The sequence below is a fragment of the Marinifilum sp. D737 genome (assembly GCF_026672275.1).
Lineage (GTDB): Bacteria > Bacteroidota > Bacteroidia > Bacteroidales > Marinifilaceae > Marinifilum.
Genome location: NZ_JANQCD010000019.1, coordinates 1 through 57671, shown reverse-complemented (window position 1 = coordinate 57671; position 57671 = coordinate 1). Strand labels below are relative to the sequence as shown.

Here is a 57671-nt window from a genome sequence, read left to right as displayed (position 1 = left end):
GATATTCCATCTCCTGATGCAAAAGCTCAGGATTTATTTAAGCATTTGATTCGTGTTTCAGGCATGGATTTCTTCGATGAGATCAGCTTGAAACCAAGTTTGGCTTTCTACCACCAGGCACTTACTGAAATTGGAATGTACAGTTATGAAGTAGCTCCATTTAAGCCATACATTAGCTATGAGAAGGACTTAACTTTCGATCATGTGTTTCCCAATGAACCGATCAGAAAATTCAATCCTGAATCTATGATTCAAGTGAACAAATGGTTACAAACTGATGCTGAAAAAATGCTCTTCATTTATGGCGAATGGGATACATGGTCGGCTACGGCAGTTGATCTAAAAGACAACACAAAATGTAAAAAGTTTGTAAACCCCGAAGGATCTCATGGAACCCGAATCCGTAATTTCCCTGCTGAGATGAAAACTGAAATTATCAAAACCCTGGAAGAGTGGTTGGAAATGCCAATCGAGAATTAATAATGAATAATTAACACCTCACCCTCGGTCCCTCTCCTTGAAGAGAGGGATGACCTTAAAATTTTGCAATAATTATTGGTTAAGGTAAAAATATAAAATCATGAAAAAACTAGTTTTGCTTACAATCTTAGCTTGCCTGACTTTACCAAAGAGTCATGCTTGCACCGATATTGTAGCGGGTAAAAAAGCTACAGTTGATGGTTCTGTAATTACATCTCACACCTATGGTGGGAATGATACCAGAATTAGAGTGGTTCATGGTCGTAAGTTTCCTGCAGGATCAAAAACTCCTGTTTATTATGGACTACAGGAAATCAACGGTGGATTGGAAGAATATGGTGAAATACTAGGCTATATCCCACAAGTTCGACAAACCTATACTTACTTTCATTCTGCTTACTCTCATATGAATGAGTTTCAACTGGCTATTGCAGAAAGTACTTTGAGTCAGAAGAAAGAGTTGCAGGTCGACAGAGAATCCGGGAAACAAATCATGACTGTTGAGCAAGCTCAGATTTTTGCCCTGCAAAGATGTAAAACTGCACGTGAAGCCATCAAACTAATCACTTCACTAATGGAGGAATATGGATTCTTGCCGTCATGTGGACCTGAATCAGAAGCATTATGCATAGCAGACCCGAATGAAGTTTGGGTACTCGAAATTGTGGCTGTAGGTAAAGATTGGGAACCAAACTCAGGAAAATCAGGAGCAATTTGGGCTGCGCAAAGAGTTCCGGATGATCACATTGCCATTGTTCCTAACTGGAGTATCATTAAAGAGATCGATTTGAGCAAACCTGAATGGTTCATGGCTTCAAAAAATTACAAGCAAGTTGCTATCGATCATGATTGGTACAATCCAAAATCGGGCAAACCATTTATTTGGCAAGAGGCATACAGCCCTACCCTTCGTGAATGGTCGAGCGGAAGATTTTGGTTGTTCTACTCTAAATATGCTCCAAATTATAAAGAATGGCCAAACAGAAAGTTAAGCGATCCTTTTAAAGGGCAAGATGCTTACCACCAATATGTAGAAGACATTTCCATGTATCCTTTCTCGGTTAAACCGGAGAAAAAGATTTCTGTTCAGGATATCATGGAATTTCAACGTTCAACATTTGAGGGAACCATTTACGATAAAACCTCAGATCCTGATTGGTATGTTCCAAGCAAAGATGGCAAGTTGGTTAAAAGTCCATTAACAACACCTTTCCCAACCAAGGCAATGCGTGAACTGTTGGATATTACCAATCGCAGAAATGTATCGAAAGGAAATTATGGTATGATTTGTCAGTTGAGATCCTGGTTGCCAGATCCAATTGGTGGAATTTACTGGGTATTTCAGGATAACCAGTACACTTCACCTTATGTGCCAATCTACTGCGGAACACAAGAGATTCACGAATCTTACAAAATTTATGATCCAAATCAATATGATCCAAGATCGGCACGATGGGCAATCGATTTTGTAGACAACCTGCTTTATTTAAGATGGCAGGATGCGGTTGAAGATCTGTTTACAATGAGAGAGCCTTTGCAGGCTGATTTTTTCAATCAGATTGAAGAAAACGACAAACAAGCACAGAAACTATACGATAAAAGCCCTAAAAAGGCGAAGGAATTCCTGACTGAAAAGTGTCATGAAAACATGCAAAAAGTGTTGGATGTATACAATGAAATCAGGAATACATTAATTACCAAATACACAAACAACAAACATGGATCGTAACTGATCCAAACAGGAAGAAAAGAGAAATCCGGCAGGGTTGTGGTGATTGTTTGCCGGACTCTCTTTTCAACCAAAAACACAAACAAGAACATTTAAACTAAATAATTAGCAATTCTAAATTTGACTTGATTTTTGAATTAATCATGAGAACACTTTTAACGATTATGCTTCTTCTCTTCTACCAGGGCATTTATGCTCAAGAGAACGGCAAACAGAACGACTGGGAAAATCCAGAGATTGTTGGTATCAACAAAGAGCAAGCAAGAGCATCTTTCTTTGCTTACAGAACCGAAAACAAAGCCATTCGAAATAGCAAAGCCAATTCGAACTATTTTATCAATTTAAATGGCACATGGAAATTTAACTGGGTAAGAAAACCTGCTGATCGTCCGGTAGATTTTTACAAAACCAACTACGACGTATCAAAATGGAATGATATTAAAGTTCCTGCACATTGGGAACTGGAAGGATATGGAGTGCCTATCTATACTGATGTTTCCTATCCTTTTCCAAACAACGAACCATACATTCCTCACGATTACAATCCGGTAGGATCGTACAAGAGAAACTTTAGCATTCCGAAAAGCTGGAAAGGTCAGGAAATCTATATTCACTTTGGTGGAGTTCGTTCCGCCGCATACGTATGGGTAAATGGCAAAAAAGTTGGATATACACAAGGAAGTAAAACACCAGCAGAATTTAACCTTACCAAATACGTAAAACCAGGCAAAAACCAGTTGGCGGTTGAAATTTACCGCTTTAGCGATGGAAGTTACCTTGAAGATCAGGATTATTGGAAAGTAAGTGGTTTTGAGCGTGATGTATATCTGTATGCCAGACCTAAAACCCACATCAGAGATTTCTTTGTGCAAGCAGGATTGGATGATACCTATACAGATGGGGAGTTTTCTTTGAATGTTAAAGTAAACCAAATTGCAAATAAAGGTGCCAACAGATCTGTACAGGTAAAAGTTTTGGATGGAAAGAAAGAAGTTATCAACTTGAAATCAAACAGCAAGTTAGCACAAGGTGATAATGATTTTATTTTCTCAAAAACAATTCCAAATGTGCGCAAATGGACTGCTGAGACGCCTAATCTTTATACCCTTCAAATCGAATTGAAATCAGGTAATAAAACCATTGAGGTAATTCGTAGAAAAATTGGTTTCCGCACCAGTGAAATCAAAGACGGATTACTACAAATTAATGGTGTACCGATTACAGTTCGCGGTGTAAATCGCCATGAGCATGATATGGATAATGGTAGAGTGATAACTGAAGAATCGATGATTCAGGACATTCTATTGATGAAGCAATTCAATATCAATTCTGTTCGTAACTCTCACTATCCAAATCGTGAGCGTTGGTACGAGCTATGTGATGAATATGGATTGTACATGATTGACGAAGCAAATATTGAGGCTCATGGTTGCGAACCATACAACAAAGAAAAAACATTGGCCGATAAGCCGCATTGGAAAAAAGCATTCATGGACAGAACCGTTTCAATGGTGGAACGTGACAAAAACCATGCATCCATTATCATTTGGTCATTAGGAAATGAAACCGGAAGAGGTCGTAACTTCCATGCCACATACAAGTGGATTAAAGAGAGAGATGATAGCCGTCCTGTTCAATCGGAAGATTCAGGCAGAGAGTTTAATACTGACATTTTTTGCCCAATGTACGATCGCATGTGGGAGATGATTAAATATGTGGAGTATGTACAGAAACGACCTTTAATCCAATGTGAGTATGCCCATGCCATGGGAAATAGCGTTGGGAACCTGAAAGATTACTGGGATTTAATTTACAAGCACCGCCAATTACAAGGTGGATTCATTTGGGATTGGGTTGATCAAACCTTTAGAAAAACGAATGAAAAAGGCGATACCATTTTTGGCTATGGTGGCGATATGGGAGTTTACAAAGTTCAAAACGATTCTAACTTCTGTGCCAATGGATTGGTAAGTGCCGACAGAAAACTTCATCCTCACATTTGGGAAGTGAAGAAGGTATACCAACCCATTGCAATAAAAAAAGTAGATCATTCTGCAAACCAGTTTGAACTGATCAACAGATATGATTTTATCAATCTGGATGATGTAGAAATCACCTGGACTTTGAAAGAAGATGCCACAGAAATTGCAAATGGAACGGTTGATTCTAAAAGCTTGTCTGCTCATCAAAGCAGAAGGTTTAGTGTTGGAATACCTGATATCAAAGCCAAACCAGGTAAGGAATATTTCTTGCTGTTCGAAGCTCATAGCACTGTTGAACAAGCAATGGTTCCTAAAGGACACCGAATTGCATGGGAACAATTCCAGTTGCCAATTCATAAGAAGGTGAAAGCCATAGCAGCAAAACAATTGCCTGCACTTAGTCTGAATGAAGATCAGAATGAGATTAAGATCGATGCTAAAAGATTTAAACTTCGTATTTCTAAATCAAACGGAAGTTTAAACTCTTATAAAATAGATGGAACAGAATTAATTGAGAATGATTTGGAACCTTTCTTCTGGCGTGCGGTTACCGATAATGACTTAGGGAATGGTACCCCAGCCAGATGCAAGGTCTGGAAGACAGCTGGTGAAAAACGTGAGTTAATTTCCATTGAAACCAATCAAATTTCGCCACAACAAATCGAAGTAATTGTAGCGTTTAATTTACCAACAGCTCCTAGCAAATACAAAACGAAGTACCTGGTATCAGGTAATGGCGATATCGAAATCGAAAACACTTTCGTTCCTCAATCAAATGATCTTCCAATGTTGCCACGTTTGGGAATGCAAATGCAATTGCCAAAAGAATTTTCAAACATCGAATGGTTTGGCCGTGGACCACAGGAAAGTATGTGGGACAGAAAATCAGGTGCGATGCTTGATCATTACAAAGGAACAGTTTGGGAACAATACCACCCATATGTTCGTCCGCAGGAAACAGGTAATAAAACCGATCTTCGCTGGATAGCACTTACCAACAAAGATGGTAAAGGTTTGATGGCTATTGGAGCTCCATTGCTATCAACTTCGGCTCTAGGATTCGATTACAAAGAGTTGTATCATGGTGGAAAGGACAAACCAAACAAACATGGTAATGCAATTAAACAAGGAGATGTAATCAGTTTCCAAATTGACTACAAGCAAATGGGTGTTGGTGGAGATAACTCTTGGGGTGCTCCTGTTCATGCTGAATATTGTATTCCGTCCCAACCATATCAGTACAGCTTTATCCTTCGTCCGATTAATGGAGAAAAGGATTTAAATGAATTGAGTAAGATGAGAGTGAAATAAATAACAGCTTACGCCCTTTCAGGGCTTAAAATAAAATACATCAATACAACGGGCTCTGCCCGTTGCTATTGCTATAGGCCTTTCAGGCCGAGCTTAGCAAATATATTTCCCTGAAGGGGAAAGAGCATTAACATAGGTCGAAGGCCTATGAAAAAGAATAAATAAGTAACAAAGCCCTGAAAGGGCGCAAGCTATTTAAGTAATATGAAATTCATACACATCAGCTTAATTGCAGCAATACTTTCGTTCTCTTCCTGCGCTCAGAAAAAGCAAGAGAAGAAAAATGATGCAGCAATAAATCTACAAGAAAAATATACCAATGTACTCAACATACAAGGAGTACCTGCAAAACAATACGATTTAAAACCATTCGGATTCTCTGATATGGGTGCCTGGCATGGCTACGCTTTGCCTCATCAGGATAGTACTGCCTACTATGGTGGTTTTGCCGGACCATTAAGTATGAAAATGTGGGGACAATGGTTGGGTAAGAATCTATGTCAGTTGGTATTGACTGATGCCAATACAAATCAGGAAATTGACTTGAGCAAAGCCAAGGCCGAAATGATTTACAAACCTGGTAAACTGGAGCAAAAATTGCAATTGCAGGATATTACAATTGACATTCAGCTTGTATTTGCCAGCAATAGAACTTCTCTTATTCAAACATCCATAAGCAATAATTCCAATAAGGATATGCAGCTTAAAGTGGGTTGGAAAGGAGAATTGTTCGAGAAGGAATTGCAATTGGCAAAAAGCACCAATGGTGTTCAGGTAAATTACAATAAGAGTGATGAAATCTTCCTAATGCAATCTCATCTTCAAAATGAAGTTAGCATTGCCAATAACAAGCTTTCCTATCAAATGAATCTTACAAAAAACCAATTGGTGAAAGCTGGTCAGAAAAGTGAAATTAGCATGCTTCACTCCCATTACTTTAATGAGAAGGAAGCCATGGCAGAAGGAAAATTGCTTAGCCAATGGCTTAAAAATCCACAAGATGTTTTCTCACAAAACAAATTGCGTTGGAACGGATATTTAAGCAAAGCATTGGATAGTAAGAATCCATTACTTGATAAAGAAGAAAACAAGCGACTTGCAGTTAAATGTGTTCAGACCTTGCTGACCAACTGGCGCTCTCCTGCTGGCGATTTGCAACACGATGGTGTATTCCCATCAGCTGCATACCAGGGATTTTATGGTTTCTGGTCTTGGGATAGCTGGAAACAGGCGGTAGCATTGGTTCGTTTCAATCCAGAATTGGCCAAGAGCAATATCCTATCCATGTTCCAATATCAGGATGAGATGGGAATGGTTGCCGATTGTGTTTATTTCGATCCTAAGGATAATAACTGGCGCGATACCAAAGCCCCACTGGCAGCTTGGGCTGTATTGGAAATCTACAAGTGTACCAATGATCTGGATTTCGTACGTGAAATGTATCCTAAATTGGTGAAGTATCATGAGTGGTGGTATCAATATCGCGATCACGACCAAAATGGTTTGTGTGAATATGGTTCGACCGATGGAACCATTATCGCTGCCAAATGGGAAAGTGGAATGGACAATGCCGTTCGTTTCGATGATGCAAAAATGCTAAAAAATAACGATCATGGATGGTCGATGGATCAGGAATCAGTTGACTTGAATGCCTACTTGTATGCAGAAAAAGAACAGTTGGCTGAATTGGCGGGCCTTATCGAAAAATCGGAAGAAGCTCAAGCGTTTTCCAAGGCAGCTAAAACACTAAAAGAAAGAATATCAAAAGACTTCTACGATGCCAAAGAGGGATTCTTTTACGACAGGGCAATTAAAACAGGGAAACTGCTAACCGTACAACAAGGACCAGAAGGATGGATTCCTTTGTATACAAATATCGCAAACCAGGAGCAGGCAAAGGGCGTTAAAAACTTACTAACAGATAGTACAAAATTCGCATGCAAAGTGCCCTTTCCTACCCTGGTTGCCGATCATCACAAATTCAATCCTTTAAAAGGATACTGGCGAGGTCCGGTGTGGTTAGATCAGGCGTATTTTGGAGTACAGGCTTTGAAAAACTATGGCTACAAGCAAGATGCCGATGCATTGACTCAAAAATTGATTAAGAATGCAGAAGGTTTATTGCAGGATGCTCCAATCCGCGAAAACTACCACCCAATTACGGGTAAAGGATTAAATGCCAATCATTTTTCATGGTCGGCAGCACATTATCTACTATTGCTAACAGACGAAATTTAAAATTCAACAACAACAAACACCGCTCATTTTTTGAGCACATCTAGTTTTTCATTAGTTAATAGTTGAACACCTTGACTTCCTATGGGAGGTTGAGGTGTTTTTGTATTCAACATTTGCATTTTTTATTTATTGCTTTGATTTATGATTATTGCTACTTTCACCATATAAAACCTAATAAAAATTTCTATGAAACAAATTGAAACCTGTAAATCATGTAGCAATCGTAAATTTGATTCACAGCAGGGTATTCTATGCTCATTAACTGAAGCGAAACCTTCTTTTGAAGACATCTGTCCCGATTTTATTCAAGATGAAAAAATTATAAAAAAGGAAGTTGAAATTAGCAAGTACATTCTTCCTAACAAAAAATTGGCGAATGCTGTCATGTGGATCATGTGGCTGGTTCTTTCAACTCAATTACTGGGCATGTTATCGCATTACATGCAGTATAACTTATTAACATCAGCTCTAAATGGTGAAACAGTAACAACTCAAATGGCAGAAGATAATGATTTAAGACATAGCTTAATCATGGTAATTCATTATTTAGCCTTTATCACATCTGCGATACTATTTGCCATTTGGTTTTATAGAGGATACAAGAATTATCATACCAGATTTAAACATCCTTCTTATCAAAAAAGTTGGGCCATTTGGGGATGGATTGTTCCTATTGCCAGTCTTTTTATTCCTTATAAAATTATGAAGGAGATGTATGAAGATTCTAAAAAGAAACTAATTGAGTTCTCGGAAGATTATTCATTTATTAATATGACAAGCTTAATCACGATTTGGTGGACACTTTGGATTCTTGCCAACTTTATCACCAATATCGTATCTAAATTCTTTGATGACGAAGAAACATTACAGGGTTTAATTGATTACTCGATGGCCGAAATAATATTAGGATTCTTCTTTGTTCCTGCAGCAATTGTAACCTTTAAATTAATAAAAGATTACTCCTTTATTGAGGAAAAACTAACAACACTTGAAGCCGAAATTAAATCACATAATTCTTAAAATCCCAAATGAAAAAAATAGAACTAATTGCCATTATTGCTACAATTGTTGCATTACTTTTAAAACAATTTGGACTACATTATTCTGGTATAATTCTAACTATAAGTCTCAATTTATTGGCTATTTATTATTTCTTGTATTATTTAAGCAGTAATGATCCAATTGCCTATCGAATTAGAAAAGTATTTATAAAGGAAGAGGTTAATAATTCAATTGCAGTTAAAATCTGTGGAATGGGTTTACCAATTCTACTGATTTCAATACTTTTTAAATTAATGTATTATCCTTATGCAACAACCTTATTTTACATTGGGTTGTCAGCTTGTTTTCTTAGCTGTTTACTATCCTTTATTGAGTATCACAATACAAAGGATATATTCGTTCGACAGATGATGACAAGAATCTTAATTATTGGAGGTATTGGTTTATTCCTATTTTTTATTCCAACTGAAATCCCAAATGATCAAGGTAATCTAAAATCAAACAAGATGGAGATAAACAAATAAACAATTCCCTCTGTTCCAACTCTAGTTGGGAAATTGAAAAAACAAAAGGAGCATCAAACGATGCTCCTTTTCACTTCTATCCGATCAACTGCTTATTCCTCTTCTTTGTTTTCTTGTTCAGAAACATCTTCAAAGTCTACAGTCTCATTATTTTCTTCTACTTTTTTGCCAAGATAAGTTGGTAACTCCATTCCGGCCATTTTGAATAACTCTTCCATTGGAGGAATCGATCCCATCATGCCTTGCATAAAGTTAGCAGTAGATGTTTTACCATCCTTGCCATTGCCATTTTCCCAAACAGTAACCTTATCAATCTTGATGTTCTTGATGGCTTCAACCTGAGTAGAAACCAATTCTGGCAACTTATCAGCAATCATTAACATTACAGCATCTTTAGCATCGCTACCAGCAGCATTTACAATCTTATCGAAACCTTCGGCTTGCTTACTCAAAATCTCATAAATACCTTTCGCTTCTGCTTCCATCTTCATGTAAATCGCATCGGCCTCCCCTTTCGCATGACGACGGGTTTGCTCTGCAATCGCTTCTGCTGCAATCTCAATCTTCTCCTTATCAATTTGTGCAGGCACAACGATATCTGCAGTCTGCGATGCTTTATCACGAACCGCACGAGCAGCTTCCGCTTTCTGCTCTGCCGAATATGCTTCCTCTAATGCACGTGCCGTAGCAACTTTCTCTGCAGCCGTAGCCAAACGTTCTGCTTCCGCTTCTTTTTCACGTCTGTCAGCATCAGAATTTGCAACGGTAATCTTTGCTGTATTCTCCCCTTCAACTGCTGTTGCATCTGCCGCAGCCACCTGAACACGTTGCTCCTGTAATGCGTTTGCCTCACCAATAGAACCATCACGATTCTTCTCAGCAACACTCTTCTTCGCATCATTTATTGCTTTTGCAGCAGCTTCCTTACCCAATGCATCGATATAACCCGATTCGTCGTTAATATCCGTAACGTTCACGTTGATCAGTTTCAAACCGATCTTTTTCAATTCCGCCTCAACATTTGAAGATACAGCAGCAAGGAACTTATCACGGTTGCTGTTGATCTCCTCGATATCCATGGTAGCAACTACCAAACGCAACTGACCAAAGATGATATCCTTTGCCAAATTGCTAACATCTGCTTGCGATAATCCCAGAAGACGCTCAGCAGCATTGGTCATTACACCTGCTTCGGTTGAAACCCCAACTGTAAATCGAGAAGGCACGTCAACACGAATATTCTGCTTACTTAAGGCATTGGTTAAGTTAATTTCAATTGAAATTGGTGTAAGATCAAGAAATGCATAATCTTGAATGATAGGCCAAACAAATGCGGCACCACCATGAATACACTTGGCTGAGCGCGATTCGGCTCCACCACCTTTTCCTACCTTACCATACACAACCAAAACCCGGTCGGATGGACAACGCTTGTACCTTTTAAAGAAGGATACAATCAGTACGAAAATGAATATTACTGCAGCAGTAATCAAAAGAACAATATATTCTCCCATAATGTTTTATTATTTAATTGATTTTAATGATTATTAATTGATTAACCTATTGGGTATACAACAAGAATTTGATCGTTAAGGATCTCTATCACTTCAACAACAGCACCGGTTTTTATGTCTTTCTCAGCATCGGTAATGGCATCTAAAGTTTGTAGGCCTTGTACTTGAATCTGTACTTTTCCCATACCTTTTCTGTTAGCAGGAATGGTAAGGTATACATTACCAATCTTTCCAATTGCATTATTCAGATTTAAGGTTCCTTCTTCGGTTAGTTTTCCCATAAAATACAGGATGGAAGCCATGATTACCATCATGATTAAACCTGCAATTGTAGCAATAAAAGTAGATATGAACGGTCCAAATCCAATGTGAACACAAATGATTCCTGTCCATCCAAAAATGGTAAAGAATGCAATCAGATTTTTCAGCGTAAGAAACTGAAAATCGATTCCTGTATCTCCAGAAACATCTGCATCTCCATCCGCTGCAACATCGTCCACATCTCCTCCAAGAAAAGTCATTACCATTTGAATGAGAAACAGAACTGAGAATGGCACGGAGATTCCCCAGAATATTTTTTCAACCATATCCATGGTACTCCACCAGTCAGAAATTTGTAGTATCATAATTATTGATTTTGATTTGATCTAAAATAGTAAGAATTCTTCACCTAACAGTGATTATGCTTAGCTGTTTTTTGCTTTTTAGTTGTATTCTATATTTCACATGTTTTTGGCTGATTTTTGTCAGATAAAAAAAGGAGCATCACTCTGGATGCTCCTTCCTTTATTTCTTAATGAATCTTACTTTATTCTTCTTTTGGAGACATTACCACTTCTACTTTTCCTGTTTTGGCAAAGTATTTCTTTGCAAATTTCTCTACATTTTCTTTGGTAATAGCATTGATCATTTTCTCATAATCTTCAATTGATTTAACACTTTCGCCATAAGTATAGTAACGATTAATTGCATTAATCCAATATGCATTCTTACGAAGATTTTCCTGGTATTCTTTAATGAAGTTTTTCTTCGTTTCAAGCAAGTCATCCTCTTTTACTCCATTCTTAAACAAGCCTTGAATCTCATCGTAAACAATACCTTTCAACTTGTCAGACTTAGCTGGGTCGGTATCAAAACGAATTACCAAGTTGTACTCTTCACGTGGGAATTTAGATACATATCCTCTAACTCCAACACCATATGATCCACCTTCTTTTTCACGAATCACTTCAAGATATCTCTTATTCAACAGACTAGACACAAAGCTCATCATAAGTTTATTCTCTCTTGAATATTTGATATCTCCATGCAAGTCGATATGAATGGTTGTTTTTGGAGTTTCCATTTCTCTTGCAAAATGGTTGTAAGTATCTTTTTTAGGATAGTCTACACCATTATCTTTCCAAGTTTCATCACGATCGATATCCTTGATACTTCCCAAATATGTTTCGATCAATGGTTTCGCTTTTTCAACATCGATATTACCTACAAATACAAAAGTAAAATCGCTTGCATCCACAAATCTTTCTTGATACACTCGCTTCATTGTTTCAAGATTCAAACTAGCAATCATATCTGTATTGAATAAGATTGTTCTAGGATTGTGATCGGTTGTTGTTACCGAAACAGAATCTCTGAAAGCCTTGTTAACATCAGCACCCATATTGGCTACATAAGCCATATATCTACCTTTTAATGCGCTAAATGCTTCTTTATCGAAACGTGGAGCAACAAAATACATGTGTACCAATTGCAACATGGTTTCAAAATCCTTTACAGAAGAATTTCCACTAAATCCTTCAGACAACTCACTAATGTATGGTGAAACGCGAACTGATTTTCCTGTTAATAATTTTTGCAAGCTAGTCTGATCAAACTTACCTAAACCGAAATTAGCAATAAATCCACCTGCCATCTCAGCTGAAGCTAAATCTTCCACTCCGTATAATGAATTTCCACCTTTACTGAATGCTTGCAAACGAATTTCATTTTCTTTGAAATCAGTCTTCTTCACTACTACTTTTGCTCCATTGGCCAAAGTCCATTCCGTAGCATCAAAGCCATTAAGTTCTGCCTCTTTCTTTACCTCTCCTGCTTTTGGCATTTCTGAAATTAAAGGTTCGGTAATTACTTTATCTACATATGGTTTTAAATCTGCATTTCTAACCTTCTCAAGTAAAGCTAAAAGTTGCTGTTCTGTTGGCAATTCAACATTTTCTTTTTCAGGAGCTGTAAATGTGATGATTACATTTTCCTGAGTCATCCATTTCTTCGAAAATGCATTTACCTCTTCAGCCGAAATGCCTGGCAATAGCTTCTTAATTGCTTCGAATTCAAATTCTATTCCCGGAACAGGTTCATTTACCAAAAAGTGTCTTTGGTAACCTCTTACCAATCTATCGTTATGTTGCTTGTTACGATCTTTGTATTGCTTTTCAATACTGCTCAACATTTCTGTTTTGGTGATTTGATTACATATACTTACCCAACATAAACGTAAGCACCTTATAAATTAACGAAAGAAATAGTTATTTAACAATCCCATTTGCATTTTTTAACAATTGGATGATTTCACATTTACAATATAAATCCAAATGTAAATCAATCCCAAAAGCTTCTGGAACATTCACTTTTCTTCAAATAAAATCGCATTTATTTTCATAAACTTCTACCTTCTATTAAGATTCAATAAAGATCTAATCTAAATTACACATCAAACCCAATTTTTGATAATAAAAAAAGGAGCATCAAAACTGATGCTCCTTCCTCTAATATCGATACACTTACTATTTGATATCTTCTTCAATCCACTCCGATCGGTTAGGATCAGCAGGTGGAGTTACTTTTTTCTTAGCTGGCTGATTTTCCAGTTCTTTTAACAACTCTTCTACAGCTTTTTTAATACAAGGATCAATTCCTTTCGCTACCAAATGCGGTTCATCGTACACCTCGAAATCAGGATAAACACCCACTCCTTCGATAATCCAATTTTGGTTTTCATCGAAAATACCGAAACGAGGAACGGCAATATAACCACCATCAACTAACCCTGCGTTGCCTGACATACCAACTAATCCTCCCCAGGTACGAGTACCAATTAGTTTACCCAAACCTTTTTTGCGGAAGAAATATGGGAATGCATCTCCACCTGATGAAGAGTAATGGTTAATCAACATCGCTTTAGGTCCATCGTGAGCTACTCCAGGTGTTTTCCAAGGCTCCAATCCACGTAAGTGCCAGTATGAAAGCACATCTCGATCCAATAAATCTGCCATATGATCAGGAATAAATCCTCCACCATTGTAACGATCATCAATAATCAATGCTTCCTTATCGTGATATGCATACATCCCTCTATGCAGTTCACGATTACCTTCTACAGCCGTGTTCGGAACATGAATGTACCCAATTTTTCCGCCTGACAATTTTTCAACCATTGCTCTACGTTCGTTCACCCAATCCAGGTAAATTAACTCCAATTCGCTGGCTATTGGTTTAATGGTGTAGGTTTTAGCTCCCCTTACACTTGGTGTAGCGTTCACTGTAATCTCAACTCTCTTGCCTACCATATTCTCAAGGTACAAGTATGGATTTACCTTGGTGGTAACATCTTGTCCATTAATGCTAATTAAGTACTGACCTTCTTTCACATTTACACCTTGCTCAGTTAAAGGAGAACGACGAGATGAATTCCAGTTTTCACCATCGTAGATTTTTGAGATGATGTATCTACCATTTTTCAAATCAGCTTTTAGTTTTGCGCCCAATAAGCCAGTTTGAACTGATTTTACTTTTTCAAAATCCCCATAATTCACGTAGGCATGGCCTGTATTCGTCTCAGAAATGATTTCACCTAAAATGTAATCCAAATCCGCACGGTGTCCCAGGTCTTTCACCATCGGCTCATAATCAGCCTTAATTTTCGCCCAATCAACACCATGAATGTTTTCTACATAGAAATAATCCCTAAAGATTCTCCAACCATCGGTATAGATTTGATTCCATTCTTTAACAGGATCAATCTTCATTTCCATATCATCAAGATCCAATGCTCCAGCCTTTGGTGCCTGACCTGTTGATAAATCTGTAATGCCATAAGTTGCTCCAGAACGGTACATGATCTTGTTTCCATCTGCTGTTAATTCATAAGAAGAAACAGACTTCAAAATCACCTCATCCTTTTCTTTCTTTACCATGTAGTGGTGCAAACTACCATTGGTTCTGTACAAAATTCCATCTTCCACAGGCTGTAATCCACTGTAGTTTCCTGATGATACCGGGAATGCAACGATGCGATTGTTAATGCCATCCAAATCAATTTTCACTTTCAGTTTCTGCTCTTTTGCAGCATCACCTTTGGCTTTTTTCTTTGACTTTGAGGCTTCTGCTTTCACCTCTTCCTTGTACTCCTCTACATCATTCTTTAGAGGGAATAATTTTGGTCCATCAGCTTTTAAAGCCATTGCATAAATGCGAGTTGCATTGTTATACAAGTAATTGAACTCAAAGCTTGAAAAATCAAGGTTAAAATCTCTATTCGATAGGAAATACATAAAGTTTCCATCTTTAGAGAATACAGGAGAAGAATCGCCAAAGGTATCATTGGTTAAAGCATGTTTCTTCCCTGTTGAAACTTGATAAACCCAAATTGCACCCTGCCCGTTCGAGCTATCTTTTACGTAGGCAATCCAGTCTGAATCTGGTGAAAGCGAGAAATCTCTAATTTCATTTCTCTCTGCTTTATCAATTACTTTTAATTCGCCAGTTTCAACATTAACCAACTTCAATTTTAAACTGCGATCGAAGAAAACCATATGTTTGCTATCCGGAGTCCACTTTGGTTGATACATCCAAGAAGAAGATCCTTTGGTAATTTGTTTTGCCTTGGCTCCTTTCTTGTTTTCCAATAAATAGATTTCATACTCACCTGTAGCATCAGAGTAATATGAAATGTATTTTCCATTTGGTGACCAGCTTGGTGACATTTCTCTAACGCCTTGTGTTTGCGTTAAATTAATTGTAGATCCATTTTTAGCCGGAACAGAGAAAATATCACCACGAGCATCGAATAAAGCACGTTTTCCTGAAGGAGAAACAGCCCAATTCTCAATGAATCCTTTCACATTTTTGTAGAATGGCAATGTGTTTGGATTGTCGAAATTGATATTTACAACTACGCGTTCTTCCTTACCTGTTTCAAGATTTAATTTGTATAGTTGTCCTCCATTTTCATAGGCAATTTGTCCATTCTCTCCCGATGGCCACATCACATCAAAATTCTTGTGATGTGTCATTTGAGTTAAATTCTTGCTATCTACATCATACTTGTAAATATTCAGTTTCAAATCACGATCAGAAGCAAAGTAAATGGCATTCTTGTACCATGAAGGAATTTGATCGGAACCAACAAACTTCGTTATTCTTTCCGATTGATCCTTCTCTAAATCATAAATCCAAAGATCTGCTGCACGCCCGCCTTTGTATCTCTTCCAGGTACGAAATTCACGGCTAATTGGGGCAAAACACATTTTACTGGCATCAGGCGAGAATACACCAAATCCACCTTCCGGAATTTGAAGTTCTTCTTCCATTCCTCCATCAATACCCACTTTAAAGTATTTACCATTTCTTTCACCAAAAGCAGTACGATTCATACGTACCAAAATAGATTTACTATCTGGTGTCCAGTCCAGAACAACATTATCGAAACCTCCACGTGGTGGCATTAAACCCACCGAATTGTAATAAGTTAACTGTTTTGGAGTACCTCCTGTTGCAGGCATTACATACACCTGACGGCTTCCTGAATATTCACCAGAGAAGGCAATCCATTTTCCATCAGGAGAAATTTTAGGGAACAATTCCATTCCCATATGAGAAGTTAAACGTGTTGCATCGCCACCATTTGAATCTACAGTCCAAATATCGCCAGCATACACAAATGCGATTAAATTGTTATTAATATCAGGATATCGCAATAAACGAACATCCTCTTTTGCATGAGCACTTCCAATAATGCTCATAAGAACGATGAACAATACACCAATTCTCAATCTGATTTTTAGCATGTTACTAGTATTTGTGAATTAAGGATCTCAATTAAAAAATTGATGTAGTGAAACTACAAAAAAAGTGGCATCCTCCGAGAAGAATGCCACTTAAAATGATTTATTTCCGATTTGCGTAAAGTTTTATACTCAATATCAAACAACTATCGGCATAATACTCGAAATAATATTTTTAATAAAAAGAGTATTAAAAACTACTTCATTTCAATCAAACTAATTGCTGCTCCACCACCTGCAGCCAATTTTAGGTTCAATTCAGAAGTGTGATCAACTTCCATATTTTCAATCTTGTATTCAGTAGGGTTTTTATCCCAATGTGCATTATCACCATCCACATATAGAGTAGCCATATATTTTTTACCTGCTGGCAAGAAATCCAGAGCAACTTTCATATCACGAGCATTTTCGTCGGTAATAGCACCTACAAACCAATTATTCGATTCACGGTCCTGACGTGCGATGGTAACAAAATCACCAATCTCACCATTCAATACTTTTGTTTGCTCCCAGTTTACAGCAACATCACGGATAAATTGGAATGCATCGTTTCCTTTATAACTTTCAATCAAATCGGGCACCATCTGAATAGGACTGTTAATCACAACATACAAAGCCAATTGGTGAGCCAATGTAGTATTAACCTGGTTCTCTTTTTTATATGGTTCCAATTTGATATTGAAAATACCTGGAGTGTAATCAATAGGTCCTGATAACATACGTGTAAATGCAACAATTGGCAAGTGTTCTGCCGGATTTCCTCCATCAGAAGACCAAGCATTAAATTCTTGTCCGCGAAGACCTTCTCTTGCAATCGCATTTGGATAAGTACGACGTAAACCTGTAGCTTTAATTGGCTCGTGAGCATTAATGGCAATCTTGTTCTCAGCTCCTTTTACCAAAGCTCTTCTGTAGTGATTCACCATCCATTGCCCGTGATGGAACTCTCCTTTAGGAATAATCTTTCCTACATAACCGGTTTTCACAGAGTGAATTCCCAACGAATTCATTAAATGGTAGGCAGTATCCATTTGCTGGTCGTAAGTACGTGGAGCAGCCGATGTTTCGTGGTGCATGATTAACTCAACACCTTTTGATTTTCCATAACGAACCACTTCGGCTAAATCGTAATCAGGATAAGGAGTTACGAAATCAAAAACACCTTCACGATCCTCAAAACCAATCCAATGTTCCCATCCGGTATTCCAACCTTCAACCAAAATACCGCCAAGATTATTTTCTGAAGCGAAATCGATTAATTCTTTTGCATATTCGGTAGTAGCACCATGGCGTCCACTTGCTTTATCCCAGGTCTTGGTTCCCAAGTGCATGTCCCACCAGATGCCTACATATTTCATTGGCTTAAAGTAATCAACCTTACCAATTTTATTTGGTTCGTTCAAATTTACAATCAGATCCGATTCAATTAAATCACCTGCTTTCTCAGCAATTTGAATGGTTCTCCAAGGGGTATTAAACGGAACGCTACGTTTTACTTTGTAATCGTTATTTAATGATCCAACCAAACAAGATTCCCACATCATGTCTTCCTTGTTTACTTTTAAGGTCATTCCTGAGTAATCCGTTAAGTTTGCTTCGTGGAAACTTAAGTAAACACCATCATTAGTTTTCATCGAAACCGGAGTATTCACAGCATTATTTGGAATAGATGTTTGCGCTAAACTTGCATGATTTCTCAATTTTGTAGCATCAATTTCCGAAAACATTGTTGTATTGTACAAATGCTCATAAATATCCCAATCGCCAGGAATCCACCATGTTTTATGGTCTCCTGTCAAATTAAATTGAGTATTTTCCTCCGTAATCAATACTTCCTTCATCGCATCTTGCTCAGGGAACTCATAACGAAATCCCAAACCATCGTTATAAACTTTAAATACGATGTTCATTTTTCTGTTTGGAGCTTGTTGTTCTTCCAAACTCAGTTTTAATTGATTAAAATTATCAACTACAACTCGTTTCTCTCCCCATTGCATTTCCCAGCTGGAATTGCTCGATGAAATTTCTGATTCCACAATTTCCCAACCTTTTTCAATGGCTGGCAGGTTCTTAAAGTCAAATCCCATTGATGAAGGTTCAATTACTGGTTTACCATTATACGAAACCTGGTAAGTAGCCTGGCCTTCTACCATACTCACTTCTACCCCAATTTTACCATCTGGTGATGATACTTGGGTTGTCATTTTCCCATTGGTACATGATGCTAATATCATCAAGCAACCAATTAACAAACTTTGAATTGATTTAATTTTCATTGCTGAGTTTATTGATTTAGTTAATCTGTTTTCTTCGACTTCAAAATAACAGTAGAAGTTAATCAATATCTAAAAACAAACCCAAAATATAGAAATCAAACACAGCAATAAAAACACTAACACCTGATAACATGACACTTCCGCCAAAACAAGGCACTACAAAATATAGATGGCATATAGATCAAATATCCGTTTAAACCGACTTAATTTCCATGATTTTCGCCTCGAACTCATCATTTGAGATGAGTGATCTGTTCTTGATTCTCGTTTTATAGGTATAAATTGTATTTACGGAGAAGTTTAAAATACTAGCTATTTTTTCATTATCGTTTACACCCAATCTTATTAAAGCGAATATTCTTAAATCTGTATTTAGACAATGAGAATCTTTTAGGATTATCCTTTCGGATTCCTCAAACAATAAATTGAATCGCTTCACAAAATCAGGAAACAGTTTTAAGAAAATTCTGTCAAAATCTTCGAATAGCAATTGCCGTTCTTTTTTGGGATTGTAATTTTTTAATTCCAATTGAATCGCATCGTATTGTTTTGTCATTAACTGTCGGGATATGGCCTTTTTCATCCCTTCCATCTTCTCAATAAACTGAGAACTGAAATTAAAATAATACCCAACATACTCCTCCTTTATTCTACTTACCTCTCTTAAACTTTCGTTTACGATTCTAAGGTTTTCGTTGCGCTCGCCAATTTCCTTTCTAACCTTTTTTAACTCTTGTAACTGTTTAAAGAATACAATTGCCAGTATAATAATTACAATTAGCAGCACCGAAATAACAATACCAATGATTACAACCTGCTTTTTTTCTTTCTCCAGCTCTCCAACAACGGCTGCATCAATATCTGGTTGAATGAAAGATATTTCCAACCTGCGTACATCGCTACCATAAAATTCGGCATCTTTTCTTGCCTGCTCAATTAGTTTATTAGCCTTTTCAAGATCTCCTTCGTAAAACAAAATCTCAGCTAAAATTTTGGAAGCCAATGTTTCTTTCGTAGCCGATAACACATCTCCAATTACCGCTTTTTCGATGGCTTTTTTTGCCTCATCTGCTTTTCCTAATCTCGCTAAAGCAACCCCCATACCACTCTGACATATTGCCATTTGGTGAGGATCGAGTTTTAAGCCTTTCATTACTTTAGTGTAATATTTTACTGCCTGCTCATCCTTTTGATTGTTTAGATTTTTTAATGCAAGAGCCAAATTGTAATGAAAAAAGTTGTTTTTTCCCTCCTTCTCAATTTTGTCAACATACTGATCTCCTAATTTCCTATACTTTGGTGAATAATATCCCCACCGGGAATTTGCCAAATCATAATATGCGCGATATGCTACGGCATAAAATTCAATTCTTTTTTCATTAGGCAAATCTTGCCCTCTTATGGTTTGTATGGTATCAATGGTTTCTTTGTATAAACCTTTTAAGAGTAAAACCAGTGCCAAATTCGATTTAGATTCTGCAATTTTCTCTGCATCCTTTAACTGGTAAGCCATTTGTAAAGACTGATTGCCATAATGAAAAGCAGAGTCGTAAACGAAATATTCATACTCTTTGCTTAAACTTGAAAATAAATGGTATTGATCTTCTAAGTTTACTTTCTTGTTTAATCGATTTACAGAATCAGTAATTGAGTTTATTTTCCTCCATTTTGCATCATCGATACTATCCTTTAAGTTCAGATAATAATTTACATTCTTTTCTTTACTAGTTTGAAATATAGAATTGGAATAAGATGTAAATGATAAGAGAATCAGAAATAGTGAGATGAATTGCTTTGAGTACATATTTTTAAATTAAAATCAGTTTAATTCTGTTTGATCATTTCGCATTACAAAAATAGGTCTGTTCGGAACAAAATCCCAACAGACCCAACTATTTAAATTTTTAGAACAATATTTTACAATCCACTAAAATCAATTCCTTCAAATAGCATACTTGGTGTTTGCCATGAGCGATCGGTTAAAGGATCATTTCCTAATGCAATAAGTTGATTCCAAATTTCCTTGTGATTTCCGGAAACATTCATCCCTACTATTGGATGAAGAACTTCTCCATTCTTTACGTAAAAGCCCTCTACACCTACAGAAAAGTCACCTGTGGCAGGATTAGAGTTTCCTCCATTGAAACCTGTAACCAAAATACCTTCCTTCATATCCCTTGTTAATCCATTAAGATCTTTAGATCCTTTGCCGAAGATCAAGTTTGAAGGAGAACTTGTTGTAGCTTGCATATCCAACTTTTTACCGTAGTAATCACCAATGTAATAAGAACGTAAAACACCATTCTCTATCACGGTCATTTTACGAGCAGCTAATCCATCTCTGTCATATAAACGAGAGTTACGTCCTGATTCAATAAACGGATTATCAGTAATACTTAACAAATCGGAAGCAATCTTATGACTAATTTTACCCTCTAAAAATGATCTTTTTTGCTGAATATTACGACCATACAATGGCTGAATAAGAGAGCCCAATAAACGACCAACAGATCTGTTCTCTATCAACATTTCCATTTTTCCTGATTTTATGGTCTTTGCTCCTATTTTTTGTAGCGCTCTCTCTACAGCATATTTACCAACTCCTTCTCCAGATAATTGATTCCAAAATCTGGCTGAATTATAATGATAATCACTTGGACGACTATCACCTCCATTTATAGATGCACTACCACTAATTGAGTAGGAAGTTGATTCTTTATACCCCTCAACACCATTACTTAAAACCATGTAGCTTCGATACATGCCATCTCCATAGGAGCCGGAAACAGAAATAATTCTGTCATCCATATCTAATGTTTCGGCCTCAACCGCCATGGCTAAGTCAATCTTCTGACGAGGATCAATAGAATCGTAATTCGAATCAAACAACTTCAGATCCTTCTCTTCGCCATCATAGCACAAGTGACGATCTGGTAATGAACGATATTTATCTTCAGCCAAGTAATTCGTCCCTAGTATCGCTTCATTGATAAATTTCTCTAGTTCACTTTTCTTTAATCGATTGGTAGAATGAGTTGAGTATTTTCCATTTACATAGAGCTTTATACTTAATCCACTTTCGATAGATTCCTGTATTTTTTCGATTTTTTGCTTTCTAACTTCAACTTCTGATTCTTTGGAATCATAAACTGAAACTGAAACTTCTTTAGCTCCATTTTTGCTTGCATATTCGGAAGCCCACTGGGCCAATTCCATTTTTTTATTGTCTTTCATTTAAATTGCTTTTTAATTTGATAAAATGTAAACTAAGAATGCGTATTAAGCATTAACTCCACCAACTGTAAGTTGATTTACTTTGACAGTTGGCAAGCCCATTGAAACTGGAACTCCTTGTCCACCTTTACCACAAGTCCCTGTACCACAATCAATCTTCAAATCATTTCCTACCATTGAAATTTGACTAAGGGCTTCCGGTCCATTACCTATTAAGTTGACATCCTTAATTGGTTTAGTTAGTTTACCATTTTCAATTAAATAGCCCGATTTTACATAGAAAGTAAAGTCACCTGCTCCAATTTGCACCTGACCATTTGTGAATGTATCTACATAAATTCCATCCTTAACACTAGAGATGATATCATCCTTAGAGTGAGGACCATTCTCCATATATGTATTTCTCATACGAGGAAGTGGAGCATATCTGAAGGACTGACGTCGTCCATTACCCGTTGGATCCACATTATAATGTTTGGCACTAATTCTATCGTGCAGATAGCTAGTTAGTACTCCATTTTCAACCATTTTTGTTTTTTGGGTAAGAGTTCCCTCATCGTCAATATTCAGAGTTCCTCTATAATTTGGATTTGTTCCGTCGTCAATTATCGTTACGAAATCTTCACCAACCTTCTTACCCATTTTATCGCTAAAAATTGAGGTTTCTTTTCTATTGAAATCAGCTTCGAATGCGTGTCCCATAGCCTCATGCAAAAGAATACCTGATCCTCCGGAAGCCAAAACCACTTCCATTTGTCCGGCTTTTGGCTTTACAGCTTCGAATTGCTTATTGGCACCTTCGATCACTTCTGTTGCAATTCCATCTAACAAATCCTCAGTTAAATATTCATAACCAATTCTCATGGAACGAGAAGCATAGAAATCTTCACGCTGATCTCCTTTTTCCATAACACATACGGCAATAAAACTCACCATAGGTCTATAATCATAGCTAATCACACCTTCTGAATTTGCAAATAGAATGTATGATGAATTATCATCTAAATATATTTGAACTTTAGCAACCTTATCGTCCAAGTTAAAGATCTTATCATTCAGCTTTTGCAGATATGGGATTTTTTGTTTAATTGAAACATCTTCCCAAGAAGTATCTAGCTTGCAGAATTCCGGATGAACTCTTTCATTCAGATTAATAGAAGGAAAATCTTTACTTTCGTTTGCAATGCTGGCAGCAGTTTTTGCTACTTTTTTCATTGCTTCCAAAGAAACCTCCTCAGAAAAGGCATAACCAGTTTGGTCACCTTTCAAAACACGAACACCTACTCCGTAATCAATGTTAGAACCCGCACGATTCACATCATTATCCTGAAGTCCCACATAATTTGAAAGAGAATGTTCGAAATACAAGTCGCAATAATCCCCACCTCTGGATAAAGCTTCTGCCATTACCTTTTGAAGTGTTTCTTTATCCACATTAAAATGTGCAAGATATTCATCCAAACCTGATTGTTCGGTTAGAGGGCTACATCCCATACTTAAAAATGAGGGTAAAATTGCCATTCCTGCAAGAGAGACCGATCCTGTTCGGATAAACTCCCTTCTTGAAAATTCATTCTTCATATAACTGTTTTTTTAGGGTTTGGGTTTTCTTTGATTTTTCTGGCAGACAAAAGTTAAGACTTTTTATTGTCATAATAAAATCTAATTCAAAACACTTTGTTTTTATACAAAAAAGCGATATCTGACTTACAGATATCGCTTTTTAATCGTTATAAACATTGAATATTAAACTATGAACTGAAATAAATCAGTCTTATCATTCAGGTACTCAAACACAAAGTTTCTTTCCGTCATTCGCTCTTGTAATCGCTTTAAATCTTCTGGTTGACGGACTTCTATGCCAATTACAGCTGGCCCTTTTTCTCTACTGTGCTTTTTGTAATATTCAAAGTGTGTAATATCATCACCTTGATCTAAAACATCGTTTACAAACTCTTTTAATGCTCCTGATCGTTGAGGGAAACGAACAATGAAGTAGTGCTTTAAACCTTCGTATAATAAACTACGTTCTTTGATCTCCTCCATTCTTGTGATATCATTATTGCTACCACTAAGTATACAAACCACATTCTTTCCCTTTATCTGATCCGATATCAACTCCAAAGCAGCAATCGATAATGCTCCCGCCGGTTCAGCAACTATCGCATCTTCGTTATACAACCTTAAAATTGTAGAACAAATCAATCCTTCAGGAATCACAACAACATCATCCAATACCTTTTCGCAAATGCGCCAGGTTAAGTCTCCCACTTTTTGCACTGCTGCACCATCTACAAATCGATCGATACATTCCAGGGATACATTCTCCTTTTTCTCGAATGCCGTTTTCATCGATGGAGCACCTTCAGGCTCAACACCTATAATTTTTGTTTGTGGACTAAATTCCTTTATCCATGCTCCAAGTCCGGAAGCCAAACCTCCTCCACCTATTGGCACAATAATGTAATCAATAGGATCTGGGCAATCTTGCAGAATTTCAAGACCGATGGTCCCCTGTCCTTCAATAATTTTAGGATCGTCGAAAGGATGAATAAAGGTTTTGCCATGCTCTTCTGCATCTGCTAATGCTTTGTTTGATGCATCATCGAAAGTATCTCCTGTTAGAATTACCTCGACATACTCGCCACCAAACATTTTTACTTGTTTGATTTTTTGACGCGGCGTGGTTTCCGGCATGTAAATTACTCCTGAACAGCCCAATTTCTTGCAAGAGTATGCTACACCTTGTGCATGATTGCCAGCGCTGGCACAAACAATCCCTTTCTGGAGTTGTTCCTTGCTTAAACCAGAAATCTTATTGTAAGCACCTCTTATTTTGTAAGATCTTACCATCTGAAGATCTTCACGCTTTAAACGGATATTGGCATCATATTTTACAGACAGGTTCATATTTTTCAATACAGGGGTACTTTCTACCACTTCCTGTACCGTTCGACCGGCCTTTACAATATCCGCCATTTTTGGATAATAATGTTTTGTTATTGTTGTCACTTTCCCCCCCTTTGATTAAAGAGCATACAGCTATCAGCCAACAGCTTTCAGCACATTCTTTTGGCTGATCGCTGACTGCTGTAAGCTGTTCGCTTTTTTTATGCTTTTTCTATATATTCTGCCAACCAATCGCCTACTTCTGATGTTGAGTAAGCTTTCTTACCATCGGCAATATCTTCGGTAACTACACCTGCTTCTAACGACTGATCCACAGCTTCGCGAATCAAGGCTCCTTCCTTCATCATGCCAAATGCATATTCGAACATCATGGCTGCAGAAAGTACCGTTGCACATGGATTGGCAATGTTCTTGCCTGCTGCCTGTGGGTACGATCCGTGAATTGGTTCGAATACAGATGTATGAACCCCAATTGATGCTGATGGCAACATTCCCATAGAACCTGAGATCACACTTGCCTCATCGGTAAGAATATCTCCAAACATATTTTCGGTAACCATTACATCAAAACGCTTTGGCCAGGTAATAATCTGCATGGCAGCATTATCAACAAACATGTACTCTACTTCGATATCCGGATAATCAGGAGCCACCTTCTGTCCTATTTCTCTCCATAATCTTGAAGTGGCCAATACATTTGCCTTATCAACAATGGTCAGTTTTTTTCTTCTTTTTCCGGCATATTCAAAGCCCAATCGAATGATTCTCTCGATTTCTTCGGCTGTATAAACACAAGAATCGTAGGCCGTTTGTCCATCTTCGCTTCTTCCCTGCGGACGACCAAAGTAAATCCCTCCTGTCAACTCACGTATGCACATAAAATCAGCACCATCAACCAGCTCGGTTTTCAATGGTGATTTGTGAATTAATGATTTAAAAGTATTCACCGGACGAAGGTTCGCATACAAGCCCAAGGTCTTTCTCATTTTCAATAGCCCCTGCTCAGGACGAACCTTAGCCGAAGGATCGTTATCGAACTTTGGATGACCAATTGCACCAAAAAGTACTGCATCGGAATTCATACACAATTCATGAGTATCGGCAGGGTAAGGATCTCCTACCTGATCGATTGCCGTAGCTCCTACCAAAGCCTCGGTATATTCAAATTCGTGGCCAAATTTCTTTGTGATTGCATCGCACACTTTCTTTGCCTGTGCTACAATTTCAGGACCAATTCCATCTCCGGGTAATACTGCTATTTTGTAAGCCATTGTTATTAAGTTATTCTGTTTTTATTTTCTACTTATTAATTGTCTGCTGGATGATATCCTGCATACTTGTTTGTTCTGTACGTGATCTTCTAAAAGCTTCTCGCATGCTTGTTTATTCCCTTCGCGATCCTCAAGAAGCATCTCGCATGCTTGTTTATTCCCTTCGCGATCCACAAGAAGCATCTCGCATGCTTGTTTATTCCCTTCGTGATCCTCAAGAAGCATCTCGCATACATGTTTGCTCCATCTTTGTTCTTCAGGAGATGCCTTGCACTCTTGTTTGCCCCTTCCTTAACCTTTTTTAGGTAGCCCACACGCCTGTTTGAAGCCTCCCTTATCTTAAAAAGACATCTAACACATTTGCATGAACTCTTCACAATCTTCTGAAGACAATACACATATCCGCTAGAGGCTTCCATGATTGTAAGATGGCTTTTTACAAGCTTGTTTGAATCCTTCCTAACATCAAGCTAAGGGTAAACAAGCCTGCACATTAACAAGCATCCTTCTCGCTCAGTTTATTACATTGCTGTTCCAATAAATTTAACATTCGGGCAGTGGCTTTAATTGCTGCTTCAACCTGATCGGGATCCAATCCGCGAGTTTTAAACTCTCTTCCTTTAAAATCCCAGGTAATTAAAGTTTCTACCAGTGCATCGGTTTTACCTCCGGGAGGAATCCTTACGAAATAATCTTTCAGCACAGGTCGATCTTTTCCCAGCTGCTCATACACCGACCAAATGGCATTCATGAAAGCATCGTACTGTCCATCGCCAGATGCGGTTCCCTCGTGCATTTGTCCATTAATTTCCAAATTAACCGATGCAAAAGGCCTCATCCCTTTCGATAAAGACAAGGAATAATGCTTGATTACAATTGGCATTTCTTCCATGCTCTGATTCAAAACATCAGAAACAATGTAAGGAAGGTCCTCTGTGGTAACGGTTTCTTTCTTATCGCCAAGTTCAATTACTTTCTGAGTCACCTTTTTCATGGTTTCCTCTTCCAGTGTCATTCCCAGCTCTTCCAGGTTTTTCTTGATATTTGCCTTACCGGATGTTTTCCCCAAAGCATACTTTCGTTCACGACCAAAGCGCTCTGGCATTAATCGGTTAAAGTACAAGTCGTCTTTGGAATCACCATCGGCATGCACTCCACAAGTTTGGGTAAATACATTCTCACCTACCAATGGTTTGTTGGCCGGAATTCTTACACCTGAAAAAGTTTCAACAATACGACTCACCGTATTGATCTTTTCCTCGTTTACATTGATTTGTCGTGACAGGTGATCTTTTATTACTCCAACAACAGAGGCCAATGGTGCATTTCCTGCTCTTTCGCCCAATCCGTTTACCGTGGTATGAATTCCGTTTACACCTGCCAACACCGATGAATACACATTGGCCAGAGCCAAATCGTAATCGTTATGGGCATGAAAATCGAAATGAAGTTTGGGATATCTTTCGCGACAAGCATAGCAAAAATCGAATGCCTGAACCTGGTTCATCACTCCCAAAGTATCAGGCAACATGAATCTTTGAATGTTTTCATTTTGCAATTCATCCAAAAGGTACCAAACGTAATCTCTCGAAGTCAGCATTCCATTCGACCAATCCTCCAAATAAAGGTTCACTTTTATGCCTAATTCTTCTGCGTAAGCAACCGCATCCTTTACATCCTGAACATGCTGCCCGGGAGTTTTTCGCAACTGTCCCTGTAAATGCTTTAAGGAACCTTTCGACAGCAAGTTTACTACACGTGCACCACTCTTGTAAATCCAATCCAGCGAAGCTTTCCCATCAATAAATCCAAGTACCTCGATTTTATCAATCATACCATGTTCTTCGGCCCATTTGGCAATTCGTTTTACCGCCTGAAATTCTCCTTCTGATACTCTCGCGGAAGCAACTTCCAATCGATCTACTTTAACGGATTGCAGCAAGAGTTTAGCCACTCCCAACTTTTCGTCGGCATTGAAACTAACTCCCGAAGTCTGCTCACCATCCCTAAGGGTGGTATCCATTATTTCTAAGCTACGCAGTTCGTTCATTTTTTATTAGTGATTGAGTGAATGAGGGCTGAGTGAATGAGGTTTCGGTTTAATGAGTTGATATCCTACTACAGATATTTTTTTTTAGTAGTATGCTTACTCATTAACACATTAACTCACCTCCTAATTAACTATTTTTCGAATTCTTCTATGTTTTCTTTCTTATCCAGGAGGTAATCGATATCATCGAATCCATTCAACAAGCAGTTCTTCTTGTAAGGATTGATTTCAAACTCCTCTTTCTCACCATTTAGCGATATGCTTTGTTCTTCAAGGTCTACAACCAGTTTCTGACTGTTATCTGCTTCAACTGCGGCAAACACTTTGCTTAAGAACTCAGGAGATACCACTACCGGCAACACGCCATTGTTAAGTGCATTGTTTCTGAAAATATCAGCAAAGAAACTGCTAACTACTACCTTGAATCCATAATCGTGAACAGCCCATGCTGCGTGTTCCCTTGAAGATCCACTTCCAAAGTTTTTACCTGCAACTAGAATTTGTCCTGAATATTTTGGGTTATTTAATACAAAGTCTTTGTTTTCTGATCCATCAGCAGCAAATCTCCAATCTCTAAACAAGTTTTCTCCAAAACCTTCACGACTGGTTGCTTTAAGAAATCGTGCAGGAATAATCTGATCCGTATCTACATTCTCAATTGGAAGAGGTACATAACTCGACTCTAATACGGTAAATTTATCTATTGGCATATTATTTTTTTTAAGCTATTAGCTATTGGCTTTTAGCCTTTAGCTAAAAAATATTTATACATATTTTATTTCAGTCTGATCCAAATATTTCTAATCAGAACATCATTATTTTGTAGGTTTTAATGCTAAAAGCCAAAGGCTTTCTTAATTTACCTATCAAGTTGAATAATTACAATGTGTTAATTTCTACCATTTAGGTAAGTCACATCATTCATTAAAACAATTCTCTGGGATCGGTAATTACACCAGTAACTGCAGCTGCTGCCGCTGTTAGCGGACTAGCCAAAAGAGTTCTTGATCCAGGACCTTGTCTTCCCTCAAAATTTCTGTTCGATGTAGAAACACTATATTTTCCTGCAGGAATCTTATCGTCGTTCATGGCCAAACATGCCGAACATCCTGGCTGACGCAATTCAAATCCGGCTTCTTCCAATACTTCAACCAATCCTTCTTCCTGAGCTTGTTTTTCCACTTGCTTGGAACCTGGAACAATCCATGCGGTTACCGAATCAGCTTTCTTCTTGCCTTTAACAAGAGATGCCAACATTCTTAAGTCTTCGATTCTTCCATTGGTACAGCTTCCAACAAATACGTAGTCTACCTTTTTGCCTAGCAGCTTATCACCCAAACCAAAGCCCATGTATTCCAATGATTTTTTGAAGGTAGGCAATTCGGAAGCTTCAACTTCCTCAGCCCTTGGAATGTTGCCGGAAATTCCTGTTCCCATTCCTGGATTTGTACCGTAAGTCAACATTGGTTCAATGTCTTCTGCTTTATATGTGTATTCCTTATCGAATACTGCTCCATCATCGGTTTTTAATTCCTTCCATTTGGCAACGGCTTTGTCCCAATCTTCACCTTTAGGGGCAAACTCACGACCTTTTACATATTCGAAAGTGGTTTCGTCTGGTGCTATCATTCCACCACGAGCACCCATTTCAATACTCATGTTACAAACCGTCATTCTGCCTTCCATGGTCAAGTTACGAACTGCAGATCCTGCATACTCCACAAAATATCCGGTTGCTCCACCTGTTCCCAATTGAGCAATCACATATAGGGTAAGATCTTTAGCTGTAACGCCTTTTTGCAATTCACCATCAATGGTAATGCGCATTCTCTTAGGCTTAGGCTGAAGAATACACTGGGTAGCCAATACCATTTCAACTTCCGAAGTACCAATACCAAAAGCAACAGCTCCAAAAGCACCGTGTGTAGAAGTATGGCTATCTCCACAAACCATAGTCATACCCGGCTGCGTGTGTCCCAATTCTGGTCCAACCACGTGAACAATACCATTCTTTGGATGATTCAATCCGTAAAGGGTAATATCATTCTTCTTGCAATTTGCCGTTAAAGTTTCTATCTGATTTCTTGACAATTCATCCTCAATTTTCAGATGCTGATTTACCGTTGGGATATTGTGATCAGGAGTGGCAACGGTTTTCTCTGGTCGAAAAACTTTTAATCCTCTAGATTCAAGGCCAGCAAATGCCTGTGGGCTTGTTACCTCGTGTATCAGGTGTTTATCGATATACAATACACTAGGACCTCCTTCGATCTTCTCAACTACGTGAGCATCCCAAACTTTATCAAATAATGTTTTTGGTTCCATTTCTTTTTAGCTCTTAACCTTTAGCATATCGCTATTGGCTCATTTGTTATTTTTTCATTCTGGGTTTGGTATTCTCACTTCATGTGAGATTACCAATTATTCAGTATTGATTTTAATGAGAGCCTCACTGAAAGTGAGAATCTCATGGAAATTTAATTTAGTAAACTACTTTCGAAAGCGCATCTACCAAGGCTTCAACCGAAGCAGTAATGATATCTACATTGGCACCAAAGCCATATACTACCTTACCATTGTGCTCTAATTGAACGTGAACTTTTCCAAGGTCATCGCTCCCTCGGGTTAAGGCTTGTACCAAGAACTCTCCCAAGGTGAATTTTTGTTTGATCAACTTCTTCACTGCATTGAAACAAGCATCGATTGGACCATTTCCTTCGGCAGTTGCCGCACAACTTTCTCCTTTAATTTTAAGGTGAACCGTTGCCATTGGAATGGTTGATTTACCGGAAACAACCTGCAACAATTCCAATTCTACCGTTTTGTCCAAGTTCTCTTTTTCACCCATCAACTCTGCAAGGTCTTTCTCGCTCAAATTCTTGCGCTGATCGGCCATCACCAGGAAATTAGAATAGGCTTCATCCAATTCTTCCTTCGTCAAATTGTAACCCATTTGTTCCAAGTGGTGATTCAAAGCTGCACGACCACTACGAGCTGTCAATACAATTGCTGATTCCTGAATACCAACTTCAACCGGATCAATAATTTCATAGTTCTCTCTGTTTTTCAAAACTCCATCCTGGTGGATTCCTGAAGAGTGAGCGAATGCATTTCTACCTACAATTGCCTTGTTGGCCTGTACCGGCATGTTCATTAATGAGGATACCAAACGACTTGCTCCATAAATTTCCTTGGTATTGATATCGGTATGCAATGGCAAATCATGATGCGTTTTAACAGCCATCACAACTTCTTCCAGAGAAGTATTTCCAGCACGTTCTCCTATCCCATTGATGGTTACCTCGACCTGGCGAGCTCCGTTGATCACACCACTTAATGAGTTGGCTGTTGCCATTCCCAAGTCGTTGTGACAGTGAGTAGATAGAATCGCCTTGTGAACGTTAGACACATTCTCCATCAAGTATTTGATTTTAGCACCATATTCAGCGGGCAAACAGTAACCTGTAGTATCAGGAATATTAATTACCGTAGCACCTGCAGCAATTACCGCCTCAACTACTCTGGCCAAATACTCATTGTCCGATCTACCTGCATCTTCTGCATAAAACTCAACATCCTCAACATATCGCTTTGCGTATTTTACGGCACGAACTGCACGTTCAAGAATTTCATCGGGATTCGAATTTAATTTCGATTTGATATGATATGGTGAAGTTCCAATTCCTGTGTGGATTCTTCCTCGTTTTGCAAACTTGAGCGCCTCAGCAGCAACGTCTATATCTTTTTCAACTGCACGTGTTAACGCACAAATGGTTGGATTGCTTACTGCTTTAGCGATCTCGACGACCGACTGAAAATCCCCTGGACTTGAAACCGGAAAGCCAGCTTCGATTACATCAACACCTAATGCCTCAAGTGTTTTTGCCACTTCAATCTTTTCAATAGTATTCAATTGGCAACCCGGCACTTGCTCACCATCGCGCAATGTTGTGTCGAAAATAAATAACTTGTCACTCATTTCTTTCGTGTTTTGATAACTTGGTTAATAGTGAAACTGTTAAAAAATTATTCTATCAATAATCTTTCACCCGTTTCGTTAGTTTTTGTTGTAAAAAAAAAGTTCCTCCATCTTGGAAGAACTTTGCATTATGATCATTTTATCTTTCTCAGATTATAACACAGTCTTCCTACTTGATCTTTTAATAATAATGAGATCAAGAATGAGAATTAAATCAATAATTAATGAACTTGCGTACATCATCTTTTTGTTTCTGTGTTAATGTCTTAGTTGTTGTTTTTTCTGCAACAAACCTAAGAACTAATAATTATGAGAGAAAACAATTTATCTCAACAAGCTACGATATTCAAAGCGATCCAATATTATTTTTTTCGCCAACCTCCCATCTGTACTCACCTCATTTACTTCAAATTAAACCTTGTTTCAACAAGTCTAAATATGGGATCTTCAAGCTACTTAAGTGAATAAAGAAATGAGTGAATGAGTAAGATTTACATCTTATAAGTGAATTAATTTTTGATTATTGCACAAAGCGTTTTATTTTCTAATTCCATTACCAAGACACTTCTAACCTTTCATTCACTCCTCATTCACTCATTTACTTTTCGCTTTAGTTATTTTCCGGACGAAGCTTACGAACAGCTGTTCCTGCTTGCCACATTTCGCTTTCGCGTAATTCCTTCAATTCTTCTTCCAACTTCACTCGGTAGTTTTCTTCACTATTTGAGTCGATAGAGCGTTGAGCTTCATTACCAGCAGCAACTTCTTTGTATAGTTTTTCGAAAACAGGTTTGGTTGCATCGCGGAAAGGCTTCCACCAATCCAAAGCTCCACGTTGTGCAGTGGTTGAAGTATTTGCATACATCCAGTCCATACCGTTCTCAGCAACCAATGGCATCAAACTTTGAGTCAATTCCTCTACGGTTTCATTGAAAGCTTCGGATGGAGAGTGACCATTGGCACGAAGAACTTCATACTGAGCTGCAAAAATCCCCTGAATACATCCCATCAATGTACCACGCTCACCTGTTAGGTCTGAGTATACTTCTCTCTTGAATGTAGTCTCGAACAGGTAACCGGAACCAACACCAATACCCAATGCAACAACTCTATCGAAAGCTTTTCCTGTTGCATCCTGGAAAATTGCATAAGAAGAATTCAAACCTCTACCTTCCAGGAACATTCTTCTCAAACTTGTTCCTGATCCTTTAGGTGCAACCAGGATTACATCAACATCTTCTGGTGGAACAATACCAGTACGCTCTTTATATGTGATTCCAAATCCGTGTGAGAAATACAATGCTTTCCCTGGAGTCAAATATTTCTTAACGGTTGGCCAAACAGCAATCTGTCCAGCATCCGAAAGCAAATATTGAATGATAGTTGCCCTCTCTAATGCTTCCTCAATTTCGAAAAGCGTTTCTCCCGGAACCCAACCGTCGGCTACAGCCTTATCCCAAGTTTTTGATTCTTTACGCTGACCTATGATTACATTAAATCCGTTATCTTTTAGGTTTAATGACTGACCTGGCCCTTGTACACCATAACCAATAATTGCAATGGTTTCCTCTTTCAATACTTCGCGAGCTTTTTCCAATGGAAATTCTTCACGAGTTACTACTTGTTCTTCTGTGCCGCCAAAATTAATTGTTGCCATTTTTTAAATTTTTTATTCTGGTTAAATAATATTAGATATTCTATATATTGCAGGGTTTTATACCTACTTTAATTAGTGCGATAACTCTTTTAGATAACTTGTAAACTCTTTTTTCTGACAAGAGACTGCTACTCTTCCTGATCTTGCAAACTGTAGTACACCATATTGTTCCAACTCATTGAACAATTCCTGGTTCTCTGCTTTGTATCCTACTCGCTCAATCACCAAAAAGTCCGGATTTACAGTTAATATCTTGGCATTCTGTCTACGAATCAAGGCTTCAAGATTCCCATTCAGTTTCGGAGAGTTGGCAATCTTGAATAGCGCCACCTCCTGATGAACGATTTCTTCTGCTTTAAAATAAAGCGCCTTAAATACGCCTATGATTTTTTCCAGTTGTCGAACCACATTCTCAATTTTCTTTTCGTCAGAAAAAACTACGATGGTATAGCGCGATACTCCCTTTACTTCAGATTCCGAAACTGTAAGACTTTCAATATTTATTTTTCGACGAGAAAAAACTATTGTTACCTCATTCAACAATCCTATATTATTTTCGGAAAAAACCGTTATTGTATATTCTTTCATTTTCTTTAGTATTTAGTAACTAGTATTAAGTAGTTAGATTATTTACAGATCTTATAATTACTCATCATTAATTCTTAATTACTAATTATTCCAGTCTCATTTCAGATACTGCAGCTCCTGGAGCGATCATTGGCAATACATTGCTTTCTGTTTCTACAACCACTTCAAGGAAGAAAGCTCCTGGAAAATCAATCATCTCCTGAATCGCATCCTGCAATTCTTCACGCTTGCTTACCCTTTTTGCTTTAATGCCGTATCCTTCTACAATTTTCACAAAATCAGGATTGTCCATCTCTGTGTATGAGAATCGCTGCTCAAAGAATAAATCCTGCCACTGGCGTACCATTCCAAGGAATGAATTGTTCAATACAATCGACTTAACCGGCAATTTGTACTGGCGAATTACCGCCAATTCCTGAATGGTCATCTGGAAACCACCATCGCCCGAAACCGAAACAACGGTTGCATTTGGATCTGCAATTTGAGCTCCAATTGCTGCCGGCATACCAAAGCCCATGGTTCCCAATCCACCAGAGGTAACCTGTGTATTCGGGTTCTTGAACTTGTAATACCTTGCGCTTGTCATCTGGTGCTGTCCTACATCTGTACAAAGTACAGCCTCACCATTTGTTTTTTCCGACAAACAATCAATTACCTCAGCCATATTTATTCTCTCGCGAGATGAGTGCGTTTGTTTTTCAATTACCTTTTCATACTCCAATTGGTAATAATCTTTAAAAGATTGCATCCATTCTTCACGCTCAGAACCACTTACCACTTTATTCAGTTCTGTTAATGCCTGCTTGGCGTCTGCCAATACCGGAACATCAACACTTATATTTTTGTTGTGCTCAGATCTATCAATATCGATATGAACAATTTTTGCTTGCTTGGCATATTTCGATGTATCTCCAGTTACACGATCATCGAAGCGCATTCCAATGGCAATCAAAACATCACATTGATTGGTATTCATATTAGGACCGTAGTTCCCGTGCATTCCCAACATTCCAACATACAATGGATGATCAGTAGGGAATGAAGACAAGCCCAATAAAGTACAAGCAACTGGTGTTTGTGTCTTTTCAGCAAACTCCATCAACTCCTGCTCTGCTCCCGACAATAAAATTCCCTGCCCTGCAAGTATCATTGGTTTCTTGGCAGAATTAATCAATTCAGCTGCTGCCAATATCTCATCCATATTTAGCTTTGGTACCGGCTGATACGAACGAATTCCTTTACATCTTTCATACTTGTATTCAGCTTTCTGTACCTGTGCATCCTTGGTGATATCAATCAATACTGGTCCTGGACGTCCTGTGCGTGCAATGTAAAATGCCTTTGCCATTACCTCTGCAATCTCCTCCACTTTCGTGATTTGGAAATTCCATTTGGTAACTGGCATCGAAAGTCCAACCATATTGGTTTCCTGAAATGCATCTGATCCTAATAAGCCACTAGGAACCTGTCCGGTTATTACAACCATTGGAGTCGAATCCAAATAAGCATCAGCCAAACCAGTCAATAGGTTTGTTGCTCCCGGTCCCGAAGTCGTAAAGCAAACTCCTGGTTTTTTTGTCAATCTGGCATAAGCCTGAGCACTATGAGTTGCTCCCTGCTCATGGCGCGACATATAATGTTTTAGTTCTTTCTGATAATCATACAAAGCATCGTAAACAGGCATGATAGCACCACCTATGTATCCAAACATGGTATCAACACCTTCTTGTATTAAACTACGAACCAATATTTCTGCCCCAGATAAAGTTTCACCTGTATTATTCATCTCCTTGATATTTTCTGCTTTTGTTGCTGTTTCCATTTTGTTCGTTTTTTGCTGTTCCATTACAATTGTCGTATCGCTCCTTTGTCTGCCGAGGAGACTAGTTTTGAATAAGCTTGCAGAGCTTTCGAAACGACTCGGCCTCTGCCTCTTGGCTGATAAGCCTCTTTTCCGAATGCTTCCTCTTCGGCTCTTCTTCCTTGCAGTTCCTCATCCGAAATACAAACATTGATACTTCTGTTTGGGATACTGATTTCAATTTGATCTCCATCTTTAATGAGTGCGATAGCTCCTCCCGCTGCTGCTTCCGGAGAAACATGACCAATGGATAAGCCCGAAGTTCCTCCTGAAAATCTTCCATCGGTAATGAGTGCACATTTGGCTCCCAGTCCCATGGATTTCAGATAGGAAGTTGGGTACAACATCTCTTGCATGCCCGGTCCTCCCGATGGTCCTTCGTAACGGATCACCACCACATCACCTGCTTCTATTTTTTTGGTTAGAATTGCTTCACAAGCATCTCTTTGCGATTGAAAAACTTTTGCCGTTCCTGTAAAATTGAATGCCTCTTCGGCAACACCTGCTGTCTTTACAACACAACCATCTGGTGCAATATTTCCAAACAGTACAGCCAGTCCTCCATCCTTGGTGTAAGCATTTTCCATGCTTCGGATACATCCCTTTTCACGATCTGAATCCAAATCAGCATATACTTCATTCTGAGATGCAAAACTCAAGTTTCTTCCCTTTCTACCTGGACTTGAATGGTAAGTCGACAAAGCTTTATCGCTTAGCGTCGTAGAGTTTAGATTGTACTCGTTCAAGGCTTCCTGCAAGCTTGAATAATCCACTCTACCAACACTGGTGTTCAACAACCCACCAGCTGCCAACTCTCCAAGAATACTCATGATTCCACCAGCACGATTCACATCCTCGATGTAATATTTATCCGAGTTTGGTGCTACCTTACAAAGGTTTGGTGTCTTGCGCGAAAGCTCATCCATGTGCTTCATGGTAAAATCAACTTCTGCCTCGCTTGCAATTGCCAACAAATGCAACACCGTATTGGTTGATCCACCCATTGCAATATCCAATGTCATTGCATTTTTAAAGGCTTCGAATGTTGCAATTGATCTTGGTAAAACACTCTCGTCCCCATCCTTGTAGTAGGCATTGGTAATCTCAACAATGCACTTTGCAGCATCCATAAACAAACGCTTGCGATTTGCATGAGTGGCCAATATGGTTCCATTTCCTGGCAATGCCAAGCCCAGAGCTTCGTTCAAACAGTTCATCGAATTGGCTGTGAACATTCCCGAACACGAACCGCAAGTTGGACAAGCAGACTCTTCAATCTCTTGCAATCTCTCATCACTTACGCTATCATCTCCGGCTTTTACCATGGCATCTACCAAATCCAGTTTTTCACCTTTCGATTCACCAGCCTCCATCGGACCTCCTGATACAAATACAGTTGGAATGTTCAGCCTCATTGCTGCCATCATCATTCCTGGCGTAATTTTATCACAATTCGAGATACAGATCATGGCATCTACCTTGTGTGCATTACACACATACTCCACACTATCAGCAATTACTTCTCTTGATGGAAGTGAATACAACATGCCGTCGTGTCCCATGGCAATTCCATCGTCAATGGCTATGGTGTTGAACTCGGCAGCAAAGCAGCCCGATTTCTCAATCTCCTGCTTTACCATCTGTCCAACATCCTTTAAATGAACGTGTCCGGGAACAAATTGTGTAAAAGAGTTTACTACAGCAATAACAGGTTTGCCAAACATCTCTTCTTTCATTCCGTTGGCACGCCAAAGGCTTCTGGCTCCCGCCATTCTTCGGCCCTGTGTGGTTTGATTACTTCGTAACGGTTTCTTATACATTTCGCTTAATAGTTAAATCGTTTATCTTGTGTTTGTTCTCACTTAATCTCTTGCTTACTTAGCGCATTCAAACTTGTGCTGAGCGAAGTTGAAGCAAAAAAAACGCCCTTCCTTTTGGGAAGAGCGCTCATAAATTCGTTTGCTTCGAAGTTATTGTGTGTGCACGTCTTCCCTGATCCTCATTCTAATAATGACGATAGAAATAATAATGACGATAATGACTACGTTAAATGATAACATACAATAACCTGATCAAAAAAAAGCCCCTTCGTTTTGAAGAGGCTTTAGATATTTTGTAACAATTAAATTCGTTTACTTAAACATGCAAAGCCCCGTTCTGTGTCCTAGAAGGACAAGAATAATGACGTTAATAATAATGACTGTGCTTAAACGCATGTTGTAATTTTTTTTGTTTGTTTTTAATTTTGTCAACGAACATTTACAATCTTTCTTTCGATCTGATTACGCTGACAAATCTATGCGACAAATGTATGTGAAAAAATCTTTTTTTTCCAAATCCTACGATTCCCAATTCCTATTTTTGCGAAAGCTTTATTCTAAATAATTTTCGTAACACACTGATCTTGTGGTGTTATTATTTTTATAGATTTTTTCGAAAAATGTAAGCTTCAATACAATTTTATCGCCTAAAACTTATTCTCCGAAAAGCTTTGCGCTGATCTTTTTCATCCAAAATTGAATAAAAAAGAGAATCACACTACATTTTTTTCTATGTTTCCAATGTTCAATTCAAACAAAGTAACACTTCAAATTTTCGCTATTTCCAATTTTAGTGATTACATGAGTGTCCATCAGCTCCATGATGATGGTTACATGTTTCTCCGCTATCTTCTACCATTCCCGAAATAAATTGTTGAACCAATTCATCAGCACTACCAGAACATCCGCGAACCACTTCAATACCATTGTTGTAAAGTACGTTAATGGCACCTTGACCAATTCCTCCAGCAAGCATTACCTTTACACCAGCTTCTGCCAATAATGGAGCAATGTTCGACTTACAACCACAAGCTTGCGGCGAATCCATGATTTCACTTCCTACAATCTCGTTCTGCTCTGAAACTGTATAGATATTATAAAATTCACAATGTCCGAAATGGCCATCAACTTGTTTGCTACTGGTAACTGGTACTGCAATCTTCATTCGTTTATTTTCTTTTGATTAACTATTATTAAATGAGAATATACTCATTTCAAGCCTCAAAAGTACAAAACAATAATAAGCGAGCAAACTTCTGTGCTTTCTATTTGTATTTTACAGATTAATCAGATGATTGAGAATAGGTTTCTGCATCATATTAGCTTTCTGCTATTCTACCATTCCTCTTTTCAACTATTCGACTGTTCGACTATTCGACTATTCGACTTTTTATTCATATTTAATCGAATCAACAGGATTTAAATTGGCCGTTCTGTAGGACTGGTAGCTTACTGTTAAAATCGCTACAACTCCCACAACAAATACAGGCACAATAAACAGCAATACCGATATTTCCATTTGTGAAGCAAAGCCATTCAACCAATAACTGATGCCAAAATAGAACAATGGTAACATTACTACTGTTGCAATAATCAGGAGTCTAAAGTATTCCTTCGATAGCATCAGCAATATGGTTTTAACACTTGCGCCCAAAACCTTACGAACACCGATCTCTTTTTTACGCTGGTTGGCTGTAAAAGCAGACAAGCTCAACAAACCAAGAGTGGTGATGATAATCCCCAGTAAGGCAAATATTCCAAACACTTTTCCAAATCGGATATCGTCCTGATATTGTGCTTCATAAGCTTCATTCAACACATAGTAATTAAACGGATTTCCATCAAACAAATCCTGATACTTACCCTCAATAAAATGCATCAACTTCTTGGAAACCGGACTTTCCAGTTTTACAGACAAACTGCCCAGGACACCAGGTCGGGTATGGAAGATAATGGGTTCATGCTCTTCTTTAGGAGTCTGATGTGCATAGTCCTTGATCACCCCAATCACTTTTCTCTTGTCCCTACTCAAAAATATATTATCCCCAACGGCATCCGCTGGATTTTTGTATCCCAAATGGTACGCTGCTTTCTCATTTATTACAACAGCCTTACTATCCGAAAGATGAAGTTTCGAGAAATTTCTTCCCTTTAGCATTTTCATTTCGTACAAATCCAAGAACTCCTCGTTTACCTGGATCAACCTGTAGTTTTTACTGGCTGTGGGTTCATCCCCTTCGCGGTAAATGCTTCCCAAATTTGATTTGATATCCTCTCCCGGCACATAAGAAGAATAGGAAACGGCTTTGATTTGCGGATGACGACTCAGCTCTTCCCGAAAGGCATCTCTTCGGTGAATTAGAGTGGAATCACCAACCATAGGCGTGCTCAATACTACGATATCATTCTTGTTAAAACCCGGATCTAACTTGTGCATATGATTCAACTGCATCATCACACTCAAGGTACCGGCAATCAAAACAATCGAAATCAAAAATTGTAACAAAACCAATCCTTTTCGAAGTACCAACCCAGACTTGCTTCCCTGGTATTCTCCCTTCAGCATTTTATTCATATCCGTAAAGTTCAATCCCCAAACCGGATACATTCCTGATATGAATACCCCAACAAAGAGCATAGCCAGTAAATTCCAGTAAAACCAGGTTTGATGCCAAATACTATATTCCAATGGAATGGCAGTTAGGTTTTTAAATCCAGACATGAACAACTCAATGAAGATTACTGCTAAACCTACAGCGATCAGATTGATAAACAAAGACTCCATTAAAAACTGCAATATCACTTTGGCTCTTGAAGCGCCTACTACTTTTCTGAGGCCTACCTCCTTGGCTCTTCCGATATATGATATGGTTGACAAGTTTAGAAAGTTTACCCAGGCAATCAGTATGATAAAATAGGCAATGATGTATAGGAAACTTACTGTTTTTTTATCGCCGTTGGTTTCCAATTCCTGCATGTAATGAGAGGTCAGGTGGATGTCCTTAACAGGTTGCAAATAGAAAAACATTTCCAACTGGAATTTCTTCAGCACTTCACTGATTTTATTCTCCAGCAAAGCAGGAACCTTTTCCTCGATCAGTTTGGGATCGCTTCCTTTTTTTAATCTTACGTAAGTATAAAAACCACTGTACAACCACGATTTCATTACCCTCGGACCATAATGACGAGCCAAAGTTTTGTAAGAAATCAACACATCGGTTTTACAATGCACATTCGAAGGTCTATCCTTAAAAACCCCCGTCACTTCCAAAGCCAAATCCTTATTCATCTTCAAAAGTTTACCGACAGGATCTTCAGCTTGAAAATACTTTTGGGCAGTGCTTTCCGAAATCACAACTGAATTTTCTGCTATCAATGCTTTCGATTGATCTCCTTTTACAAACTCGAAGGAAAACATGCTTAAATATTCATTGTCTACCCAATAAGCCCTTTCTTCCTGAAATACTTTATCCTTATAGCTAAAAATACCATGGGCATTGTAACAATGTGCAACGGCTTCAACCTCTGGAAATGCTTCTTGAAAAGTTTCCCCTACAGCAGGACAAGCAGATGCAAAACGAATTTCATCTCCTTTTTGAGAGTGTCGTTCCCATCTAACGCGGTAGATATCATCCACATCATCATAAAAACTGTCATAACTGTTGTGATAATTCACATACAAGGAAATAAACAAACATGCGGCTATACCAATGGCAAGTCCAAGTATATTTACCAAGGTAAACACACGGTTCTTTAACAAATTGCGCCAGGCAATCAGGAAATAGTTTCGTATCATAAGTTTGGGTTTTGATCCGTAAGTCTTATCAAATACCACACCAGCCTTCACTTAGCATTAAATATCAACAAATTGTAAAATAAAGCATTTGAATTTTCGCTTAAAACCTGTTCACCATCGAACACTACACTGTACGGTTTTCAGCACTCTTGACATTTTAACACATGCTCTTACACACCCTTCCAAACTCTTCAATCATTCCCCTATTTAGACTATTCCACTTTTTTATTTTTCTACTATTGGACTTTATATTAAAACATTCATGATAATAAGGTAGATACTATACAAATGAAAGTTACGGTGCTCTGCACCTAGCTTGACTTGTTAATAATTAAACTACAAATCTTGCGCAGCTCTGCTGTTTTCTAGTGATTATGAATTGTATAATGCCTAGGTGCAGGGCACCGTAATATTTGTAGATTCTTCAATTTAACAAATAATAAAGGTACAGAGTACCGTTATCTGTTTTATTCAGGCATTGGTAACTTTCATAAAAAAGAGCTCTCGCTTTACTCCGTGTGAGTTACACATTCTGGATAAGCCTATTTCACCGTGTAGTTTTCCAACACGTCAAATCCTAATCTTCCTTTCCTTACTTTCAGCACTGCCCACTTTGAGTTCATTACCTTATCCATCTGCGAATTTGAAAAAACAAGTTGTTTTTCCATTCCTTCATAATTTATGACTACATAAGGTGATCTTTTGTTTCTGCTTCCTTTTCCACCAGATAAACTCCCTGTTTCTTGCACCTTAAACTTTTTGCTTACAACTTCATTATCGGCAAAGAAATAGTTCACTGCCATAAAGCTAAATAATACAAACGCACCTGTCATGCAGCTATGTAAAATGTAGTGAAGACTCCAATGTGCCTTCATCCCATCGATATCATTCAGCTTGTTGTAAAAAATAGGTGTTAGAACAATTCCAGGCGTTAACCAAATCATCAAAGGAATTTTCAATTCAATCAATGTCTTTCTGTAAATGTATATTTCACAAGTCAGCAGAGCTATCCCCAGAATAAATAGGAATACAATAATGTTATCAAGCTTTTTATTCCCCTTCGAAACTCTTCCTTTAACCAGGTTCTTCCTTAGTATATTTTCTAAACTTCTACTCATTCAGTAATTACTCTTGAATTTTTATTCCACTTTGCCGATTTTAATTTACCAGATTCCTAATCCCCACGAAAATACAAACCAGGCACCGGACTTTTAGGATAAAGCGATTCAGGTTTCCACCAGCCAACCAAACCAAATGAGGTTTTCACCAGGAACATTTCATCCTCATTCAATAGCACCTCAACCTCTGCTCCTTTTGGCAATTTTGCCAATTCTTCCTTTAGTGTTTTATCCGTATACAAAACAATACTTTCTATGATCTCACTACGAATCCCCACATGATAACAAGGCTGTTTTACCTCTACCAGTTGATCCTCAACCAGTTTATATTTCTTTCGCTTGTTATAGGTTGTATTGGCATGACCTCTGCAATACAGATACCCATTGCCAGGAACAAATAAATCCAAACATTCAATAGTTCCCATGCTAATCAAACTATCACCCGCTTCCTTATAGATGGAATACATTGGATCACAACTTTCTGCCGAACTAAAGATTATCCTATAATACTCATCCTTCTTGTAATCAATCTTGCTTCTTGCTACATCGGTTATGAAAAAATATTCAGCATTTTCGTAGTACAAAGGATGCCCTTTCAATACTTGTTTTTGTATCAAATTGGTAATGTTCTCATTGTAGAACAACATTGGGTTATGATCCCAGGCACAGATTTCCATTCTATCATCAACCTCTATGTATTTTAGGTATTTGAACGATGCAGGTATATCAACATGCTGTGCTTTTACAAAGCAAGATGTAAGCAGCAAAATGCTAAACGCAATTATTCTTCTCATATTTAGTTTTTATTCATTTCCCAAAAGCAATCACCCAATTCGCTCCGAGATGATCTTCTTCACCTCATCAATATTGCTGCCATCATACACCACCACATTCTCATGGGTAAATCCCTTGTTGTATTCATTCAAAGGCATTACAACCAAACCTCTTGGACGGTGCTTTAGCCATGGAATGATGTAACCTGGATAGTCATCCACCAATATTTTTCCGTAATGCCTGCTTTTATTTCGGGTCATGGTAAACTCTATTTCTCCATCTATGTTATTGATGATCCATTGTAACTTACCCGCCAAAGCTGCCGGATTTTTCTTTGGTGCCTGGGTCAAGATCTCATTGTGATAGCCCAACTCTTTGGTCAGCTTAAAAATATCAAAACCCAATTGGTATTTCGGAAGATTGGCCCACCACTTCTCATCCGATTTGATCAATTCCATTCTGTCCCATAGGTACTGATATTCGGGTGCATCACCCACCATAAACGGATCTACAATTGGCTCATTGGGTGCTCTCAATTTTTCCAACTCCAAATTCATCGAACCAACATAGTCACAAATGGTTCCGTCCATATCAAATAAGGCTATTTTTTCACTATCCATAACTTCATTCATTTTGTCATCGCTACCGCACGAGTCCTCTCGTGTGGTTCTATCTTAAAAATGGAACGCGATAGAATCGTGCACCAGCGGGATTTTTCTATTTTTTTCTTCTATTTAATGATGTTTTTAGGTCATAATTGATATCGTAGAAAACTAAAGAATCTGTTGTTAATTTTAAAATTAACCACTTTCCTATATTTTTCTCGCTGTCAATTGTGATTATAGTATCCTTTCTTAATTCATATTTTAGTTCCAGGTCAGCATCAGGATAGTAAATCACATCTTCATAAATTCCAAAATGTGCATTTTCTGTTTCTTCGTCTCCACCATAAGCACCACAAAGATTTTTAATGTTGATTTCTAGTTTTTCCTCCTTGTCTTGAGTAAAAGAAAAAAGAATAAAGGCAATTAATATCAATGAGATTAATTTCATGGTTTTTATTTTAGACATTCAATCAGGTTTAGTTTTTGTTTTTATATGCTCTCATAGCTGGTTCGAGTTTGCAAGTCGGACCTTGCCCAATGCAAACCCCTCGCTACCGCACGAGTCCTCTCGTGTGGTTCTATCTTAAAAATGGAACGCGATAGAATCGCGCACCTGCAGGGGGATTCATTTTACATGTATGAGGGTCTCACTTCAAGTGAGGCTCTCATTCATTATATATTGGTACCCTCACTTTGAGTGAGAGCATCAAGTGTTGCCACTTATCGAAACCATAAACATGCTTAATATATAGTTATCTGGTGTAATACTCATTCAATTTTCACCTTGTTGTTGATATAATGATCACCAATTTAACCATTCCCTACCAATTTATGTATCCCAATACATATAGATTTATTTTAAATAATTAATAAGCTTGTAAACTATTGTATTCTTTGATTAACCTTACCAAAAGAAAAGCCACCAATCACTTGGCAGCTTATACCATCTTAATTAAAAAATGATTGAAGTATAATCCCGATTATTAATTCATAAGCGTCATTTTATACAATCCCCTCACCCTCTCACTGAGGAAGGGAAATGACTGCTGCAGCATATCCATACTACACTCAAACTTTTAGTTCCTTCTCTATCAGAGCCTGTTCCGATTGGGAATGAGGTACAAGCCATACAAAACAAAAGAGGCGCATCAAGCACCTCTTCCCCATTTATCTGATCAAGCCACCAAAACATTGGTAGCTATCTATTATTCTCTATTAATTGATCATAGCTAAAGGTTTTCCTTCAAAAAATCCAGCATCTTGGTAAACAAATGCAATCTGGTTTGTCCCCCGTAAATGCCATGATTGCGATTGGTATACAGGAACATCTCGAATTTTTTATTATGCTGTACCAATACCTCCGACAGTTCAAGGGTATTCTGTACATGAACATTATCATCCGATGTTCCGTGAATCAGCAAGAACTTTCCTTTTAGCTGATCTGCAAAATTGATTGGTGCATAATCATCGTATCCTTCCGGATTTTCTTGTGGTGTTCTTAGGTAACGTTCCGAGTAAATGCTATCGTAATAACGATAGGTAGTTACCGGTGCCACCGCAATTCCTGCTGCAAACACATCTGCTCCGCGGAACATACACAACGATGACATCTGTCCGCCAAAACTCCATCCATACACACCAATTTTATCGGCAGCAATGAATGGTTGTTTTGCCATGTACTTTCCGGTTTCAATCAGATCGATGGCTTCCAGGTTCTGAATCTGCAGGTAGGTACATTTCTTGAAAGCCTCTCCGCGTCCACCAGTTCCACGGTTATCTACTACCACAACCACAAAACCTTCCTGTGCCAAATACTCCAGCCAGTCAAATTTATATCTATCAAGTACTTGCTGAGAACCAGGACCACCATAAAAGTGCAACAATGCAGGATATTCCTTGTTTTCATCAAAACCTATCGGTTTCATCATCCATGCATTCAATTTCACACCTTCCGATGTTTCGAAGGAGAAGAACTCACGCTTTGGAATCTCGTACTCCTGCAATCTCTTTTTCAAATCTTTGTTGTCTTCCAGGGTACGAATCAACTTTCCTTTGGCATTGTGAAGCGTTACCACTGTTGGTACTCCATTGGCCGAATAGTAATTGATAAAGTATTTGAATCCCTTGCTGAATTTTGCCGAGTTTGTTCCTTCTTGCTCGCTCAGCTTTTGTGTTCTTTTTCCTTTGATATCTATCGAATAGATTTCTCTTTGTAATGGAGAAACAGCTGCAGCCTGGTAGTAGAACAGTTTCTTGTCCTCATCATATCCAAGGTACTTGCTTACTTCCCAATCACCTTTGGTTACCTGTCGAACCAACTCGCCTTTCATATTGTACAAATAGATGTGGTTGAATCCCGATTTTTCGCTGGTTACAATAAAGTGCTTGTTGTCTTTCAAGAAGGTCAAATCATCGTTCACATCTACCCAAGCCTTGTTCTTTTCTTCGTACAACAAGTTGGTTTTACCATTGTCAGCATTTGCCAGCAACAACTCGTAATGATTCTGGTGACGATTCATTCTTACCAAGCTTAACACCTTCGGATCTTGTGTCCACTTGATTCTTGGTATGTACTGATCGGTTTCTTCTCCCACATCAACGCTAGTGGTTTTGCCACTTTCCAAATCGTAAACATGCACACTTACTACCGAATTCTTCTCTCCCGCCTTTGGGTATTTGAAAGTATAGTTTTCTGGATACAAAGCGTTAGCTTTCTTTTCAGGATTCAAGCCTTTAAACACAGTCATATTAAACTGTTTCACTTCACTCTCATCAAAGCGCATGTAGGCAATTCTTTTGCCATCAGGCGACCATTGGTAAGCCTGCCAAAACGAAAACTCCTCTTCGTATACCCAGTCTGGCGCACCATTAATAATGTGATTGTATTTTCCATCGAAAGTGAACTGTGTCTCTTTTCCTGATTTCAAATCCTTAACGAACAGATTGTTCTTTCTAAAGAAACACACCATTTCTCCTGATGGAGAGAAATCTGCCAATTGCTGTCTTCCTTCCGATAGTTTTTCCAGTGTTTTCTTGTCTCTATCATACACAAAAAACTCTGCCGAGAATGAATGACGATAAATGTCCTCACGATTCGTTGTAATCAAAATCTTTCTTTCGTCTGCCGAGAATTGGTAACCATCAATTCGTTTGATATCCTCTTGATTCAAGGCCTTCAAATCGAAAATAACCTCTTCCAATTCACCGGTGGCATAAGCATATTGCTCAATTTTTTGTCCCTGCTTTAATACCGTATAGCTTGCGCCACTTTTCATCGATCTTAATCCGTAAACCGATCGGGCATAGAAGGTTCCTTTGTTGGTAATATCTTCCAACTGGAAACTTTTTTGTGCCTGCACACCAAATACGCACAAAAAGGCTAGTAATAGTAATGTTAGTTTGTTCATCTGTTTTATTCTTTTTTCAATTGCCAGATGGAACTTTCCATTCCTAAATAATTATTCTAGTGTATGAGTTAATAATTATTTAGAAATGCACGTTTCATCATTGAGTTTGGTTCATTAAAATACAACCCACTGCTGCATCTAAATGAGCGTGAGTTCCTATTTTTAGTTAATTCGTGTATTCTTATTGGGAGTTAGCCACACAAGGCTATCTATCTCTGCTTAGAGATGTAGAAATGTAGCTGTATCAACAAATCCAGCATTCATAAAGACCTTTGTACGATCTGTTTTGTAGTATGATTGTAATGTCGTGCATAAGTATCGGTAAATCTATAAATTTTTCAGCATTCTAGATTCCATTGTATTTTGTACTGTAATGGATTTATAATGATTCTAATTAATTTATCATTCCTGTACAGACGCACGGCCGTGCGTCTCTGCGATATTGGGTGACATGATGTAGACGCACGGCCGTGCGTCTCTGCGATATTGGGTGACATGATGTAGACGCACGGCCGTGCGTCTCTACCTAATGTACAATTTATCCTTCTTCCAATTCCTTGGATTATCGATGATGTAATTTTGAATACGATGATATTCCTCAAAATCACGAATAATACGATCATGAAAACGGGTTTGCCACACCGGCATTTTTGATTGTCGGTATTGATTGATTTTGGTGGTTGTTGCCGATTTAAAACCTGCAACGAATGATGATATGGATTTTGGTGGGCGATATGCCACCCCATTATCATTGGGTAGAGACGCACGGCCGTGCTTCTTTACAGGGTGTTGTTGGTTTGATGTAGACGCACTACCGTGCGTCTCTACAGGATCATTTCCATCATTTTTAATTTGCAATATGGCATGAATATGATTCGGCATGATTACATATTCTTCTCAATACAATTCCTTGCGTATTGAAAATGATTTTAACCACTCTTCTTCAACAATCTTACCTATTGGCGATAAAATCATTTGTTCCGATTCAATTTCACCAAACAATGTTTCCTGATTCTGAGTACAGATTGTAATAAAATACAAACCTTCACTGGAATAATCCCACCATGTGGCCCTCGCCGATGGAATTCTATATTTGTTTTGGAACTTGTTCATTTTTGTGTGCAGATACGAATCATATATCATTTAAATTTAATGATTTGATATCGTATAAAAAAAATAGAGACGTACGGCCGTACGTCTCTACATGTAATGTAATTTCATTAATTAATATCTGCTATCGCCTAATTGAACTCTCCTTTCAATTGTTCAACCCAATCTTTAATTCTATCGTTGCTCAAAGCTGCCTGATTTTCGATATCCAGTGCAAGACCTAAGAATTTTCCATCACGCAAAGCTGCCGATCGTTCGAATGTGAAGCCTTCTGTTGATGTCAATCCAATCACTTTTGCTCCTCTTTCTTCCAAAGCATTGGCCAGAATTCCAATGGCATCCACAAAATTCTCCGGATAGCCAACCTGATCACCCAAACCAAACAAAGCAACTGTTTTGCCTTTTAGTTTCAGGTCTTCAATGGCTGGCATAAACTCATCCCAATAGTTTGGCAATTCCCCATCGAACCAGGTAGGAACACCCAATACCATATTGTCGTAGCTCAAGAATATTTCCTCGTTTATTTCTTCAACATTTACTTTGTCGATATCTGCAGCATCACCAAATGCATTCTTAATTTTCTCTGCATTCTTCGCTGTCTTTATTGTATTGAAACTATAGAATAATCCTATTTTTTTCATCTTTAAAAGTATCAAGTACAGAGTAGCAAGCCTCAAGACTATATACAGCTCCGTAAATTAATAATATTGAATAAGAGTGAAGTCATTTAATAGCTTCTACTCATAGAGTTTAACATGAAGACTTTTTTACTCTTTCACTCTTTTACTTTCTAATATTCCAACAGATCTTTTACTGCTGCGTAAATCTTATCGTTGTTTGGAAGAATCGCTCTTTCCAGAATTCTATTAAATCCTACAGGAGTAAATGTTGATCCTACACGTTTTACTGGTGCATCTAACTTTTCAAATGCCTCTTCAGTAATCATGGCCGAGATTTCTGCTCCAAATCCTGAGAACACTTTGTCTTCGTGAACAACAAGCACTTTATTGGTTTTCGCTACCGATTTCAATACCGTTTCTTTGTCCAAAGGAATTAAAGAACGAAGATCGATTACTTCCACCTGCTTACCAGATTCTTCCGCTAATTTGTCAGCCACCTCAACACACATGTGAGTGGTGTTTCCATAAGTTACGATTGTCAAATCAGAACCTTCTCTTCTCACGCGTGCCTTACCAAAAGGAACTTCGAAATCTTCCGGTACCGGAGTCGCTGCCTTAGGATCGTTGTACAAAGCCTTTGGTTCCATGAATACTGTCATACCTCTCGAACGCATACTGGTTCTTAGCAATCCTGCAGCATCATCGGCATAGGATGGGTAAACAATTCGAACCCCTGGTAATGTGGTTAATGCTCCTTCAATATTTTGTGAATGATACAATCCACCTCCAATGTATCCACCGGATGCCAAACGAACGGTAATGTTTGGTGAGAACTGACCTTTCGATCTCCAGTAATCGTGAGTAGTATCCACAAACTGTTCCATTGCCGGCCAGAAGTAATCAGCAAACTCAGCACCTTCAACTACAACCCTGATCTTATCATTAAAACGGCTCATCCCATTGGCTGTTCCCATGATAAAGTCTTCGGCAATCGGAGCATTAAATACCCTTTCCTTACCAAATTCCTGCTGCATTCCTTTCGAAACGTTGAAAATACCACCCTTGTCTTTGTTGGCAATATCTTGTCCCCAAATGTATGTGTCCGGATTGTGACGGAATTCTGCTTTCAGGGTTTCATTCAAACCTTCAATCAGCTTTTTCTCATTCCCTGTAAAATCATGTGTTCCTTCCGGATATTTTTCTGATACGTAGGCTTCAGGCAATACAAAATCATAAATAGATGCCGGATCAGGATCCGGTGCAGTTAAACCTGCTTTGTGTGCTTTTTTGACTTCCTGCTTCACCTCTGCCTCAATGGCCTGAAGTTCCTCTTCGGTAAATCGCTTGTAGCGAACCAACATTCTGCGGTACTTCGCTAACGGATCGTACTCCTGAACGTAGTTCAATTCTGCGTTATCGCGATACAGCTCATGACGATCTGAGTTCGAGTGTGAACCCATTCTCACACAGTTGGCTTGTACAATAACAGGAGTAGAATTTGCCAATGCATATTCTTTGGCTTCCAAAACGGCGTTCATCGAATCAAACACATCTTTACCATTGCAGTGAATGATTTTCAGGTATTTCATTCCACGGAAGTTGTCTGCTACCTTACGATTTGCAGTTTGATCTTTCTTAGGAACAGAAATTCCATATCCATTATCCTGAAAAACAAAAACAACTGGCAATTGCTCATTGGTTGCTCCATTAATGGCTTCATAAACGTATCCTTCCGATACCGATGATTCTCCCTGCGAGCTAAACACCACACCTTCGTGCTTGTATTTCTTCATGGCACGACCAACACCTACTGCATGCAGCGTATGATTTCCTGTACATGATGATACATTGTGAATGTTCCACTCTGGTTTTGCAAAGTGATTCGACATGTGTCGTCCACCACCTGCAACATCGGTATCTTTCGAAATTCCGTTAAAGATTACCTCTTCGGCTGTTAATCCAGCTGAAATTGAGGTTAGCATATCTCTATAGTAAGGGAATAAATGATCTGTTTCCTTGTCGAACACCTGACCAATGGCCAACTGAATTCCATCATGTCCTGCATAAGGTGCATGGTAGGACCATCCAATCGCCTGCTTCAGATAGTTAGGTGCCTTTTCGTCCAATGCTCTACCAAGAGTCATTAAATGATACCAACGACCCAACAATTCTTTGGAAGTGTTCTTAATACTAAATTTTTTCGTCTCGGTCATCTTCTTATTCTTTTCTTTCTCAACTGAGGTTAATTCTAATGTTTCCATAATTAAATAGATCTGTTGATATCAAATTCTTCCAGGTAGTCTGCAATTTTTCTTAGGAATGCTCCTCCCAAAGCTCCATCCACAACTCTGTGGTCGTACGATAATGACAGGAACATCTTTTGGCGCGGCACAATTACATCTCCGGCAGGAGTTTCCATTACCGCTGGCTTCTTTTCAATGGTACCAACAGCAAGTATGGCTACCTGTGGCTGGTTAATAATGGGTGTACCCATTACATTCTTAAAGGATCCAAAGTTCGAAATGGTGAATGTTCCACCTTGAATGTCATCCGGGTTTAGATTATTATTTCTTGCATCATCGGCCAACTGGTTCATATCATTTGCCAAGCCAATCAGATTCTTGTGATCAGCATTTTTAATTACCGGCACTATTAGGTTGTTACTAGGCAGTGCTACTGCAACACCAATATTTATATCTTTCTTAAGGATTACATTGTAAGCATCCACCGATGCATTAATTCCCGGGAATTCTCTTAATGCCTTGGCAACTGCTTCAATAATAATTGGCATGAAGGTAAGTTTGGTTTTCTCTTTTTTAAAGAATTCATCCTTTACTTTATTTCTCCAATTCACCATATCGGTAACATCAGCTTCAACCATGGCAGTTACGTGAGGAGAAGTTTGCTTCGACATTACCATATGATCCGCAATAATTCTTCTCATTCGATCCATTTCTACAATCTGATCCTGCGCTCCAACTGACATGGAAACTTTTGGCTTTTCGATTTCCTGTGCTACCGATTTTGCTGCTTGTACTTCTTGTACTGCTTTCTCAACAGGAGCAACAACTGATCCATTTCTCTGAGATAGGTAATTTAATACATCTTGCTTTTGTACTCTACCATCCTTACCCTTTCCTTGAATGGAATCCAATTCTTGAATGGAAATGTTCTCATTTTTCGCAATACTCTTCACCAATGGAGAATAAAAACGACCACTTTCTGATTTAAAATCATCTACAACTTCGGCCACAACAGTTTCTTCAACAAGCACCTCTTCCCTGTCACTTTGTTCTTCCTCAGGACTATCTGCAACATCATCGGCATCACCCATTGCAATTACCGCAACAACTTCTCCAACAGGAACCAAATCATCCTCTTTAAAGCGAATTTCTACTATCTTGCCTTCTACTGGAGAAGGAATTTCTGAATCCACTTTGTCCGTTGCAATTTCAAAAAGCACATCATCTTCTTCAACCTGATCGTTCAGTTTCACGAACATTTTTGTGATAGTAGCCTCTTGCACACTCTCACCCATTTTGGGCATTAGAATTTCAAAGCTAGACATATAACTTATCGTTTAATATTTATACTCATATTTAAATGTATCGATACAAATATAAAATTTTATTCTTATTTAGACTTGTTTAAGATTAAATATTTTGCAATCTCCAGATTACACTTTTCTATAAGCTTATCGATTTTATTAAATCGTAACTTATTTGAAATCATACAAGTCAGTATTTACAGCAAATACCCACGTTTTTAAACCTTTCTGAATTAATTACAATTAACTAAAGGATTTGTTAGCATTTTGACTTAATTTTGCAATCACAAATCAGAATCTCATGAAAGAATTTACCTATCAATTTAATATTAGCGCAAGTCAGGAAGAAGTTTACACTGCTTTAACCAATTCTTTTCAAATTGAATTATGGACTGGATACCCTGCCACAATGGACGATAAAGTTGGAACTGTTTTTTCTCTTTGGGAAGGAGATATTTCAGGATGCAATTTGGAGATGGTCAAAGATTATAAGATTGTTCAGGAATGGTTTTTTGGAGAAACAGAAAACCCATCAATTGTTAGCATGATCTTGAAAAAGGCAGGAAAAGATACTCGTATTGAATTAACACATACAAACATTCCTGATGATGCTTATGAAGAGATTGTAGAAGGTTGGAAGGAATATTATCTGGATTCAGTGAAGAACTTTCTTGAATTCTATTAATGATAGAACTTACAAAGTCAATGGGTAACTAATAAGCTTGATGCAAATTAGTCACCCTTTGACTTACCCAAAAAAAAGCGCAAGAACTTAAATGGTTCTTGCGCTTTTTTCATATCGATCGTTATTATTATTCTACGATAATCACCTCATCGAATATCTCAATTTTATCACCTGGACGAATCTTAGCTCGTTTTCTGGTCTCAACTTCACCATTTCGCATTACAATTCCGTCTTCTACAAATATTTTAGCCTGTGCCCCACTTTCACTCACACGGGTTGCTTTTAAAAGCTTAATCAGTTCGATGTATTCTGTATCTATTTTAAATGTAATCATGATCTTAAATTTTATACCTCTTAAATGTTAATATACACATAGGGATAATGCCGATAGTCTGTTAATACTCAATTCTGAGCATAGCGATCTAAGTGAGTATTTTAACAACTAATCGGTATTGGAGCCACAAAAGTAAGTCAAATCATTTTCTAATGAAAGAACAAATAAGCAATTAATATGGCTGCAATAATTCCTGCAAAATCAGCAATTAAACCACAAGTAACCGCATACCTGGTATTCTTGATTCCAACCGCACCAAAATAAACTGCAATAATATAAAAAGTAGTATCAGTTGCTCCCTGTAAAGTTGATGCCAATCGTCCCACAAAGCTGTCTGCCCCATGCGTGGTCATAGCGTCCACCATCATTCCTCTGGCTCCACTTCCGCTCAATGGTTTCATCATGGCCGTCGGTAAAGCTTCAACAAAATCCGGATCTACCGAAAGCAACAAGCAAAGTCTTCTCATGCCTTCCACAAAAAGATCCATTGTACCTGACGCTCTGAAGACACCAATGGCAACCAATATAGCGATCAAATAGGGTATAATTTTTACGGCAATATTAAATCCTTCTTTGGCTCCATCAATAAAACTTTCATATACATTCACCTTATTTTTAGCTGCCAAAAGAATAAATGAAATAATAATCCCAAACAGGAACACATTACTTATAACCGTTGAAACTGTCGTAATCTGTTCTTTTTCCAGACTTGAGAAATATGCTATGATTCCAATGATAATGGCAGTCAATCCTCCCAAATAAGACAATATGGTTCGGTCCCACAATTTGATTTTTTGCACGATTGACACACTAATTAAACCTGCAATGGTAGAAAAATAGGTAGCCAGTAATATTGGTATAAATATATCCGATGGATTCGCTGCTCCCAATTGAGCACGATATACCATAATGGAAATCGGAATAATCGTTAGTCCGGAAGTATTTAAAACCAGGAACATAATTTGAGCATTCGAAGCCTTATCCTTATCGGGATTGGCTTCCTGCATTTCCTTCATGGCCTTTAAACCAAGAGGAGTAGCCGCATTGTCCAATCCCAACATATTGGCTGCCAAATTCATCATGATTGAACCATGTGCAGGATGACTCTTAGGCAATTCCGGGAACAGCTTGTTAAAGAATGGCCCTATTAACCTTGAAAATACTCTTACAATTCCACCATTCTCACCTATTTTCATGATTCCCAGCCAAAGGGTCAATACGCCCGTTAATCCAAGAGAAATATCGAAGCCTGTTTTGGCCATGCTAAAAGTAGAATCAATCATTGCCGGGAATACATCCAAGTCTCCCCAAAAAATAAGCTTGATTAAACCTACAACAAAGGCAATCAGAAAAAAGAAAATAAAGAGATAGTTTAATGCCATACTGTGTTCTTAAATAGAATGAAAATACAAAATTACTTTTTGCTTCGTTTAGATTGAATCATTTTAAGCCTTTCTTTTGGATAATCTTCACCTGATTTTATTTGTAGTGCTTTCTTGTAATAAAATCTGGCTACCGTTAAGTTTCCTTTATCAAAAGCAGAATCAGCTCTTGTAATGACTTCCTCATACTCTTTATCCAACTTCAGATTTTTCTTCGATTTCAACAATTCATCAATCTTCTTCAATTGATTTTTAGGGTATTTCTCCTTTTTGTTCAAAGCGATTGCTTTATTGTAATAAAATTTGGCAACCGAATAATGATTCGCAGACAACTCTTTGTCTCCCTTTGCAATCAGTTGTTTGTACTCTTCCGATAAAGCAGAGTTCTTCTCTTCGCGAATTAATTTGTCAATTTCCTTCAGTTGTTTCTTCGGATATTCTCTATCAAACAAGCTCAAAGCTCTTTCATACATCACTTTCGAAACCGTGTATTGAGAGGTTTGAAAAGCATTGTCTGCCTTTTGAATCAATCCTGCGTATTCTCTTTCTTTAATGATAGAAAGTTTCTTATCGAAATTTGTTGGATTGTTTGCAATGGCTTCTTGTTCTGCATTTTTTAAGGCCTGCAACCTTTCATTGATTTCCTCTAACTTCTCTTTCGGATATTTTTCCTTAGGCTTAATTTCCAATGCTGCTTTGTAATGATGTCTGGCAACACTAAATTGTTCTTTTTTGAAGAAATCCTCTGCCTTTTCTAACTCTTCACTATATCTTAAATTCAACTCTTGCTCTTTTCTTTCCGCTATTGATCTGCGCTCCAGAATCACTTCAATTCTCTTGATTTGAGTTTTTGGATACGACTCTTTTGGCATTAACTCTAAAGCCTCTTGATATTTCAGTACTGCAAAATCGTATTCCTCATTGGTAAATTGCTTATCCGCTATTTCAATTAATTTGTCATACTGATTTTTCAGTTCTGATTTTGCATTCGCTTTTCTTTCCAAATCAGCTAAAATCGCTTCAATTTCATCTATTTTACTTTGTGGATATTGTTCTTCTGGTTTTAGCTTCAATGCTCCATGATAATCTCTTGAAGCAGAATTCCACTTCTCTGATTCGAAATATTCATCTGCCGACTTAATCAATTTCAGATATTTGTTCTCATTCAATTGTTTCTCCGCTAAAAGCTTTGCTTCTTCCTCTGCTTGTCTCTTTTGCTCAGCAAACATTTCCGAAATCTTCTTTAATTGCTCCCTTGGGTACAGCTCAGAAGGTTTCATATTTAGCGCATCTTTATAGCTTTCACGCGACAAATTGTATTCCTGATTTTCAAACTGAGAGTCTGCCATAGCAATTACAGAAGCATATTTCTCATCCAGAGCTTTCGTCTCTGCTGCCAGGCGTGCTGCTTCATCAGCCTGTCGTTGCTGAGCTGCCAGCAAATCATCAATCTTTGCAATCTGCGATTTTGGATATTGTTCCTCAGCTTTCAATGCCAAAGCATCAGAATAAGATGTTTTCGCTGAGGTATAATCTCCTGATTCGAACTGAGAATCTGCCATAGCAATAATGGATGCATATTTCTCATCCAGAGCTTTCGTCTCTGCTGCCAATCTCGCTGCTTCATCAGCCTGTCGTTGCTGTGCTGCCAACAACTCATCAATCTTTGTAATCTGCGATTTTGGATATTGTTCCCCTGCTTTCAACGCCAAGGCATCAGAATAAGATGTTTTCGCTGAGGTATAATCTCCTGATTCGAACTGAGAATCTGCCAAAGCTATGATAGCCGTATATTTCTCATC

General features: G+C 38.1%; 41 protein-coding genes (1 of these 41 running past the window's edge). 7 read left to right on the top strand and 34 right to left on the bottom strand.

Annotated features, from left to right (window positions below; genetic code table 11):
* The 6 genes from NQ163_RS12470 to NQ163_RS12445 all read left to right on the top strand — a co-directional run.
* Positions 1–480: the 3' end of a S28 family serine protease gene (locus NQ163_RS12470; protein WP_268190642.1), read on the top strand. It extends 813 nt beyond the left edge of the window; only the last 480 of its 1293 coding nucleotides appear in the window; its start codon lies off the left edge, out of view; the stop codon is at positions 478–480.
* Positions 481–580: 100 nt separating this feature from the next.
* Positions 581–2209, top strand: coding sequence for a dipeptidase (locus NQ163_RS12465; RefSeq protein WP_268190641.1), 1629 nt, complete (start codon positions 581–583; stop codon positions 2207–2209).
* Between the two features lie 143 nt (positions 2210–2352).
* The gene (locus NQ163_RS12460) at positions 2353–5502 is read left to right on the top strand and encodes a glycoside hydrolase family 2 TIM barrel-domain containing protein (RefSeq protein WP_268190640.1); all 3150 of its coding nucleotides are present in this window, start codon (positions 2353–2355) and stop codon (positions 5500–5502) included.
* 204 nt (positions 5503–5706) lie between these two features.
* On the top strand, positions 5707–7740 hold the full coding sequence (locus NQ163_RS12455) for an MGH1-like glycoside hydrolase domain-containing protein (protein ID WP_268190639.1): 2034 nt from the start codon (positions 5707–5709) through the stop codon (positions 7738–7740).
* Between the two features lie 186 nt (positions 7741–7926).
* Positions 7927–8760, top strand: coding sequence for a DUF4328 domain-containing protein (locus tag NQ163_RS12450; RefSeq protein WP_268190638.1), 834 nt, complete (start codon positions 7927–7929; stop codon positions 8758–8760).
* Positions 8761–8768: 8 nt separating this feature from the next.
* Positions 8769–9266, top strand: coding sequence for a hypothetical protein (locus NQ163_RS12445; RefSeq protein ID WP_268190637.1), 498 nt, complete (start codon positions 8769–8771; stop codon positions 9264–9266).
* Positions 9267–9358: 92 nt separating this feature from the next.
* Here the strand turns inward: NQ163_RS12445 and NQ163_RS12440 are convergent, their stop codons facing one another.
* The 31 genes from NQ163_RS12440 to NQ163_RS12290 form a co-directional block, all read right to left on the bottom strand.
* The gene (locus NQ163_RS12440; RefSeq protein ID WP_268190636.1) at positions 9359–10780 is read right to left on the bottom strand and encodes a flotillin family protein; all 1422 of its coding nucleotides are present in this window, start codon (positions 10778–10780) and stop codon (positions 9359–9361) included.
* A gap of 41 nt (positions 10781–10821) precedes the next feature.
* Positions 10822–11406 (bottom strand): hypothetical protein, encoded by a 585-nt coding sequence (locus tag NQ163_RS12435; protein WP_268190635.1) that lies wholly within the window; start codon positions 11404–11406, stop codon positions 10822–10824.
* Between the two features lie 182 nt (positions 11407–11588).
* Positions 11589–13232 (bottom strand): M16 family metallopeptidase, encoded by a 1644-nt coding sequence (locus NQ163_RS12430; protein ID WP_268190634.1) that lies wholly within the window; start codon positions 13230–13232, stop codon positions 11589–11591.
* A gap of 334 nt (positions 13233–13566) precedes the next feature.
* Positions 13567–16848 (bottom strand): S41 family peptidase, encoded by a 3282-nt coding sequence (locus NQ163_RS12425; protein ID WP_268190633.1) that lies wholly within the window; start codon positions 16846–16848, stop codon positions 13567–13569.
* Between the two features lie 194 nt (positions 16849–17042).
* Complete coding sequence (locus NQ163_RS12420) at positions 17043–19121, bottom strand: glycoside hydrolase family 97 protein (RefSeq protein WP_268190632.1); 2079 nt, start codon at positions 19119–19121, stop codon at positions 17043–17045.
* A gap of 193 nt (positions 19122–19314) precedes the next feature.
* Positions 19315–20925 (bottom strand): DUF6377 domain-containing protein, encoded by a 1611-nt coding sequence (locus tag NQ163_RS12415; RefSeq protein WP_268190631.1) that lies wholly within the window; start codon positions 20923–20925, stop codon positions 19315–19317.
* A gap of 113 nt (positions 20926–21038) precedes the next feature.
* Complete coding sequence (locus NQ163_RS12410) at positions 21039–22355, bottom strand: TldD/PmbA family protein (protein WP_268190630.1); 1317 nt, start codon at positions 22353–22355, stop codon at positions 21039–21041.
* Positions 22356–22400: 45 nt separating this feature from the next.
* Entirely contained in the window at positions 22401–23936 is a 1536-nt protein-coding gene (locus NQ163_RS12405; protein WP_268190629.1) for a TldD/PmbA family protein, read from the bottom strand.
* A 165-nt stretch (positions 23937–24101) separates the two neighbouring features.
* Complete coding sequence (ilvA, locus tag NQ163_RS12400; protein ID WP_268190628.1) at positions 24102–25367, bottom strand: threonine ammonia-lyase; 1266 nt, start codon at positions 25365–25367, stop codon at positions 24102–24104.
* A 98-nt stretch (positions 25368–25465) separates the two neighbouring features.
* Positions 25466–26536, bottom strand: coding sequence for a 3-isopropylmalate dehydrogenase (gene leuB, locus NQ163_RS12395; RefSeq protein ID WP_110363811.1), 1071 nt, complete (start codon positions 26534–26536; stop codon positions 25466–25468).
* Between the two features lie 89 nt (positions 26537–26625).
* Positions 26626–26955, bottom strand: a complete 330-nt coding sequence (locus NQ163_RS12390) for a hypothetical protein (RefSeq protein ID WP_268190627.1) — start codon at positions 26953–26955, stop codon at positions 26626–26628.
* A gap of 74 nt (positions 26956–27029) precedes the next feature.
* Entirely contained in the window at positions 27030–28586 is a 1557-nt protein-coding gene (locus NQ163_RS12385) for an alpha-isopropylmalate synthase regulatory domain-containing protein (protein WP_268190626.1), read from the bottom strand.
* A gap of 131 nt (positions 28587–28717) precedes the next feature.
* A complete protein-coding gene (gene leuD / locus NQ163_RS12380) occupies positions 28718–29296 on the bottom strand; it encodes a 3-isopropylmalate dehydratase small subunit (protein WP_268190625.1) in 579 nt (192 codons plus the stop codon).
* Between the two features lie 214 nt (positions 29297–29510).
* Positions 29511–30911 (bottom strand): 3-isopropylmalate dehydratase large subunit, encoded by a 1401-nt coding sequence (gene leuC / locus NQ163_RS12375; RefSeq protein ID WP_268190624.1) that lies wholly within the window; start codon positions 30909–30911, stop codon positions 29511–29513.
* 157 nt (positions 30912–31068) lie between these two features.
* Entirely contained in the window at positions 31069–32565 is a 1497-nt protein-coding gene (locus NQ163_RS12370) for a 2-isopropylmalate synthase (RefSeq protein ID WP_120238889.1), read from the bottom strand.
* A gap of 610 nt (positions 32566–33175) precedes the next feature.
* Positions 33176–34222 carry a ketol-acid reductoisomerase gene (ilvC, locus tag NQ163_RS12365; protein WP_268190623.1) on the bottom strand — a complete coding sequence of 349 codons (1047 nt, stop codon included), beginning with the start codon at positions 34220–34222 and terminating at the stop codon, positions 33176–33178.
* A gap of 72 nt (positions 34223–34294) precedes the next feature.
* Complete coding sequence (gene ilvN, locus NQ163_RS12360) at positions 34295–34810, bottom strand: acetolactate synthase small subunit (protein ID WP_120238887.1); 516 nt, start codon at positions 34808–34810, stop codon at positions 34295–34297.
* Positions 34811–34895: 85 nt separating this feature from the next.
* Complete coding sequence (gene ilvB, locus NQ163_RS12355; RefSeq protein ID WP_268190622.1) at positions 34896–36632, bottom strand: biosynthetic-type acetolactate synthase large subunit; 1737 nt, start codon at positions 36630–36632, stop codon at positions 34896–34898.
* 23 nt (positions 36633–36655) lie between these two features.
* The gene (gene ilvD, locus NQ163_RS12350; RefSeq protein ID WP_268190621.1) at positions 36656–38491 is read right to left on the bottom strand and encodes a dihydroxy-acid dehydratase; all 1836 of its coding nucleotides are present in this window, start codon (positions 38489–38491) and stop codon (positions 36656–36658) included.
* A gap of 790 nt (positions 38492–39281) precedes the next feature.
* Positions 39282–39656 (bottom strand): NifB/NifX family molybdenum-iron cluster-binding protein, encoded by a 375-nt coding sequence (locus NQ163_RS12345; RefSeq protein ID WP_268190620.1) that lies wholly within the window; start codon positions 39654–39656, stop codon positions 39282–39284.
* A 225-nt stretch (positions 39657–39881) separates the two neighbouring features.
* Positions 39882–42287, bottom strand: coding sequence for an ABC transporter permease (locus NQ163_RS12340; RefSeq protein ID WP_268190619.1), 2406 nt, complete (start codon positions 42285–42287; stop codon positions 39882–39884).
* A gap of 542 nt (positions 42288–42829) precedes the next feature.
* The gene (locus NQ163_RS12335; RefSeq protein WP_268190618.1) at positions 42830–43405 is read right to left on the bottom strand and encodes a hypothetical protein; all 576 of its coding nucleotides are present in this window, start codon (positions 43403–43405) and stop codon (positions 42830–42832) included.
* A 56-nt stretch (positions 43406–43461) separates the two neighbouring features.
* On the bottom strand, positions 43462–44199 hold the full coding sequence (locus NQ163_RS12330) for a hypothetical protein (RefSeq protein WP_268190617.1): 738 nt from the start codon (positions 44197–44199) through the stop codon (positions 43462–43464).
* Positions 44200–44229: 30 nt separating this feature from the next.
* Entirely contained in the window at positions 44230–44799 is a 570-nt protein-coding gene (locus NQ163_RS12325) for a hypothetical protein (RefSeq protein WP_268190616.1), read from the bottom strand.
* 97 nt (positions 44800–44896) lie between these two features.
* Positions 44897–45250, bottom strand: a complete 354-nt coding sequence (locus NQ163_RS12320) for a hypothetical protein (RefSeq protein WP_268190615.1) — start codon at positions 45248–45250, stop codon at positions 44897–44899.
* Between the two features lie 763 nt (positions 45251–46013).
* Positions 46014–48191: a S9 family peptidase gene (locus NQ163_RS12315; RefSeq protein ID WP_268190614.1), complete on the bottom strand. Its 2178-nt coding sequence runs from the start codon at positions 48189–48191 to the stop codon at positions 46014–46016.
* Between the two features lie 522 nt (positions 48192–48713).
* The gene (locus NQ163_RS12310) at positions 48714–49073 is read right to left on the bottom strand and encodes a transposase (RefSeq protein ID WP_268190613.1); all 360 of its coding nucleotides are present in this window, start codon (positions 49071–49073) and stop codon (positions 48714–48716) included.
* Between the two features lie 15 nt (positions 49074–49088).
* Positions 49089–49304 carry a hypothetical protein gene (locus tag NQ163_RS12305; protein WP_268190612.1) on the bottom strand — a complete coding sequence of 72 codons (216 nt, stop codon included), beginning with the start codon at positions 49302–49304 and terminating at the stop codon, positions 49089–49091.
* 128 nt (positions 49305–49432) lie between these two features.
* The gene (locus tag NQ163_RS12300; RefSeq protein WP_268190611.1) at positions 49433–49942 is read right to left on the bottom strand and encodes a flavodoxin; all 510 of its coding nucleotides are present in this window, start codon (positions 49940–49942) and stop codon (positions 49433–49435) included.
* A 149-nt stretch (positions 49943–50091) separates the two neighbouring features.
* Positions 50092–52182 (bottom strand): alpha-ketoacid dehydrogenase subunit alpha/beta, encoded by a 2091-nt coding sequence (locus tag NQ163_RS12295; protein WP_268190610.1) that lies wholly within the window; start codon positions 52180–52182, stop codon positions 50092–50094.
* A gap of 2 nt (positions 52183–52184) precedes the next feature.
* Positions 52185–53489: a dihydrolipoamide acetyltransferase family protein gene (locus NQ163_RS12290; RefSeq protein ID WP_268190609.1), complete on the bottom strand. Its 1305-nt coding sequence runs from the start codon at positions 53487–53489 to the stop codon at positions 52185–52187.
* Between the two features lie 280 nt (positions 53490–53769).
* Between NQ163_RS12290 and NQ163_RS12285 the strand changes: the two genes are divergently transcribed.
* Positions 53770–54153 (top strand): SRPBCC domain-containing protein, encoded by a 384-nt coding sequence (locus NQ163_RS12285; RefSeq protein WP_120238866.1) that lies wholly within the window; start codon positions 53770–53772, stop codon positions 54151–54153.
* A 127-nt stretch (positions 54154–54280) separates the two neighbouring features.
* On the opposite strand, the gene NQ163_RS12280 is transcribed toward NQ163_RS12285, so the two are convergent.
* From NQ163_RS12280 to NQ163_RS12270, 3 genes are all read right to left on the bottom strand, one after another.
* The gene (locus NQ163_RS12280; protein ID WP_110363871.1) at positions 54281–54487 is read right to left on the bottom strand and encodes an RNA-binding S4 domain-containing protein; all 207 of its coding nucleotides are present in this window, start codon (positions 54485–54487) and stop codon (positions 54281–54283) included.
* 149 nt (positions 54488–54636) lie between these two features.
* A complete protein-coding gene (locus tag NQ163_RS12275; RefSeq protein WP_268190608.1) occupies positions 54637–55869 on the bottom strand; it encodes a nucleoside recognition domain-containing protein in 1233 nt (410 codons plus the stop codon).
* A 32-nt stretch (positions 55870–55901) separates the two neighbouring features.
* Positions 55902–57671: hypothetical protein (locus NQ163_RS12270; protein WP_268190607.1), on the bottom strand; the 1770-nt coding region annotated here is incomplete at its 5' end.

Coding starts and splice junctions, on each gene's coding strand:
- NQ163_RS12465 (WP_268190641.1), top strand. CDS start 581: ATGAAAAAACTAGTTTTGCTTACAATCTTAGCTTGCCTGACTTTACCA.
- NQ163_RS12460 (WP_268190640.1), top strand. CDS start 2,353: ATGAGAACACTTTTAACGATTATGCTTCTTCTCTTCTACCAGGGCATT.
- NQ163_RS12455 (WP_268190639.1), top strand. CDS start 5,707: ATGAAATTCATACACATCAGCTTAATTGCAGCAATACTTTCGTTCTCT.
- NQ163_RS12450 (WP_268190638.1), top strand. CDS start 7,927: ATGAAACAAATTGAAACCTGTAAATCATGTAGCAATCGTAAATTTGAT.
- NQ163_RS12445 (WP_268190637.1), top strand. CDS start 8,769: ATGAAAAAAATAGAACTAATTGCCATTATTGCTACAATTGTTGCATTA.
- NQ163_RS12440 (WP_268190636.1), bottom strand. CDS start 10,780: ATGGGAGAATATATTGTTCTTTTGATTACTGCTGCAGTAATATTCATT.
- NQ163_RS12435 (WP_268190635.1), bottom strand. CDS start 11,406: ATGATACTACAAATTTCTGACTGGTGGAGTACCATGGATATGGTTGAA.
- NQ163_RS12430 (WP_268190634.1), bottom strand. CDS start 13,232: ATGTTGAGCAGTATTGAAAAGCAATACAAAGATCGTAACAAGCAACAT.
- NQ163_RS12425 (WP_268190633.1), bottom strand. CDS start 16,848: ATGCTAAAAATCAGATTGAGAATTGGTGTATTGTTCATCGTTCTTATG.
- NQ163_RS12420 (WP_268190632.1), bottom strand. CDS start 19,121: ATGAAAATTAAATCAATTCAAAGTTTGTTAATTGGTTGCTTGATGATA.
- NQ163_RS12415 (WP_268190631.1), bottom strand. CDS start 20,925: ATGTACTCAAAGCAATTCATCTCACTATTTCTGATTCTCTTATCATTT.
- NQ163_RS12410 (WP_268190630.1), bottom strand. CDS start 22,355: ATGAAAGACAATAAAAAAATGGAATTGGCCCAGTGGGCTTCCGAATAT.
- NQ163_RS12405 (WP_268190629.1), bottom strand. CDS start 23,936: ATGAAGAATGAATTTTCAAGAAGGGAGTTTATCCGAACAGGATCGGTC.
- leuB (WP_110363811.1), bottom strand. CDS start 26,536: ATGGCTTACAAAATAGCAGTATTACCCGGAGATGGAATTGGTCCTGAA.
- NQ163_RS12390 (WP_268190627.1), bottom strand. CDS start 26,955: ATGGAAGCCTCTAGCGGATATGTGTATTGTCTTCAGAAGATTGTGAAG.
- NQ163_RS12385 (WP_268190626.1), bottom strand. CDS start 28,586: ATGAACGAACTGCGTAGCTTAGAAATAATGGATACCACCCTTAGGGAT.
- leuD (WP_268190625.1), bottom strand. CDS start 29,296: ATGCCAATAGATAAATTTACCGTATTAGAGTCGAGTTATGTACCTCTT.
- leuC (WP_268190624.1), bottom strand. CDS start 30,911: ATGGAACCAAAAACATTATTTGATAAAGTTTGGGATGCTCACGTAGTT.
- NQ163_RS12370 (WP_120238889.1), bottom strand. CDS start 32,565: ATGAGTGACAAGTTATTTATTTTCGACACAACATTGCGCGATGGTGAG.
- ilvC (WP_268190623.1), bottom strand. CDS start 34,222: ATGGCAACAATTAATTTTGGCGGCACAGAAGAACAAGTAGTAACTCGT.
- ilvN (WP_120238887.1), bottom strand. CDS start 34,810: ATGAAAGAATATACAATAACGGTTTTTTCCGAAAATAATATAGGATTG.
- ilvB (WP_268190622.1), bottom strand. CDS start 36,632: ATGGAAACAGCAACAAAAGCAGAAAATATCAAGGAGATGAATAATACA.
- ilvD (WP_268190621.1), bottom strand. CDS start 38,491: ATGTATAAGAAACCGTTACGAAGTAATCAAACCACACAGGGCCGAAGA.
- NQ163_RS12345 (WP_268190620.1), bottom strand. CDS start 39,656: ATGAAGATTGCAGTACCAGTTACCAGTAGCAAACAAGTTGATGGCCAT.
- NQ163_RS12340 (WP_268190619.1), bottom strand. CDS start 42,287: ATGATACGAAACTATTTCCTGATTGCCTGGCGCAATTTGTTAAAGAAC.
- NQ163_RS12335 (WP_268190618.1), bottom strand. CDS start 43,405: ATGAGTAGAAGTTTAGAAAATATACTAAGGAAGAACCTGGTTAAAGGA.
- NQ163_RS12330 (WP_268190617.1), bottom strand. CDS start 44,199: ATGAGAAGAATAATTGCGTTTAGCATTTTGCTGCTTACATCTTGCTTT.
- NQ163_RS12325 (WP_268190616.1), bottom strand. CDS start 44,799: ATGGATAGTGAAAAAATAGCCTTATTTGATATGGACGGAACCATTTGT.
- NQ163_RS12320 (WP_268190615.1), bottom strand. CDS start 45,250: ATGTCTAAAATAAAAACCATGAAATTAATCTCATTGATATTAATTGCC.
- NQ163_RS12315 (WP_268190614.1), bottom strand. CDS start 48,191: ATGAACAAACTAACATTACTATTACTAGCCTTTTTGTGCGTATTTGGT.
- NQ163_RS12310 (WP_268190613.1), bottom strand. CDS start 49,073: ATGCCGAATCATATTCATGCCATATTGCAAATTAAAAATGATGGAAAT.
- NQ163_RS12305 (WP_268190612.1), bottom strand. CDS start 49,304: ATGAACAAGTTCCAAAACAAATATAGAATTCCATCGGCGAGGGCCACA.
- NQ163_RS12300 (WP_268190611.1), bottom strand. CDS start 49,942: ATGAAAAAAATAGGATTATTCTATAGTTTCAATACAATAAAGACAGCG.
- NQ163_RS12295 (WP_268190610.1), bottom strand. CDS start 52,182: ATGGAAACATTAGAATTAACCTCAGTTGAGAAAGAAAAGAATAAGAAG.
- NQ163_RS12290 (WP_268190609.1), bottom strand. CDS start 53,489: ATGTCTAGCTTTGAAATTCTAATGCCCAAAATGGGTGAGAGTGTGCAA.
- NQ163_RS12285 (WP_120238866.1), top strand. CDS start 53,770: ATGAAAGAATTTACCTATCAATTTAATATTAGCGCAAGTCAGGAAGAA.
- NQ163_RS12280 (WP_110363871.1), bottom strand. CDS start 54,487: ATGATTACATTTAAAATAGATACAGAATACATCGAACTGATTAAGCTT.
- NQ163_RS12275 (WP_268190608.1), bottom strand. CDS start 55,869: ATGGCATTAAACTATCTCTTTATTTTCTTTTTTCTGATTGCCTTTGTT.